This window comes from Novosphingobium sp. PASSN1, assembly GCF_002278815.1.
The window spans coordinates 508,918-564,669 of the sequence record NZ_NKIS01000002.1 but is presented as its reverse complement, the minus strand read 5'-3'; the positions used below and the strand labels follow the sequence as shown (position 1 = coordinate 564,669).

The window sequence follows — 55,752 nt, the reverse complement described above, 5'->3', positions numbered from 1 at the left end:
CCTTTTGGGTGTCACCGGTTCCGGTAAAACCTTTACTGTCGCTAAAGTCATTGAGGCGTTGCAACGGCCAGCGCTTATCCTTGCGCCGAACAAGATTTTGGCTGCACAGCTTTATGGTGAATTCAAAAGCTTCTTCCCCGACAACGCGGTCGAATATTTCGTCAGTTACTATGACTATTACCAGCCCGAAGCGTATGTCCCGCGCAGCGACACCTATATCGAGAAGGAATCGAGCGTAAACGAGGCCATTGACCGTATGCGCCATTCGGCGACGCGGTCCTTGCTTGAGCGTGATGACGTTATCATCGTTGCCTCTGTATCGTGTATTTACGGCATCGGTTCTGTAGAGACCTATTCGGCGATGATATTCGACCTGAAAGCGGGCGAGAGCGTTGACCAGCGCGAATTGATCCGCAAGCTCGTCGCGTTACAATATAAGCGCAACGACACCGGCTTTGCCCGCGGCAATTTCCGCGTGCGGGGCGACAATCTGGAAATCTTCCCGTCGCATTATGAAGACATGGCATGGCGCGTCAGTTTCTTTGGCGACGAGATTGAGGAAATTGCCGAGTTTGACCCGCTTACGGGGACGACAGGCGCGAAACTGAACAGTGTGCGCGTGTACGCGAACAGCCACTATGTCACGCCCGGCCCAACGATGAAGCAGGCGAGCGAAGCCATCCGGTTTGAACTTACAGAGCGGCTGAAGGAGCTGGTGTCCGAAGGCAAATTGCTGGAAGCGCAGCGGCTTGAGGAGCGGACGAACTTCGATCTGGAAATGATTGCGGCGACCGGCAGTTGCGCAGGCATCGAAAATTACTCACGCTTTTTGACTGGCCGCTTGCCGGGTGAACCGCCACCCACCCTGTTTGAATATCTGCCTGAAAATGCATTGCTGTTCGTCGACGAAAGCCACCAGACGGTGCCGCAAATCGGCGCGATGGCAAAGGGTGACCATAGGCGCAAGCTGACGCTCGCCGAATATGGTTTCCGCCTGCCCTCATGCATCGACAACAGGCCGCTGCGTTTCAACGAATGGGACATTATGCGCCCACAAACGGTGTGCGTTTCTGCAACACCCGGCGGTTGGGAAATGGAACAATCGGGCGGCGTGTTTGCCGAACAGGTTATCCGGCCAACGGGACTCATCGACCCGCCAGTCGAGATTAAGCCCGTTGAAGATCAGGTGCAGGATTGCATCAATGAATGCCGTAAGACGGCTGAGGCAGGCTTCAGGACATTGGTTACCACGCTGACCAAGCGCATGGCCGAAGACCTGACCGAGTTCATGCATGAGGCTGGCTTACGCGTGCGCTATATGCATAGCGATGTTGAGACGTTGGAGCGCATCGAGCTCATCCGCGACTTACGGCGCGGCGTGTATGACGTGCTTGTCGGCATCAACTTGCTGCGCGAGGGTCTCGATATTCCCGAGTGCGGGCTCGTCACGATCTTGGATGCGGACAAAGAAGGTTTCCTGCGCAGCGAAACGTCGCTCATTCAAACAATTGGTCGCGCCGCACGTAACGTTGAAGGCCGCGTTATCCTGTATGCCGACCGGATGACGGGAAGCATGGAACGTGCGATTCGCGAAACCGACCGCCGCCGCGAAAAACAACATGCCTATAATATCGAACATGGCATCACGCCTGCGACCATCAAGCGCGACATCCACGATATTGTTGCGGACACCGCCAGCCGCGATTCGGTGCTGGTCGAAATTGACGCCGACGGCTCCAATAACCTCGTTGGCCATAATCTTCGGGCCTATATCGACGACCTTGAAAAGAAGATGCGCGCCGCCGCTGCGGACCTTGAGTTTGAGGAGGCTGGACGTCTACGCGATGAAATTCGTTCATTGGAAGCAACCGAACTTGGCCTGCCGCACCAGCAACATGTCGCCGCCCCGCGCGGCCGATCGACGGAAGGTCAGCCCGGCACACGCAAAATGCGGTACGGAAAGACGCAACGGAAATTCGGCAAATAAGCCTTAGCTTTTAGGCAGCTTTGCAGTCAGCTTTTTACGTTCTCAGTTGAAGAGCCGAATGAGCGCCGAAATTCCGGCAAGGCCAAGAATGCCGGCGACAAAACTGCGCCACAAGCTGGGCGGTACTTTGCCAAAGGATTTTGCGCCAAGCCAGTTACCCGCCAATACAGACGGAAACAACAACAGCGACAGCCACAATAAACGCGCGTCGGCCAAACCCAACGCAAAGGCCGAAACCGTGCCTGCAATGGCCGTGGCGAAAAACACCAACATCATCGATGCGCGCGCTTCCTTGGGCGGGATTGGCTGGCGCAGGTAAAAGGGAACAACAGGCGGGCCGGGCATCGCGGCAAAGCCGGTCAGGATACCTGATGCAATTCCCGTCGCAGCGGCCTCCTTCGGTCCCGGGCGCAGTTCGCCACGTTGTGGAAGCAAGACAAGCGCGAACGCACCGATGGCAATTGCTGCGATCATCAACCGCGCAACGTCAGGCGTTGTGACCTTCAACAGTACAACGCCAATCGGTGTTGCAAGCATGGCAAATGCCGCAATCATCAACGCACTCTGCCGATGCGCGTCGGCAAATATGACCTTTAGCCCAACGGGTCCAATCAGCACCTGAAGCAATATGGCAATGACGACCGCTTGGCCCGGGGGAACAATCATCCCGAACAACGGCACCAGAATGATCGCCATGCCAAAACCGGTCAGCCCACGGATATACGCAGCGCCAAAAGTCATTGCAGACAACAGCAGCAATTGCGCGGTGGCAAGGCCTGTCAGGTCGGGAATGTTCAGCGCCCCATTGCAACATGATCAGCGGCAGGTATTTGGCATGCCGCCAACAGAAAATCAGCCCTAAGCGATAGAGGAAACGTCTTCACCACAATCTCCTTGTCTGAAACATTTTGCCTTAGCGAATATCGGGCGGAGTCGCTTCATGCGACAGTATCGCGATGGCTTCATCAAGCGTCATGATGCGCTGGCCGTCGGAACCAAGGCTGCGGATGGCGACCTTGCCCTCTTCCGCCTCACGCATACCAACGACGAGGAGATGCGGCACCTTGGCGACGCTGTGTTCGCGCACCTTGTAATTGATTTTCTCGTTCCGCGTGTCGGACTCAACCCGAATACCAGCCGCTTTCAGCTTGGCCGTAACATCATGCGTATAGCCGTCGGCTTCCGACGTAATGGTGGCAACGACCGCCTGCACAGGCGCCAACCAGACAGGGAAGCGACCGGCATAATGCTCAATCAATATGCCAATGAAGCGTTCATAGCTACCGAAGATCGCACGGTGCAGCATGACGGGACGGTGGCGTGCGCCATCTTCACCGACATAGCTTGCATCGAGACGTTCGGGCAGGACGCGGTCGGACTGGATCGTGCCCACCTGCCATGTGCGGCCAATTGCGTCGGTCAGGTGCCACTCAAGCTTTGGCGCGTAGAATGCGCCTTCGCCGGGCAATTCTTCCCAACCAAATTCCGGCGTCGCAAGGCCAGCGCGAACAACGGCATCGCGCAGTTCATTCTCCGCCTTGTCCCAATCCGCATCCGATCCGAACCGTTGGTCAGGACGCAGCGCAAGCTTGATCGAATAAGTGAAACCAAATTCTTTGTAGACGCGGTCGGCAAGCGCACAAAATGCCTGCACTTCTTCCACAATCTGGTCTTCGCGGCAGAAGATGTGCGCGTCATCCTGCGTGAACTGACGTACCCGCATCAGGCCATGCAAGGCACCATGCGGTTCGTTGCGGTGGCAACAGCCGTTTTCATATATGCGCAGCGGCAGGTCCCGATAGGATTTGATACCCTGGCGGAAAATCAGAACGTGCGCAGGGCAGTTCATGGGCTTCAACGCCATCCAGTCGGCGTCGCCCGAAATCACGGGACCCTCATCATCGACATTCGGCACTTCGTCAGGGATCACGAACATATTGGCGCGATATTTGCCCCAATGCCCCGATTGCTCCCATTGCCGCGCGTCCATGACCTGCGGGGTTTTCACTTCCTTGTAACCAGCGCCGTCGATGGCGCGGCGCATATAGGCTTCCAGCTCGCGCCAGATCAAATAACCATTGGGATGCCAGAAGACTGAACCATGTGCCTCTTGCTGCAAATGGAACAGGTCCATGTCCTGACCCAGACGGCGATGGTCGCGCTTTGCGGCTTCCTCAAGACGAAGCAGATGTGCGTCGAGCTGCTTCTTGTTCAACCAGCCAGTGCCGTAAATGCGGCTCAGCTGCGGGTTCCTCTGGTCACCGCGCCAGTAGGCACCGGCAACGCGCGTCAGCTTAAACGCCGCAGGATCAAGCTTGCCCGTCGACGCCAAATGCGGACCGCGGCACATGTCCATCCAGTCATTGCCCGACCAATAGACCGAGAGCTCTTCGCCTTCGGGCAGTTCAGCCGCCCATTCCGCCTTGAAGCTTTCGCCCGCACTTTGCCATGTCGCAATCAACGCATCACGCGCCATCACTTCACGGCGCAGCGGCTTATCGGCGCGGATGATGTCGCGCATCTTTTCTTCAATCGCGGGCAGGTCGTCCATCGTAAATGGACCACGCGAAGCAGGCGCCATCACGTCATAATAAAATCCGTCATCGGTCGACGGGCCAAATGTGATTTGCGTTCCGGGAAACAAGTCCTGCACCGCTTCGGCAAGGATATGCGCAAAGTCATGGCGGGCAAGTTCAAGCGCGTCCGCCTCATCACGGCTGGTCACCAGTGCGAGCTGCGCATCGGCTTCCAACGGGCGTGTGATATCGCGCAATTCGCCATCCACCCGCGCGGCGATCGCAGCCTTCGCAAGGCCGGCGCCAATGGCGGCGGCAATATCCGCCGGGGTAGTGCCGCGCGCGACTTCACGGGCAGTGCCATCGGGAAGGGTAATGCGGATCATCTCGGACATGGATTTACTTGCTTTCAGCTTCAGTTTGGAACCGCCCCTTTGCCAGCCCAAACGCGAAGTCGCAACCCTGCAGAATTGGCAGTCTTTGCGCACCCATTGGGCTGCGACAGCGATTAAATGGAAAGGGTCCTTGACATGGCATAACATAAAAAGTAAAGTTGGCTTGTCTTATTAAAAAGGGAACTTGACATGACCTCTTGGAACAAGCTTGCGCCCTACATGCAGCGATATACCATCAGGGTGCTGCTGTTTATGGCATCTTATATGCTGATCCTGACCAGCAGCCTCGCCTTCGCACGCGGTGGCACCGAACATTCCCAAGCCACGCTTATTGGGCTGGCGCTCATCTCCGCACTCCCTATAATCGGTGTATTCTGGGCAATATTTCGGTTGCTGGTCGAAATCGACGATGAGTATCAACGACTTCTATTTGCCAAGCAGACGCTGCTGGCAACGGCATTCACGCTTGTAACCGTGACCGTGTGGCAATTTCTTGCCGTCTACGATGTTGTGGCGAGCGGTCCAGAATGGATGGGCGCGATCTGGTTTGCCATGCTTGGAGTAGCGGGTCCTTTTGCGCGCTGGAAAGCATGAGAAACCGCCTTAAAGTCCTGCGCGCCGAGCGCGATTGGAACCAGCAAGATCTGGCCGATGCTCTTGGCGTTTCGCGTCAGTCTGTGAACGCCATTGAAACGGGCAAATATGACCCGTCATTGCCATTGGCGTTCCGGATCGCTGACCTGTTTGCCCTGCCGATCGAAGCGATTTTCCTGCGCGATTAACCCGCAGTCTTCTGGGCGCGATAGGGCACGAATTCACCAAGGCTACAAATGCCGCCGGTCATGCCGCTGGTCCGGTCAACCAAGCGAATGATATCACCGCGACATTTCTGGCTACCAAATTGTTCGGACACGACGATATCACTGTCGCGGGCAAGACCCGGACAAGGTGACCGCAAAACATTCTTGTACACAAGGCGGCCTGACACGCGGTAAAGCAAGATATTGTCGCTGACGCGGATCATATTTGCGGTGTTGAAATCACTGATGCAGGTTAACGGCTTCCCCGCAACCTTGCCGCCGATTTCCTTCATCAAGACAGCAGATTGTTTTTCGGTCAGTGGCGCGGGCGTGCGTTCCACTTGGCCACATGCCGCAACAACCGTCAAAGGCAAAACAAGGCCCGCCAGTTTGAGGATATGCATCGGTCTATCTCCTGAATTCACGTCGCGACATAATAGCCGCTGCGTGATGAACGGCAGATTATCATAAAATCGCCGCCATGTGGCGTTTTTCGCCTGAAGTGACTTTAACGATCCTATGGCCAAGGTCGCCATCGGGTGTGCTGTCCAGCACCGCCATGGCGCGGGCGCCATTTTCCATTTCAAGGATGAGCGTGGCCGGACCAAAACCGTCCTTACCCGCGGACCGCACAAAGCTGAGTATAAGGCCTTTGCCGTGTGGGGCGTCATCCAGCGCGATCTGTTTCGGTACATAGCCCTTCGCCGCCTCCCCCGACCAGGCAATGTCGGGCTGTGATGCGGTGTAAATGCCGACCGCCTGTTTTGACATTACGCCGCCATTCGCAGTGACCAAAGCGGGCTTTGATCCATCTTGGCGCAGGGCATCGACCATCGCGGCGATATTATAGACACTATAGCCATTGCCGGGCCCACCGAAAAAGCTGAGGCCGCCGGTGAGCGTATAATCGCCAAGCGGACGCGCCGCGTCATTCATGGTGTCAACGGCCGCAAATACCGCGCACGGAAAGCAGCTGTAAATGTCGACGGGGCCAAGGTCACTGGCCTGAATTCCGGCCTGCCCAAGTGCCGCCGGAATGGCAAAATCAAGCGCCGCCGACCGGTGAATGACACCGCGCTCTGCCAATGGTGGTTCGGCGGCTTCTGCCGCGCCGGCAAGCCAAACCCATTTGTCTTGCGGCACACCCAGTTCGCGTGCCTTACCTGCGCTGGTCAGAATAACCGCCCCGCCCAGATCGACCGCATCCTGCGCCACATGCCAGCGGCGGTAAATGTCCGTCAGCGGGTAATTGGCATTATCGTCGCTCAGTATCGCGTCGGGTGAACGATAGCCGGGGAACTGCGCGTGGGTCCGCCCTTCCGCTTTTGCTGAAAATGCCGACCACAACGCCGCCAATTCCTGCGCATAAGCGTCGGCGTTTAATCCCAGCTCCATCCGCCGCGCATTTTCAATCAGACTGTACGCCAGCGGCATGGAAATAATGCCATGTCGGATTTCAGTTCGGCTCAAAATCGGGAAGGTGGAAAGGCGGTTGTCGAACGCTATGTCTGAAGGCAAGCTCCAGTCCAAAGTCACGCCCGCCTTACGCGCATGCTTTGCGGTCCCCGTCGCTTCTGCGGCCACGAGTACGGCAAGCTCACAGGTCCCGCGGCGGATATCGCCCGCCAGTTCGTTCAACATCGCCTGCGGGCTTTGACCGCCGACATCGGCGTAAATCATCCGCGGCGCGCTGATGCCGCCGGCCGCTCCAAAAGCTTGGGACGCATTGTCGGGCGACCCTGTACCTAGGCTGACGCCGCTGTCCTCGAATGTGCGGATCGCGGCAATGGTGTCAACTGCCGCAGCAACCGATGATGACTGGCCCGTATCGGCCAGTGCAACCTTGATAGCGGCGCCAGCCAATTCGCGCGGGCTTGGCCATTCGCCGGAAACGGTCTTTCGGCTGGCTTCGCCCACGCCAATAATGACCGGCGCGCTTGCATCAAAATTGCTCATCATTCACTCCCGATTATATCTTAACTGCACGCTTAAATATGCTAGCAGTCGATGCAAGAGATAAGGAGAGCGCACATGGCGAAATGGCCGAAATTGACGTGGGACAAAGAACCAACCGGTCCGTTGAAAGGGATTAAGGTTGTTGACATGGCCACGGTTGTCCTTGGACCTTATGCCACCGTGCAATTGGCCGACCTTGGCGCGGAGGTCATTAAAATCGAAAATAGCGAGGGCAACACACCGTGCGACCTAATGCGCCATGGCGGTGATTCGCCCAGCAAGCAGCATGGGCCCATCTTCACGGCGCTCAACCGCAACAAAAAAGCCGTCAACCTCAACATCAAAAAGCCGGAAGATAAAGCCGTTCTCGAAGCCTTGCTGGAGGAGGCCGATGTCTTCATCCATAATGTCCGCATGGCCGGCGTCGAACGGCTTGGTTTTGGGTATGAGGCGGTCAAGGCGATCAACCCCGACATCATCTATATTCACTGCGCCGGATTTGGAGCCGGTGGCGCTTATGGCGAGCGGCAGGCTTATGACGACCTGATTCAGGCTGCGTCCGGCTTTGCAGCCCTAAGCGAGCAGCGCGATGGTGGTCGCCCGACCTATTCGCCCAGCCTTGTCGCGGATAAAGTCAGCGGTCTGTTCGCCGCAAACGCAACCATGGCAGCCTTGCTTGCGCGTGCAAGTGGACAAGGCGGTCAGTTTGTGCAGGTACCAATGTTCGAATGCTTCACCTGGTTCAACATGGTCGAAAATCTATGGGGCGAAACCTTCCTCCCCGGCAATGGCCGCATGGGCTATACGCGCTCGTTAAACCCCCGTCGGCGACCTTATCCGACCAAGGACAGCTTCATCGCGATCGTCCCTTATAATGACCGGCAATGGGCGACGTTTTTTGAATTGGGAGGTCGACCCAATGTGTTCGACGACCCGCGCTTTTCGACCTATCAGGAACGCATAAAACACACGGGCGAGCTATACGCGCTCATCGAAGAAGTAAGCGCCGCGCGCACTACTGATGAGTGGCTGGATCTGTTGGACGAGCATGACATCCCGGCGATGAAATATAACCGCATGGCGGATGTCCTCACCGATCCGCATCTTGCCGACGTCGGCTTTTTCGAAGAGCTGGAGTCGCCCGATATCGGCACATATCGATCGATGAAGCACCCGGTGCATTATGCCGGAACGCCCGCGTCGAACTTTGCACACCCGCCGATGCTGGATGCGGATGGTGATGAGATTAGGGCAGCGTTGGGGTTGTGAACGGTTGGCTTGTTGGTTTGCCTCTAAAAATCGTCATCCTGAACTCGTTTCAGGATGACAAGCGGCGGTCGGGCGTTATCCTGAAACGAGTTCAGGATGACGAGAGCTAACCTTATACCGCCGTTGCCCAGCCCTAAACTAACAGCCCGCGCATAATCAGGTCGATGCTATGCTCGCGATAGCCATCGCGCATATTTTCGTTAAAATCGTCCTGATTATAACAATGACGCAACACCAAGCGCGATGAATAAAATCGGTCAGCCGCGCCCGTCACTGTGAAGTAGAAAAACTGCGGATCAATCTTGCGGAACTTCCCAGCCTTTACGCCTTCGTCGATGAGGGCGTCATAAACCTTCGATATAGGCTTCAGATAAAGGTCCGCTATACGGGCCGCTTCAGCCGGCGCGCTGTCACGGACCATGCGCATCAACAGGCGATTGAGATAGGGGAACGCATAATAAGTGTCGATGACGGCACCGATGTGGATGCGTAACTTTTCTTCCGGCGGTATGTCCTTTGCGAGCAACGCGCCAAGACTGAAAACAATATTGCCCATGTCGCGATCAAGCAGCGCCAACATCAATCCGTTTTTGTTGCCGAAATAATATTTGACCAATGCACTGTTCAGGCCTGCGCGAAGCGACAGTTCCGATAGCGAAAGGTCGATGGTATCGCCCTCACGCATGATCTGGCCCGCCGCTTCAATAAGCTGGTCGCGCGCTTTTGCATTATCGCCCGCTTCACTCACCAGCCTTGGTCCCGTTGTGGCCATTGGCGCCTTACTCCCCCGTTTACGTAGGGTCACTTATAAGCAGGTTCGTCCCACCATGGGAAGAAGTCAGGCATATCTGTGGAAACTTTATCCGGATAAACGGGTGCGCGCTTTTCAAGGAAGCTTGATATGCCTTCCTTTGCGTCGCCTGAGCGTGAACGGCGGTAAATCGCACGGCTGTCAATCTGGTGCGCGGCCATGGGATGTTCCGCAGCGGACAACCGCCACAACATGGCCCGCGTGAGTGCAATCGACACGGGTGCGGTATTGTCGGCGATTTCCCGGGCCAATGCCTGCGCGGCGTCCATCAAGTCTGCCGGCGCATGAATGGAACGCACCAGCCCACCTTGAAGTGCCTCCGCCGCGTTGAAAACCCGGCCCGTCATGCACCATTCCAGCGCCTGTTGCATGCCCACCAGTCGCGGCAAGAACCAGCTTGAGGCAGCCTCTGGCACGATCCCGCGCCGCGCAAAAACAAAGCCGAAGCGCGCCGTGTCACTGGCCAACCGGAAATCCATAGGCAGTTGCATCGTCGCGCCAATACCCACCGCAGCGCCGTTAATGGCGCCGATGACAGGCTTTTTGCATTGGAAAATCCGCAGCGTTAACCGGCCACCGGAATCGCGTACGCGTTCATCGGAAAGCGTTTCGACTTCGGACCGGCTCGCGAACACGTCGCCGCCACCATCCGGGGTCAAATCAGCCCCTGCACAAAATGCACGGTCACCCGAACCCGTTACGATGACGGCACGCACCGCATCATCCGCATCCACCAAATCAAACGCCGCACACATTTCGCGCATCATCACATTTGTAAACGCATTCATCTTTTCAGGACGATGCATCGTGATGGTCGCAATGCCATCTGCAACATCATAAAGGATTTGGGTGAACGCAGTCATGCGATCAACGCGGTGCCATGCGGATAGCACCGTCGATGCGGACGTCTTCGCCGTTGAAATATCCGCATTCGATCATGGTCATGGCGACCTGCGCAAACTCGTGTGGATGGCCGAGGCGTTTCGGGAATGGAACCGACGCAGCAAGCCCATCTTTCACAGCCTGAGGCGCGCCGTTCATCAATGGCGTGTTAAAGATGCCAGGCAGAATCGTGTTGATGCGAATGCCTTCGCTCATCAGGTCGCGTGCGATTGGCAAGGTCATGCCGACGACGCCGCCCTTTGATGCGGAATAGGCTGCTTGGCCCATCTGGCCGTCTTCAGCAGCCACTGAAGCGGTATTCACCATCGCGCCGCGTTCGCCATCTTCCATTGGCTCAAGCGTCAACATGCCAGCCGCCGACTTGGCGATGCAGCGGAACGTGCCGACCAAGTTGATCTGGATGATACGGTCAAATGCATCGAGCGGGAAATGCTTGATCGATCCGTCTTCCTTCGAACGGCTTGCAGTCTTTGCCGCGTTACCCGTGCCGGCACAGTTGACCAAAATGCGTTCCTGACCATGCGCAGCACGCGCCTTGGCGAAACCGGCATCGACGCTTTCATCGCTGGTGACGTTCACGTTGCAGAATATACCGCCGATTTCGGCAGCGACCGCTTCCCCCTTGTCCGCCTGCATATCAAAGATGGCGACCTTCACACCTTTTGCGGCCAGCGCGCGGGCGGTTGCCTCACCAAGGCCAGATGCGCCGCCGGTGACGACCGCTGCGACTGTTGAATCCAGTTTCATAAATACTCCTGATCGTTTTAACCGTCATGCTGAACTTGTTTCAGCATCTTACTTTTTGACGGTGGAAATTAAGACCCTGAAATGAAATGACCAGCGGTCAAACAAGTTCAGGGTGACGGTAATGAATGGCTAATGACTATACCCGCTCGATGATCGTGACGTTGGCCTGACCGCCGCCTTCACACATCGTCTGCAAACCATATTTGCCGCCACGGGCTTCAAGCGCATTCAGCAATGTCGCCATCAGCTTCGTGCCCGATGCGCCGAGCGGATGGCCCAATGCGATCGCGCCGCCATGAACGTTGATTTTCGAACGATCACCGCCGGTATGCTTCAACCAAGCCAGTGGCACAGGAGCGAACGCTTCGTTCACTTCATACAGGTCAATGTCCGACATTTTCATACCCGAACGCTGGAACGCACGGTCGGTTGCGAACAAGGGCTCTTCCAACATGATCACCGGATCGCCAGCGGTCACGGTCAAATTGACAATGCGCGCGCGCGGGGTGAGGCCATGTTCTTTCAGCGCCTTTTCAGACACGATCAGAACGGCCGAAGCACCGTCACAGATCTGGCTGGCATTCGCAGCCGTGATAGAGCCACCTTCTTGAAGCAACTTGACGCCGGACAGGCTTTCAAATGTCGCGTCATAGCGAATGCCTTCGTCGCTATTGTGGACGATCTTGCCTTCTGGCGTATCAACTTCGATGCCGACGATTTCATTGGAAAAGACACCATTTTGCGTCGCGGCGATAGCTTTTTGGTGCGATTCCAGTGCGAACTGGTCAAGGTCTTCGCGGGAAAAACCATATTTCTTCACGAGCATCTCTGCGCCCATGAACTGGCTGAACATGATGCCGGGATAGGCTTCTTCCAACCGTGGGCTCTTATAGGTGCCCATGCCTTCTTTCTTGAACAGCATCGACGTTGAACCCATGGGGACACGCGTCATGCTTTCAATACCGGCCGCCAACACAATATCCTGTGTGCCCGACATCACGCCTTGCGCCGCGAACATCATCGATTGCTGCGATGATCCGCACTGGCGGTCAATGCTGACCGATGGGATGGAATTGGGCAGACGTGAAGCCAGAACGATATTGCGACCGACATCGCCGGCTTGTTCGCCACCTTGCATGACGCAGCCCATGATGACGTCTTCGATCGCCGCTGGATCGAAATCGTTACGGTCGGCAATGGAATCGAGCACGGCAGCGCCCAAATCGACGGGATGAACGCCCGCAAGATTACCACCGCGGCGGCCACCAGCGGTACGGACCACATCCACAATATACGCGTCTGCCATATTCTATCTCCTGTTGTTCCGAATTTAATCAGACGACTAAACTTTGGAAGGGGAGAGTCAAGTACGATTGGCTGTGGCTCAATCAATCGTCACCCTGAACTTGTTTCAGGGTCTTACTTCGTGCGTTCCAAAGTAAGATGCTGAAACAAGTTCAGCATGACGACGCGTGGAATATAGACTTTAAGACGCTTCGCGGGCGATCGTGATCACTTGCGGATAGGTGAACTCAAGCAAACCTTCTTCACCCAATTCAGCGCCAAAACCGGACTGCTTATGTCCAGCAAATGGTGCATTGGAGGCAAGGTGCATGGATTCGTTGATCCACACTGTTCCGGTTTCCAATTGCTCGGCCACTTCGACCGCCGCCTCTGGATTGCTGGTCCAGATCGAACCGGCAAGACCGTAATCCGACGCATTGGCGCGGCTGATGACTTCGTTGATGGTCGAAAACTTCATCAATGGCATCACGGGACCGAACTGTTCTTCGGCAACAATCCGCGCATCTTCGGGCGGGTTGTCCAGAACGGTTACGGGCACAAAATAGCCGGGGATTGATGGGTCATGATCGCCACCTGCAAGGAACTTATAGCCCTTGTCCTTGGCGTCCTGAATCAGTTCAAGCACGCGCTTATACTGCGGCTTGTTCTGAATGGGGCCAATTGCCGTGCCTTGTTCGGCGCCGTCGCCAACCTTGACCGCTTTGGCATAAGCCGCAATCGCGCTCGACAATTCGTCGTAAATATCTTCGTGAATGTAGATACGCTTGGCCGCGATGCAGACTTGGCCTGCATTGTAGAAGCTTGCCCAAAACAGCTTTTCAGCCACCTTGCCAACGTCGGCATCCGGCAAAACAATCGCAGCGTCATTGCCGCCCAGTTCAAGCGTAATGCGCTTAAGGTCCTTCGACGCCGATTCCATCACGCGCTTGCCCGTGGCGGTCGAACCTGTGAAGGTAATCTTGTCGATATCAGGGTGCGAGGTCAGCAATGGGCCCAACGCGTCGCCACCGGTGATGATGTTCAAAACGCCGGGTGGGAATACGCCCGCCACCAGTTCAGCAAGGCGCAAGGTCGCCAGCGGCGTGAATGGCGAAGGCTTCAGCACCATCGTGCAGCCCGACAATAGCGCTGGAACAATTTTCTGGATCGCCATCAACACCGGGAAATTCCATGGCACGATGCCACCAACTACGCCAACGGGAACGCGGCGCGTGCGGCTAAGGCGCTTGTCGCTGTCTTCCGTAATTTTCTCTTCAAGGTTCAACATCGGCAACGCGCGCGTCATGCCAACGCAGCCTGCAATCTCGCTGCCAGCCTGCATATGTGGCTTCCCTTGCTCAGACGTCAGCAAACGCATCAGCTCGTCGCTGTTCGCTTTGATGACATCGGCCATTTTGGCGAACAAAGCGCGGCGTTCTTCAACGCTCGTTTTCTTCCAAGTCTGGAACGCGGCGCGTGCGGCGGCAACGGCCTTGTCCAAATCTGCCTGACCGCAATCGGGCACTTGGCCAATGACCTGCTCGGTCGCGGGGTTTACGACATCAATCCATTTGCCGTTATCAACCAGTTCGCCGTTGATCAGATTTTTATACTGCGTGGTCATTAGAGTATCCTCTTTCGTTCAAGCTGCCACAAATCGCAGCGGTAAAGTTTTGGGGCCGCCCACAAACGTCGATTGCGATCGTTTTGGTTCGCCAGCCAGTTCAACCGAATCTACACGGTCAAGCAGTTCCTCGAATAATATCTTCATCTCTAGCCGCGCCAGATGCAAGCCCAGACATTGATGCGCGCCGGATCCAAAGGAAATATGCCGGTTGGGACTGCGTCCCGCATCAAACCGTTCCGGGTCAGGGAACACGGACTCGTCATAATTGCCCGAGACATAGCACAGCATCAACCAATCGCCCGCTTTCATCGGTACGCCGCCTACTTCTGTGTCAGCGCCGACCGTACGCATGAAGTGCTGAACCGGTGTGGTCCAGCGTATTGCTTCTTCAATCAGACCTGGAAGTAAGGAACGATCTGCCTTCACTTTCGCAAACTGCGCCGGGTCCTGCGCCAAGGCCCACATCGCGCCAGCCGTCGACGCCGAGGTCGTGTCATGCCCTGCGGTCGCAACGATCGTGTAATAGCCCGCGCTTTCATAGTCAGGGATAGGCATGCCATCGATGGTTCCGGTGGCGATAATCGTTGCCAGATCGTTGCGCGGATTATCGCGGCGGTCTTTTGCCAACGCTTCAAAATAGGCGTTAAAATCAGCGACCGTCTGCGCCATAAGCTCGGTCGCTTCTTGCGGCGAGATATTGGCCGCGCGCATCCGGTTCAAATCCGGATCCTGCCCGCCGAACAATTCCTGCGTCAGCTTCAGCATCAACAGCTCGTCGCTCTCTGGAACGCCAAGCAATTCCATCACGACATGCAAGGGATACATCGCCGCCACGTCGCGCGCAAAATCACATGTTCCGTCCATAGACAACATCTTGTCGATGGCCGATTTCGCGATCGCCCGAATATTGCTTTCTATCGTCTTGAGGTTTGCCGGCATGAACCAATCCTGCGTCAGCCGCCGGTATTTGGGATGCTCAGGCGCATCCATTTGTACCAACGACTTCACCAGATGCGGGCTGCCCTTCATCAAATGCGCCACAAACATTTCGGCCATTAAAGGCGCAACGACGACCGTCGCGGGGTTATTCAAAAAGGTCGCATTGTCCTTGCTGATCTTCAATAAGTCCGCATGCCGGGTGATGACCCAAAACGGTCGATAGCCCGGTATCTCAGCAACTGCGACGGGGGAATCCCGACGAAGTGTGGCGAACGTATCCAGCAACGCACGCCAGTTCCCGTATACAACCGGGTCGACGATATGCGCCGCAAGCTCCGGTGCAATCTTGGGAATGGCGGTCATGCTTTTTGCTTTGCCCAATATTCATCGCGCAGCAGGCGCTTGTATAATTTGCCGGTATCGTGGCGGGGAAGCTCCTCGCGAAAATCGATGCGGCGCGGAATTTTAACACCGGACAGCTTTTCGCGCGCATAAGCGGTAAGTTCGTCACGCAAGTCATCGCCGACGTCTGCCATATCGAGCGGCTGGACCACGGCGATAACCTCTTCGCCCATTTCGTAATGTGGGCCACCGATAACCGCAACATCACGGACGCGCGGGTGGGTCACCAGATGGTTTTCAATCTCCTGCGGATAGATATTCACCCCGCCCGAAATGATCATGAAGCTTTTGCGGTCTGTCAGGTAGAGATAGCCCTCTTCATCTAACCGGCCGACGTCGCCAAGCGTTGTCCAACCATGCTTGTTGGTCGCGCCTTTGGTTTTTTCCGGATCATTGTGATAGCTGAAAGACGCAGAGCTTTCGAAGAACACGGTGCCTTCCTCGCCCACGGGAACATCATCCCCGTCTTCGTCGCATATATGCATGATGGCGTTCAATGGCCGTCCAACCGAGCCCCTGTGCGTCAGCCATTCTTCGCTGGAGATAAACGTTATCCCCTGACCTTCAGTCCCGGCATAATATTCGCGGATGACCGGGCCCCACCAATTTATCATCGCTTCCTTTATGGGAACAGGGCACGGCGCGGCAGCGTGAACCGCGGTATCAAGGTTCGACACATCATATGCGTTGCGGACCTCTTCGGGCAGCTTCAACATGCGCGCAAAATGCGTTGGCACCCATTGGCTGGCGCTGATCTTATACTTTTGAATGGCCGCGAGCGCCGCTTCGGGGTCGAACTTCTCCATGACAACCACGGTGCCACCCAGCCGATGGACCGCCGTACACCAACGCAGCGGTGCCGCATGGTACAGCGGCGCTGGCGACAAATAGATGCTGTCGCCCGAAAATTTAAACGCCATCGCGGCAAGGCCTGACAATGCATTTGGTCCCGCAATGTCCGGATCATCGGGCAAGGGGAAACGCACGCCCTTGGGCTGACCAGTCGTCCCTGAACTGTACAACATGTCGGTGCCAGCACGTTCGTCTGCGATGGGCGAAGTCGGCATGCCCGCAACTGCGGCTGCATAATTTTCCCAGCCGGCATGTTCCCCGCCGAGAATGAACCGCTTTACAGGACTTTGAAGTTGATCAAGCGTCGCACCCAAATAGGGGGAAGCAAACAGCGCCTTTGACCCGCTATCGTTCAAGATATAGTCGACTTCCGATGCCGTCAGACGGCAACTGATCGCGACATAAATCAGCCCCGCGCGTTGCGCACCCCAGACAAGGTCGAAAAACTCGGCGCGGTTTTCCAAACAGAACGCGACCGTGTCGCCATGTTGAAGCCCCAGGCTGCGGAACAGATGCGCGCACTGGTTGGAACGTTCATCAAGCTGCTTGTACGTTATCGTCTCGCCCGATCCCGCCATGATGACAGCAGGTTTATCGGGAAAAGCCTGTGCGTGAACGGCGGGGTGGCCCATATTATTCGCCTTGCCAGTTAGGTTTGCGTTTTTCGGCAAATGCCGTTGCGCCCTCTCGTGCATCTTTCGACATTAGAACGGGGCCGGCGATTTCACTCTGCTTCTTCCACATTTCCGAAGACTTCCAATCCGGCCGCTCATTGATCACACGCTTGGTCGCAATCAGCGCGAGCGGGCCGTTCGCTGCGACCTTAGCCGCAAGCTCAAGCGCGGCATCAATGGCAGCGCCATCGGTGATGCGATTGACAAAGCCCATCTCATAGGCCCGCTGTGCCGAGATAAAGTCACCCGTCAGCGCGAGTTCCATCGCCATGCGCTTGCCGATAATCGACGGCAAGGTGAGCAAGCCGCCAGCCGCCGCAACAAGGCTGCGCTTGACCTCAGGTATGCCGAACTGCGCCTTGTCATTCGCCACCAACAAATCGCACGCAATGGCGATTTCCATACCACCCGCCAGTGCATAGCCCTCAACCGCGCCAATCAATGGCTTTGCAGGGGGGGATTCGATGAACCCCGCAAAACCCTTGCCCTTAACACTTGGCAACTCGCCACGCAGAAAGGCCTTCAGGTCCATGCCAGAGCAGAATGTGCCGCCAGCGCCCGTGATGATACCCGCGTTCAGGTTCTTGTCGCCGTCAAGCTGCTCCATGGCCGCAGCGATGCCTTGCGCGACCGCTTGGTTGACGGCGTTCTTGGCCTCAGGCCGGTTGATGGTGATGATCAGAACGCCGTCCTGCGCTTGGGTTAGGACTTCAGACATTGCACTCTCCTAAACAAAAACCTTAACCCTGAGCAGCAGCGGTGTAACAGCCGCAGCTCAGGGCTACGGTATTCAATATCGCTCACCGCCCCTTGGGCAAACCAAGCACATGTTCGCCGATGATATTCTTTTGGATCTGGCTGGTGCCCCCGCCGATGGTGGCGGAAAAACTGTTCAGGTAAGACCGGTGCCAATAGCCGTCATCGACCGCATTTTCGTCACCCACATAATAGCCCGCCCGCGTTCCCTGAAACTGGAGCGAGAATTCGGTGAGCTCGCGGACCAGTTCGGTACGCGCCAGCTTGTTCATGAGCGCAAGGCCCATGGGACGGTCACTGGTCAGCGGCGCCATACGGCGGCGTTGGTTGTTGAGGTTCAGCGCCTGAATTTCGATCATATAATCGACCAGCCTGTCGCGCATAACGGGATCGTCGAGCACGGGCTTGCCGCCGCGCTTGGCCGAACGCGCCATATCGACGACGCCCATAACGTCCATTTCCTTGACGAAATAACCGCCGACCGGGTTGACCTTCGCGCCGCGCTCATACTCAAGCGTTTTCATCGCGACCATCCAGCCCTGCCCTTCTTCGCCGACGAGGCCTGACGCTGGAATGCGGGCATCGGTGAAGAAGCATTGGGTAAAGCCATATTCGCCCGTCAATTTCTTCAGGCGCCGCGTTTCAACGCCGGGAATCTTCATCGGCGCGAGGAAGAACGAAAGCCCTGCATATTTGCTTGGCCCGTCATTCGATGTCCGCGCGAGCAGGATCATATAATCGGCGCGGTCGCCCAATGATGTCCAGATCTTCGAACCGTTGATGACATATTCATCACCATCGCGCACAGCCTTGGTCTGCGCACTGCCAAGGTCGGAACCATGCTCTGGTTCCGAAAAGCCCTGACACCAGATTTCTTCCGCCGAGAGCATCGGCTTAATGAAGCGGCGCTTGTCCTCTTCCCGGCCAATGTCGAGCAGCAATGGACCCGTCCAACCGTTCGCAATCGCGTTCAGCATGATCGGCGCGTCATGGCTTTTCATGACGCGTGTGGCGATCCGTTGATATTCGGGGTGCACGCCATAGCCGCCATATTCGGTGGGCCAGGACATGCCGAAATAGCCCGCCTCATAAACCTTGCGCTGCCAGTCGCGCAGGAAATCAAACTGCTGATCGGTGGAAACTTCCATGAAGGTCAGCGGCAACATAAAGCCCGGATCGCGGACCGTGTTTTCGGCGAACCACGCATCGCACTGCTTTTCGAAATCCGCTAATTCTTGGGGACTTGGGTTGCTCATGGCTGATTCCTCTCTCGCCTATTTAATTGCGCGATTAAAGAGGTGATTGCAACACCGAAATCCTGCCTGTTCGCGGACGACTTAGCCCTTCTTGAACGGGGCCATTTCGCCCAGAAACTCTATCTGGCGCTCCATCGCCTGGCTTTCGCGGGCAAGGAAATCGGCAACGGCGGAACGAAAGCCTGCATTGGCGATATAATGTGCCGAATATGTCGGGACAGCCTCATATCCGCGTGCGAGCTTATGCTCACCCTGCGCGCCCGCTTCAACGCGGGGCAAGCCGTGCGCGATCGCATAATCGATGGCCTGATAATAACATAATTCAAAATGCAGAAACGGCACCTCGCGGGTGCAGCCCCAATAACGACCATAGAGGCAATCCGGGCTGACAAGGTTTAGTGCGCCGGCAATCGGCCGGTCGCCATCATAAGCGAGGAAAAGGACAATGCTGTCCTGCATGCTTTCGCCGATAAGGTCGAAAAACGCGCGCGTCAGATAAGGCTGCCCCCATTTGCGCGCACCGGTGTCTTGGTAAAATACCCAAAAGGCATCCCAGTGATCAGGCGTGATGTCCGCGCCGCGGATTTGCGCAATGCGCACGGCGGATTGCGCAGCCGCACGTTCCTTGCGAATGGCCTTGCGCTTGCGTGACGACAATGCGGAAAGGAAATCGTCAAAGTCTGCATAATCGCGGTTTTGCCAATGAAATTGCGTGCCCATGCGTGTCAGCCACCCCGCCGCACGAAACGCATCCAACTCGCCCTCTTCGACAAAAGTTGCGTGCGCAGACGACAGGCCATTCTGGTCCACGACCGCTTCGGCGGCGGCCAATATCGCTGGCGCAAGCGCTGGATCGCGCAACAACAATCGCGGCCCGGGCACTGGCGAGAACGGCGCCGCAATCTGCAACTTGGGATAATATTGCCCGCCTGCCCGTTCAAACGCATCCGCCCAATGATGGTCGAACACATATTCGCCCTGGCTGTGGCTCTTGAGGTACGCGGGAAGCGCAGCGGCGGGAATGCCGTCCGCGTCGCGGATCATGATCGGCGCAGGCGACCAGCCCGTGCCGGAGGCCACACTGCCCGATTCCTCCAACGCTGCCAAAAACGCGTGGGCAACAAACGGATTGCCGCGCGGGTTCAGCGCATCCCACTGGTCGGCAGGAATCTCGCTGACCTTGCTTAAGAGTTCGGCGGTGACGCCGTCGGTCATTAAGCCGCGCGAACCTTTACCACACAGTCGATTTCGACCGTTGCATCGCGTGGCAATACAGGAACCGAGACGGCCGCACGTGCGTGCTTGCCTGCGTCGCCGAACACCGCTTCCATCAGGTCCGATGCGCCATTGGCGGCTTCGGGTTGTTCGGTAAAGTCAGGGGTCGACGCGACAAATACGCCAAGTTTGACGATTCGCTCAACGCGGTCGAGGTCGCCGCCGAGCGCTGCCTTCATCTGCGCAATCAGCATGATTCCGCACTGCTTGGCGGCGGCCTTACCATCTTCAAGACTGCGCGTATCGCCGACTTTGCCGGTGACAACCTTGCCATCGACAAAGGGCAACTGACCCGAAATGAACAGCATTCCGTTTGCTTCGACTGCGGGCACATAAGATGCGACCGGCGCGGCGGGTGCAGGGAGGGTAATGCCGAGTTCGGCCAATTTTGCTTCTATCATGATGCTACCTTTTCCAATGTGGGCGCTGACGCATTCGCAACCAGCCGTTCCCTAATCCAAACTTCCGCGTCGGCCCAACGATCCAACCGCGCATGCGCTGATTTCGAAGGCTTCACGCGGTCCCACAACAACGGCTCACCGACAAAATGCAGCCGCCAGACATCGGGATACTGCTCACCAACGGAGTCATGCTGGTGCCCAAGATCGTCGACGAATACGGCAACGCTGGGTTTATATTCGTCCAAAATCCGGCCAAGTGCCTCGCCCTTGCCGCCTTGGTTGCAATAGACTGGCGCGTCGATGCCAACGGCCTTCAACTGCTCGGTCCTTGGCACTGCGCGGTGGTCGAGCAAATTGGTGAGGATAACAACATCGGCATGTTCGCGCAGCCGGTTGAGGCTCTCAACCGCACCATCAATCGCTTGCTGGCGGTGCATTTCGGTATCGAAAAACCCGTTGAGCAATTCCCACACCTGACCGCGCTCAACCACCGTGCCATCATGCTTGTGGCGCAATGCCTCGCCCCAATCGCCGTGGACGAGGTCAAAATGAATATGATGCGCGTCGTCCAGCCAATCGCGGAAGGGCACGATCATGTGCAACAGCACCTCGTCGCAATCGGAAATTAGCAATGGCCTACTCATGCTTCTAACTCCTGCCGTGCCTGTACAAGTAATGCCGGTGAAACCCCGATGACCGCAGCACAAGCGATGAGGTCAGGCTCATAAGCCTCAAGAAAGGATAATATCGCGGCTTGCGTGCCGCGTTCGGTGATGGAACTGCGCAACCCTTCGGGTGTCAGGCCGGTCAGCGACAAAAGCCGCTCCGCCCTTGATTCTTCCATCAACGCCCAAGCCAAAGCCTGAAACGCCATACCCGATGCGTCTAACTTGCCGTTTGTTTCATGCATGGCTTTCGCTTAAGCATGTTTGCAGTCGCCGCACCAGCCCTCTCCCCCACCCGACCGCCCAACGATTTTACGTTATGGGTGGTCGGGTGGGGAAGAGGGATGGCGCCGAAACCGTCGTAAGCCGGACAAGCCAACGGGAAAAGAGCAATAATGTCGAAAAAGGTGATGATCGTTGAGGATAATGAGCTGAACCTCAAGCTATTCACTGACTTGCTGCGCGCGCACCATTTTGTTGTCGAGGGCGTGCGCGACGGGAGGCTGGCGCTAGAACAAGCGCGGACATTTGCGCCGGACCTCATCATCATGGACATTCAACTGCCGCATGTCAGCGGCATCGACCTGATTGAGGCGATGCAAAAGGACGCCGCGCTGTCGGCAATTCCCGTGCTCGCCGTGACCGCTTATGCGGGCAAGGGTGACGAGGACCGGATCATGGCCGCAGGCGCAAAAGGCTATCTGTCGAAGCCTGTGTCGGTGATGAAGTTTCTGGAGGCGGTGCGCGGGATTGTTGGATAATGGAACGCAAACCCGTGCGAGTAATCCGTGAATCAAAAAGGGCGCCCGAAGCGCCCTGATCGATAGCTTATTCAAGCAGCGCGTTGGCTTACTTGATTTTGGCTTCCTTGAACTCGACATGCTTGCGCACGACGGGGTCATATTTACGGAACGTCATCTTTTCAGTGATGTTGCGTGGATTTTTCTTGGTCACGTAGAAGAAACCTGTGTCAGCGGTGCTGAGCAGCTTGATCTTGATCGTGGCTGGCTTCGCCATGGCCCATTCCTTTTGTTCAAATAATGTCGCAAAAAACTGCGCAGGGTTTGGCCGCGCTGTTCACAGACGCGGGCTTTTGCTGGTTTGGCGGGTGAAAGTCAAGCCCGTAACCCCAAATCACGCGTCAAAGCGGGCCAATGCCCCGTGAATCGTCATGCTAAACTGGTTTCAGCATCTTCGTTTTGCCGTACCGTCGATATTGCGGACGCTGAAACGCGTTGAACATGGCCCGCTTTGATTGCCGAAATCATCGCGATTCGCGGCACAGCTCAGTCACCCAGTCACGCAGTCTTTGCTCGAATCGGCTGACGCACGCATCGCATTTTGATAACGACGTGCTAGGGCAGAAAATATGGACGCTGCTTTTACGACATTCCTGTCTGTTTTCTTCGCCGAGATGGGCGACCGGACCCAGATCCTCGCTGCCGTGCTCGCGCTGCGATATCGCAACAACAACGGGATTCTTACAGGGCTCGCCTGTGCCACTTTGCTTAATTGCGGCATTTCGGCAGCAGGCGGATCGGTAATCGATAGCTGGATTAGCGAGCGGTCCGTTCAGATGTTCGCTGGCCTGGCCTATATTTTTGCGGGCGCTGGCATGTTGCTGTGGCGGCGCAATGTCGACCCGTTATCGGGATGGAAAACCCCTGCATTCCTAACCGCCTTCTTGGGTCTGTTTATCTTGGAATTTGGTGACAAGAGCCAGTTCATCATCGCCGCGCAAAGCGCCCGCACGCCTTATTGGGGCATGGCTGCGGTCGGCGGGTTCATTGGTATCATGGCCGCAACGGTGCCCGCGGTCATCCTGCGCGCGCGGCTGGCCCAGATTGTCCCGTTGAAACCCATAAGGTGGGTCTCTGGCGCATTGTTGCTGGGATGGGGCTTTGTACTGGCCACGCAAGCCAATGGCATCGGATGAATGCCGCTACCGCAAGCGCGGGTGCTGTAAATAGCGCGCTCCGTTCCTATATTATGTTCTCCCCCCCCGAATGATGGAGAACTGCCATGGCACATGGAGACAATAGCAAAAAAGCGCTGGGCGATGCGTTGAATGGCCTGCTGGCCGATTATTATGCGCTCTACCTCAAGACCAAGAATTTTCATTGGCATGTGACCGGTCCGCATTTTCGCGAATATCATCTGCTGTTTGATGAACAGGCGACTGAATTGATCGCAACGACCGACCTTGTCGCCGAACGCGTGCGCAAGCTGGGTCAGGACACGCTGACGTCCATTGGCGCGATCGCCGCCAAGCAGCGGATCAATGACCATGATTCGACGTCTACGGATGCACCCAAGATGCTGAAGGAACTGCACGCCGACAATGAGACGCTGATTAAGGCATTGAAAGACGCAAAGGACCTTGCGGATAAAGCCGGCGACAATGCGACTGATGGCCTGCTGGACGACTGGACGGACAAGGCCGAACAGCGCGCATGGTTCCTGGCCGCGACAATCGGCAAGGCATAATAGATACAAAAAAGGCGGGCGAAGCGTTGTGCTTCGCCCGCCTTTTTGAATTTCTAAAGCGCGCTTATTCGGAGAGCGGGCCCAAGTTCGTGGCCGAATATTTGCCGCGACGATCGATTTCGATGTCAAACGCCAAACGGTCGCCCTGAGTCACTTGACCCATGCCCGAACGCTCAAGCGCAGAAATGTGCACAAACACATCTTCGCCGCCATCATCACGCTGCACAAAACCAAAACCCTTCATGTCGTTGAAGAATTTTACGGTTCCATTAGCTCGTTCGCCAGTCGATTCGCGCTGCGGGCCACGTGGTGCCGAATCACGGTCACCACCGCGGAAGCCACCACGGTCATCGCCGCGCGGCGCGCGGTCACGATCAAATGCTGGACGGTCCGGACGCGGTGCGCGCTCGGTCACTTCCATTGGCTCACCATCGATGACGAGGTCCGTTGCCGAAACCTTGCCGCCACGCTCAACGAGCGAGAATTCGAGCGGCTGGCCTTCAGCGAGACCCGTCAGGCCAGCTTGCTCAACCGCGCTGATGTGCACGAACACATCATCGGGACGACCATCGACCTGAATGAAGCCAAAGCCCTTTTGACCATTGAAAAATTTAACAATTCCTTTGCCGGAACCGATGACTTGCGCTGGCATTGGTGGGCCGCCTGGGCCACGCCGTGGTGCGCCGAAGCCACCACCGCCACCACCGCCGCCGCTATTGCCGCCGCCGTAACCGCCACCTGAGCGGGCGCCGCCAAAATCACTTTGATAGGGGGACGGTGCGCGATAACCGTCATAGCTTTCATCACCGAAACCATCTCTTTTGTCCCGGCCTTTGCCAGCACGCTTGCGATCAAAACCCATAACTTCTTGCTTGCCTTCTCATCGCCCTGAACCACTATGTTATGCAGTCGAGGGCGACTGTACTGCACGTCACAAGCGCAGCCGTTGGTGATTGCGCAAGGATTTTGTATATCGCATTAAAAGGTTACGCGATAGCAAATATTGCGGCCGAAAATCGCAGGGCACCCACTGTAGTTTCATTTGCCTTGGACAGTTCGGTGGGGCAAGGGGCTAGCATGAGCGTATTTTTACACGAAGAAGACCTTCCCGCAGGCGTACTGGCCAATGGCCCCGTCGCCGTAGACACCGAAACCATGGGGCTCATCACCCCACGTGACAGGCTGTGCTTGCTGCAGATTTCAGACGGACGCGGCGATGAACATCTTGTGCGTTTTGGCCGCAACAGTGACTTTTCTGCACCAAATTTGCGTGCCGTATTGGCCGATCCAGCTCGTTTAAAGCTGTTCCATTATGCCCGATTCGATTTGGCGGCGATTTCGCATTATTTGAACGTCGTCGCGACACCGTTATTTTGCACCAAAATCGCCTCGCGCCTCGTTCGGACCTACACCGACCGCCACGGGCTGAAGGAACTGGTGAAGGAAATGTTGTCGACAGACATTTCCAAGCAGCAGCAGTCAAGCGACTGGGGCGGCCCCATATTGTCCGAAGCGCAAAAAGATTATGCCGCCAGCGATGTGCGCTATCTGCACCGCCTGCATGCCGAATTTGTCGTGCGGTTGGAACGCGAAGGCCGCACCGACTTGGCACAGGCCTGTTTTGACTTTCTGCCGCATCGTGCGAACCTTGATCTGTCTGGCTGGCCAGAGACCGATATATTCGGGCACAGTTAAGGTTTAATCGGGTTAGAGACATAACATGTCCGCACAGGCCGATCTTGAACGCACCTATCGTCAACGCTGGGCATTGCCCGGCGGACGGCATGACCGCCTTATCCGCGCGATGCGTGTCGTCTTGCCGAGCATCATCGGTTTGCTTATTGCTATATTGGTATTCAGCCCGTTTACCGGCAAACAGGAACTCAGCTTTGTCCTGGACAAAGATGAAGTTAATCTGTCGCGCGAGCGGTTGCGCGTGGTCGAGGCACTGTATCGCGGTGAAGACAGCAAAGGCCGGCCCTTTTCCTTACGCGCGGGTAGCGCTGTCCAGAAGACATCGGCACAACCTGTTCTCGAAATGACATCGCTGTCGGGCCGGATATCGTTGAAGGACGGCCCAGCCTCCATCATCGCACAGCGCGGCAGCTATGACCTTGGCAAGGAAACCATGCGCGTCACCGGTCCCTTGTCTGTTGAATCGCCAGGCTATGAAATGGTTGCCAGCAATGTGGAGCTGTCTTTGAAAGACCGTACGATGCAAAGCTTTGGGCCGGTGAGCGGCCGAACAAAGGTCGGAACCTTCCATGCCGGACGATTGCGCGCCGACCTAGATACGCGCATTGTCCGACTGGATGGCGGCGTTCGTTTGCGTATCGACCAGAATGCGATTAGGTGAGGCCATCATGAGCAAAGCTTCTATCTCCTTTGGATTGGCCGCAGCAGTTGCTGGCATTATGATGCTGTCTTCGGCCTCGGCGCAAAGCATTCGCAACCATGATAGCAACGCACCGGTAGATTTCGCTGCGGGTTCAATGGAGCTGCAGGATCGCGCAGACCGCGTCGTTCTTGCCGGCGGCGTAACTGCAACGCAGGCGGGGCTTACGCTCAAGGCAAATCGCGTGACAGCCGCCTATTCCAACAATGGCGGCGTGGATGTAAATCGTCTGGATGCCACGGGCGGCGTGACCATTACCAAGGATGATCTGCGCGCAACCAGCAGCTCGGCGATATATGATCTGGACTCAAGCCTGATTACACTGATTGGCAATGTGAAACTGGTGCAAGGCAGCAACCGGCTAAACGGCGGCAGGCTTGTCATCGATCTCAATTCAGGCCGCTCAACGATCAATGCTGGTAGCCCAGCCAGTACGACCAATTCGGGTGGCCGTGTTACCGGCACCTTTAGCGTTCCACAGCGCAAAAATTAGGGGGTAGCCCCGAACAGCCTCGAAAACGGGGCAGCATAAATCATGCCAATTGCAAAATGGGTCAGCATTCATTAGCTGTCTGTTGGATATCAACGGCAAAATCGCGGGCGAAATTTGGATATGGACAGCATGACTGCAACTTCTCCCGCTGCGGATGCGACGACGCAAGACGGCGTACAATCCGGACTGGGTGTCGTTTCCATCGCCAAAAGCTATGACAAGCGCGCGGTATTGAGCGATGTGTCGCTCTCGGTTGCTAAGGGCGAAGTGGTGGGTCTGCTTGGCCCAAATGGCGCGGGTAAGACCACCTGCTTTTATTCAATCATGGGGCTGGTAAAGCCCGATAGCGGACGCATCACCTTGGATGGTGCGGACATCACCAACCTGCCAATGTATCGCCGCGCGATTTTGGGCTTGGGCTATTTGCCGCAAGAAACATCGATTTTCCGCGGCATGACCGTCGAACAAAATATCAGCGCTGTTCTGGAAATGTCAGAGCCAGATGCAGACGCGCGCAACGAGCGGTTGGAAAAATTGCTTGGCGAATTTGGCCTCACCCGGCTGCGCAGCGCACCCGCCATGGCGCTGTCCGGTGGCGAGCGGCGGCGCTGCGAAATTGCCCGCGCGCTGGCGGCCAATCCGTCGATCATGTTGCTCGATGAACCTTTCGCCGGCATCGACCCGATATCCATTTCTGATATTCGCGATCTGGTGAAAGAATTGAAAACCCGCGGCATCGGCGTGCTGATTACCGACCATAATGTGCGCGAAACGCTTGATATCGTTGATCGCGCGTGCATCATTTATGGCGGGCAGGTTCTGTTCGCAGGATCGCCCGAGGCCTTAGTTGCTGACTCCAATGTGCGCCGCCTGTATCTCGGCGAGAGTTTTGCAATGTGATTTGCGGCGATGACGGAACAATAACGTCATGGCATTAGCACCCCGTCTCGATCTTCGCCAAAGCCAGTCGCTGGTGATGACACCGCAACTGCAGCAGGCGATTAAACTGCTGGCATTGTCGTCGCTCGAAATTGAAGCGTTCATCGCAGAAGAGGTGGAACGTAATCCCGTTTTGGAAACAGGGACCAGCGACGCTTCCCCTGATGTGCCGACTGAGGATTTCGCGCCTGCATTGAACGACAGTGGCGAGCGCGCCAGTGACGACCTGCTCAGTGGCGATGGCCAAGGCACATCGGACGCGCTTGATGTCGATTTCAGCGTGGAAACGTTCCACCATGACACCCCATCCGACAGTGTGGGCGGAGCCGATGGCATGCTTGGGCTTTCGGGCAGCGCAGCGCCCAGCGGCTTTGACGCCGACGGCCGTGATTTCGACAGCTTTGCCGCGCGCGATATCAGCCTGCGTGAACATTTGATGGCGCAGGCAGGGTCCAGCCTGTCCGGACGCCAGCTGTTTCTGGTCCAACAGATTATCGAACACATCGAACCCACGGGCTATGTTGGCGAAGACCTGATGGCGACGGCCTACCGGCTTGGCGTTCCCATGGCGGAAATGGAGGCGGCGCTTTTGGAGCTGCAGCGGTTCGATCCAACCGGCGTTGGCGCGCGAAACCTGTCCGAATGCCTTGCGATTCAGGCGCGCGAGGCGGATCGTTATGACCCCTGCATGGCCAAACTTATCGACAATCTCGACTTGGTGGCAAAGGGTGCGTTTGACCAGCTTAAGCGCATGTGCCGCGTCGATGACGAAGACCTGCGCGATATGTTGATAGAACTGCGCGGCTATGATCCCAAACCCGGCTGCCGGTTCGAAAGCGAAGCTATGCTTGCCGTCACGCCCGACATATTCATCACGCCGCGCGGCGAGGGTTGGATGATCGAACTGAACAGTGCCAACCTGCCCCGCATTCTCATCAACCGCAGCTATGTTGCCGAGCTTGGGCAAGACAAAGCCACAAAAGCGTGGCTAAGCGACTGCATGGCGGACGCGAATTGGCTCATCAAAGCCATGGATCAACGACAGCGCACCATCGTCAAGGTCGCCACTGAGATTGCGAAGCAACAGGACGGCTTTTTTCGCAAGGGCGTCGCCCATTTGCGGCCACTCACACTGCGTCAAGTGGCCGATGCCATAGACATGCATGAATCCACCGTTAGCCGGGTCACAAGCAACAAATATCTGCATTGCGGACGCGGTCTGTTTGATCTCAAATATTTCTTTTCATCGGGCGTTCAATCCGCCGACGGTGAGGGCGCTTCGGCGCAAGCCGTGAAAAGCCACATCAAATCCTTGATTGATGCCGAGGGCGAAAAGATTCTGTCCGATGACACGCTGGTCGATTTGTTGACGGCACAAGGCTTTGACATTGCCCGCCGCACCGTTGCGAAATATCGCGAAGCTATGGGTATCGGCTCGTCCGTGCAAAGACGGCGGCAAAAGAAAATGGGCCGCTAATCAAGCCGCCAGATGTGAACCCGCCACGGTTTCGCGGTCGATAAGAATGTGCTCCGCCAATATATGGTCGCCGACCTTATCCACGTCGATTGCGGCGACAGGGTCAGACATCGGCACAAGCGTAGCGACCAGGCCAAGGCGTTTGCCGGCAATGGTCAACGCCTGCCGCAATCCAATCGTGCGGGTCAGCGCGCGCAAGGCCAGCCGCACCCCGAAGTGCATGAACAGGCGCCATGCTTTCTTGCGATCCTGTTCAGCCTCTGCCCATAGGTCGAGTGCGAATGCGGACTTGAGGCTCATTAATGCGAAGAGATTTGCGCCGGACCACGCGCCGTCCGAAAAACGCAACCATGTGCGTTTGGCATCGGGAAATTGCGCCAACATTGTCTTTCGTTCCACCATCGCAATGGCAACGTCGCCCTCGGCTTTACCCAGAAATTCGGCGATCATATCAATAGTTAGCAAGGGGTGGTCCGCCGTGGTCACCAATATCGGGGACGAAAATCCTAACGCAACCACCTGCCGTTTGATGCTCAACGATATACTGCTCAGGCTTTCGACCAACGTCGCGCCACCTGCGGCATCTACCGCTGGACGCAGCGCATCGGGTTCCTGACATAGGACAATGATTTCACCGATAAGCGGCGACGCACGCAGCGTCCGCACGACATGGCTAATCATCGGTTCGCCGCACACGGGCACCAAAGCTTTCAGCTTAAGCCCGAAATACTGTGCAAACATATCCGTACCAGGCCTTTGCCCGGCAAGGACGATGCAGGTCCATTGCGCTTGCAAACAGCTTCTCCTAAACGCATCCAAATCGGGGGGCGCGCCAACACATTTGGCATACCTTGGGGTGGGGCTTGGCGACCAAATATGAATATTGCAATATATGATCTCGACAAGACCATAACCCGTCGCCCGACATTTACGCATTTTCTGCTATTTTATGCTCGGCGGACCGCGCCGATTCGGCTGGCGTTACTGCCGGTCTGGGTCGCGGCGATGCTGGGATATAAGCTTGGCCTATATGGGCGCAAACCCCTGAAACAATTTGGGATCGCGATGTTTATCGGGCGCAAAATCTGTCCGAATACTTTACCCAATATCGTCGCCAGTTTTGCGGAGCAGGTTGTGCGCGAAGGCCTTCAGCCGGGGGCCGTTGCACGCATAGACGCAGATCGCGCGCGCGGGGCGTTGCTGGTGATGGCAACCGCTGCACCACATTTTTATGCCGGCCACATCGGCGCCAAAATTGGTTTTGATGCGGTTATTGCGACGCGTCATATCGGCCAAGCAGACGGCCAGCTGATGCACCGCATCGACGGCGAGAATTGCTACGCCGCAGAAAAGTTGCGCCGCGTGCAGGAATGGCTGTCGCAACAGGGCATTAACCGCCAAGACGCGCATATCCGTTTTTATTCGGACGATCTGAGCGACTGGCACACTTTAGACTTCGCGGATGAAGGCTATGCGGTGAACCCGTCCAAACGCTTTATGAAGGCGGCTGCCGAGGCCAATTGGGGCGTGCTTGATTTCCGCAGCCCTAACGAGACCTCTTCAGCTAGCTAAGCTTTCAATATATCGCTCCAAAGCCTCCGCACCGCGGTCCGACGCGGGGCGCGGATCGCTTTGGTCGGCGGTGTAGGCCATCCGCTGCTCCTGCGCATTTCGATATTGGGCGGCAATCTGCGCATGATCGGGCAACAATGCTATCAACTGCTTGGCCATGCGGACAACCGGACCGTTGTTCCAGAAATCATATTCGGGCGGAGCGCCGGGCACGTTCGCACTGTGCGTATCGATGAAAAAACATGCGCGCGGGCGATGCAGAAATTCGTACACCTGGCTTGAAACATCGCCAATATAGACGTCGGCGGACAGGGTGTAGCTCATGTCAAATAGCCGCGCGCTATCCACATCGATCCGGATATTCGGGGCATCATAATATTTGGGATCAATGTCTGGCCGCGTTCGGGTCACGCGATATTCCGGTGAAATATGCACCTTTTTATAAAATAGCATCACATGCGGCGCAAAGATCAGATTGTAACGGTCCGCATTCTGGTAAAAAAATTCCAATATGTCCGCCCCGTTATCGAACCAGCTGGACATATGCGGATCGAAATGCGGGTTGTATAAAAATGTCGGCTTGCCGTTGTCGAAAAATGTTTCGGGGGTGCGCCCCCGCAAAATGTCGAACTTTGGGTAACCGATGATCCGGCAGCGTTCGGGCGTGGAAACGCCAGCGTCAACCATTTGGTCCACAACCTTTTGTCCGCTGACCATCAACAGGTCAAATTCCCGAAATGCAGGGTGAAAAGATACATTCCGGTCCCCCGCCCCATGGGGTACACAGACAAAGGCAGGGCAATGTGTGCGACGGCGAAATTTGGCCCAATGGCGTTTCAGCGTAAGGCACGTCCGTTCCGTCGACACGATTGCGACGGATTTTCGTAAGAACGCATTATGCCAATATAAACGCAATATCCGGTGAACGGGCACAAGCCTGTTCAGGCCGCTTGTGAGCGTCTTGAGCCGTTCGGGTAGCGCCAGTGATCGCCAATGCAAGGCGGCAATCTGTTCAGGCGTGAGCAGCCTTTCGACCTCTTTTCGCGTCACTTCACTGCCAAAGGCGACGATCGCCCGGAAGGCTTTTTCACGTAACGCGAATGCACCGGCAATCCCCGCCAAATGCGCCACTTGGTGGCCTGCGTCATGGTTGAACAGGAAAATGATGTCCGATTTGACGGACGCCGCGCCGTTATTCTGTCTTGGATTATTCATACAACAAGGCATCTATCGCCATTGATAGATTTTTGCGACCAGTTTGCGGCGCGTTCAATTTTTTACCTGCATGTCATGACATGGCTTTGATTAACGGCGGAAGTGCACTAGTCCCGCATACTGATTGGGGGTCTGGCGTAATGGCTGAACAAAAACGGGGGAGTGGGCGCCGCATTTTGCAATCAGGCGCTTGGCTGTTCTTGCCAAAGACCACCTCTGCGGTGCTCAGCCTCATTTACCTTGCCGTTTCGACCCAAAGCTTGGGAGCGGCAGAATTTGGCAAGTTCATGCTGATCTTCAGCTTTGCCCAGACGATATCCAGCTTCACATCATTCCAGACATGGCAAATTCTGATCCGCTATGGCACGACGTTGGTGCACACCAAGTCCGATCAAAAGCTGGCCGAACTCACATGGTTTTGCCTGATCCTTGATATGTTTGGGGCATTGTTGGCGTTCCTGGTCGCGATGGTCGGCGCATGGGCGCTTGCATACAACCAAGGCTGGAGTGATTCAGAGGCAATCGCCGTGGTTGGCTTCACCGCCCTTTTGGTGCTGTCCGCCCGTTCGACACCGACAGGACTGCTGCGCATCAATGACCGCTTTGGCGACGCCGCCATTCCGGACATGCTGGTGCCGATCATCCGCCTTGTTGGCACTGGCATATTGGTGCTGACACAGCCTACGGCATGGGGGTTCCTCGCGGTGTGGCTGTTGTCCGAAATGGTGCCAACGATATGGGTGTGGGGGAATGTTTTGCGCCGGCTTAAATTGCCGCTTCGGCTCGGCACGATGCCAACGCTACGCGGCTTTCAGGAAAGCTTCCCCGGCATTACCAAATTCGCTTTATGGTCCAATGTGGGTTCAAGCTTTAAGCTGACCAGCCAGCAAATGGTCGCGGTTGTCGTCGGCTTCTCCGTCGGTGCAGCGGCGGCTGGATTTTTCCGGCTTGGCTATCAATTGGGTCAGGTGTTTGCGCGCGTCGGCGACGCCATATCCATGGCGATATTTACCGAATATGCCCGCGTTGCGCACACCGGCGACGCCAAAGACGCCAGCAACTTGCTCAGTCGCATGATTAAGGTGTCCGGCGTTGCGGCGGTACTCGTATTGGCAATTGTTGGCTTCGCCGGAAAACCCGCGTTGATATGGATATTTGGCGCAGAGTTTGTCGCCGCCTATCCGTTGGTATTGATCTTGGGCACAGCCACCGCCGTCCAATTTGCCACATTGGGGCTGGAGCCCGCGCTGCTCACCGCGGGCAAGGCTGGCCGGGTGATGCTTTGCAGCCTTGCCGGCGCTATTGTCGTGGTGCTTATGATGATCTGGCTTATGCCAACTTATGGCGAGGTTGGTGCAGCGTTTGCGATGTTAGGCGCAGCGGTGGTCAACGCCGCGCTGCTGGTCATTTCCTATCGGCAAAAGATCGTTGCGCCAAAACCCGCAGACGCGGCTTAACGCGTTTCGTGCGCCTTAATGAAGTTCGTAACATCATTAATAACAGGCGCCTTGTTCCGAAAGGGACGTGCGACCGCCATGATGATATCGGAATGGCCAACGTCGGGATAGATTTTCAGCTGCTGTTTCCCACCCAGCGCCGCGATCCGTTCCGACAGGACCTTGCTGTTGCGTGGTTTAACCACGGTATCCTTGTCCCCCGTCAGCAACAACAATGGCGGCGCGTCGGCGCGCGCATAGGTGATCGGCTGGGTCTCGGTTAAGTCGGGCCATTGGCCAAAGGCAATTTTCGATGAATCGGTCGTGAGCGGCAAGAAATCATAAGGGCCAGCCAAACCGATCACGCCTTTAATAACGTCCGTCCCAAGGCCCTGCGCCTTCAAATAGCGCGGATCAAGCGCCGCCATCATCGCGATATGCGCGCCGGCGCTGTGTCCCATCAGGAAAATGTCGTCTTTGTTGCCCTGATACTTACCAACATTGGCATGCACCCACGCAATGGCCGCCGCTGTGTCCTCTACGAATGCCGGAAAGCGGACCTTTGGCGATTTGCGATAATCGGCAATGACAGTGACAAAACCGCGCGATGCAAAGGCACGACCCAAAAAGCCATAACCTTCCCGCTCGCCATCGTGCCACGCACCACCGTGAAAGAAGATAAGGACGGGGTAAGGCGCAGATGCGGCGCCTTCAGGCGTATAGATATCCAGCTTCTGCCGCGCGTCCGTGCCATAAGCGATCGCCGTCACAGGCGTTCCATCAAACTCCGCCGCACCCGGCGCCCACCGGTCCGCAAAATCGAGCTTTTGCGGATCACTTTTATTCCAGAGCCATAAGCCGGAACCAACGAGCGCAAGGAGCAAAGCAATAAGGATATATTTGATCATGCGCGCTACGTGCCCGTTAAAGCGCTGTTGAACAACGAAAAAAGGCGACCCCAACGGAGCCGCCCTTCCCTAACAGTCCGCAAGGGTGAACCCTTGCGTTTCTGAATATTCTTAACGTTTCGAGAACTGGAAGCTCTTACGCGCCTTGGCCTTGCCGTATTTCTTACGTTCGACAACGCGGCTATCGCGGGTCAGGAAGCCTTCCGACTTCACAGCGCTACGCAGCAGTGGCTCGTACTTCGACAATGCCTGCGCGATGCCATGCTTGACCGCGCCGGCCTGACCCGAAAGACCACCGCCCTTGACGGTTGCGATAACGTCATATTGACCCGTACGCTCGGTGACACCGAACGGCTGGTTGATGACGAGACGCAGCGAAGGACGTGCGAAGTAAATTTCCTGATCGCGGCCATTGACGACAATCTTGCCGGTGCCTGGCTTCAACCAAACGCGTGCAACCGCGTCCTTACGACGGCCAGTTGCATAAGCGCGACCTTGCGCATCAATTTCCTGTTCGCGAACGACAGCAGCAATCTGTGCTGGTGCCTGAACGTCGGCGCCCAAGGTTTCGAGATCAGCGAGCGAATTTGCAGTTTCAGACATTATGCACCCACCTTGTTCTTGCGGTTCATAGAAGCGACGTCGAGCGTCGTTGGCTGTTGGCCGGCATGCGGATGCTCGGTACCATTATACAGATGCAGTGCGCGCATTTGGGCACGACCCAAAGGACCGCGTGGAACCATGCGCTCAACGGCCTTTTCAAGGACGCGCTCAGGGAACTTGCTGTCAAGTACCTTACCCGCAGTGATGCCCTTGATCCCACCGATGTAACCGGTGTGGCGATAGTAAACCTTGTCGGTCAGCTTCTTGCCGGTGAACTTCACCTTGTCAGCATTGATGACGACAACATGGTCGCCGCAATCAACGTGCGGGGTGTAGCTTGGCTTGGTCTTACCACGCAGGATGTTGGCGATAAGGCTGGCAACACGGCCAACAACCAAACCTTCTGCGTCAATGAGGATCCACGATTTCTCGACGTCCTGTGGACGGATCGATTTCGTAACTCTGGATAGCGTTTTCATCGCTAATCGCACCTTTCGAAATTTTAGTGTTGCACAGAATCGCAAAGGATCCTGCACGCGAAGCGGTGCCAATGGCGACGAACCGGCCAATAGTCAAGCAAAAGCAAGGGTTTTACGACGGGTATAATAATACCTGTCGGGGTTTAGGCTGTGTCGCGGCCCAAGACATGCGCACCCCAGACCGTCGCCGCAACCAAAAGCGCGCCGACCGCCTGATGCGAAACGGCAAGCACGATGTTGACGCCCGTCATCACGGTCGCAATGCCCAGCAGGATCTGGATGCCGAACGCGCTATGGATAGCAGCAGACGCACCACGAACGCCTGCTTTTTTGACCCGCCGTGCCATCAGGACCAGCGCAATCACCGCGACCCACGCCCACCAGCGGTGGACGAAATGGGTGAGATAGGGGTCATTTACCAAAGCATAAAATGCACCCTTGGCGGTATCCACACCATCCGGATAGAATCGGTCGTTCATCAATGGCCATGTGTTGGCGACATATCCGGCATTTAATCCAGCCACCCAAGCGCCGAAGAGCAGCTGAATAAACAATATCGCCAAGATACTGCCCGCAAAGCCAGTGATGCGCGCGGGCTTTGCCGATGGATTTTTCGTCAGTGCGTGTAAATCAAGCGCGGTCCAAACGAGGCCACCCAAAATCGTGAGCGCCGTCAAAAGATGAACGGCGAGCCGGTAATGGCTGACATCGGTGCGCGCGGACAGGCCCGATGACACCATCCACCAACCAATGGTCCCTTGCAGGCCACCCAGCGCAAGCAAAGCAAGCAAACGCAGCTTATAGCCGATTGGGATCGCCTGCTTGATCCAGAACCACGCCAGCGGCAGCGCAAACGCCAATCCGATGACCCGCCCAAGCAAGCGGTGGACCCATTCCCAGAAATAGATGAATTTGAACTCCGCGAGCGTCATGCCCGCCGGACCGTTAATCTCGGTATATTCCGGGATCTGTTTGTACCTTTCGAATTCGGAGAGCCAGCTGGCCTCGTTCAACGGTGGCAAGGTGCCCGTGATGGGTTTCCATTCGGTGATCGACAGGCCCGATTCGGTCAGACGCGTGATACCGCCCACAACCACCATCGCAAAAACGAGAAGCGCGACACCCATCAGCCATGTAATCAGCGCCTGAGGGCGTGACGGGCGCGCCCCAGCTGCGGTGTCAGAATGAAGAGCTTTATCCATAAGCCGCGATATGCCCCTGATTTCGGTAAGCTGCAAGCGAACAGAGGTTGCAAAAATGGTCGTAATGACTGCATTTTATGTGATGTAATGTTGTAACGTCTAACGAATCGGTGTAGTACGCCCACAATGACGCAGGCATGGAAAAAATGGCGATGGGACGGGCTTGGCTTAAGCATTGCTGGCCTGTGCCTTGTGCATTGCCTTGTCACCACGCTTTTGCTGGCCTTTCTGGCATCGGCGAGCGGTTTTTTGCTCAACTCGGTTATTCATGAAACCGGCCTGTTTCTAGCCATTCTCTTCGGCGTGCTGGCGCTTGGTAAGGGCTTTTGGGATCATGGACTGTTTACGCCAGCTATCGTTGGCGCAGCCGGCATTGGCATGATGGCGGGCGCATTGACATTGCCACATGGATGGACGGAGATCGTCTGGACCGTCCTTGGCGTCATCTGCCTCGCGCTAGGACATTTCCTGAACCACCGCGCATCTGCCTGACGGGCAATTGACCGACTGGCTGTCAAAGCCTACATCATCGATATGGCAGTTCATCATCATCACGAGCATGCAGGCGCGTCGCTTGCCCATGCCGCCGAATCGGCGTTGGTCGAGGCGGGCGAGCAGTGGACCGATATGCGCGCGGACATTTTCGCGGTGCTCGCCACATTTGAAAAACCCGCATCGGCTTATGATATTGCAGATCTCGTTTCGCAAAAGCGCGGCAAGCGCGTTGCACCCAACAGCGTGTACCGGATACTCGATCTGTTCGTGACCACCAACCTTGCCCGCCGCGTCGAAAGCGCGAACGCATATCTTGCAAACTCACATCCCGGCTGCCTGCACGACTGCATTTTCCTGATCTGCGACAGCTGCGGCACGGCCACGCATATTGATGACGATACGCTGACCATGAACGTTCGCGCAGCGGCCGAACATGCCGGTTTTGCCGAGGTTCGCCCCGTGATCGAAGTCCGCGGAAAATGCGCCGATTGCGGGTAGTGCTGGCGCAATTACCCGTTCGACAGCCCGATAAAAGGTGGCTAAGCTCACATTATGACACATTCCCCAGACACGCCGTTACTCGACACGGTTAAAGTGCCCTCGGACCTTCGCAATCTTGCCGCGTCGCAGCTTCGCCAGCTCGCGGATGAATTGCGCGCAGAAACCATATCTGCAGTTTCGGTAACGGGCGGCCATTTGGGCGCTGGCTTGGGCGTCGTCGAACTCACGACCGCGATCCATTATGTCTTCAACACGCCCGATGACCGTTTGGTCTGGGACGTTGGCCACCAATGCTATCCGCACAAGATCCTGACGGGTCGCCGCGACCGCATTCGCACTTTGCGCACAGGCGGGGGGCTTTCGGGCTTCACCAAGCGCAGCGAAAGCGAATATGATCCGTTCGGTGCGGCACATAGCTCAACCTCTATTTCAGCCGCCTTGGGTTTTGCGGTCGCCAACAAGATTGCGGGCAAACCCGGCAAGGCCATTGCCGTCATCGGTGATGGTTCGATGTCCGCCGGCATGGCTTATGAGGCGATGAACAACGCCCAAGCCGCCGGTAACCGCCTGGTCGTCATCCTGAATGACAATGACATGTCGATCGCGCCGCCCGTTGGCGGCCTGTCGGCTTATTTGTCGCGTCTGGTGTCCTCCAGCGAATATCTCGGCCTGCGCAGCCTCGCGAGCAAAGTCGCCAAAAAGCTATCGCGCCGTATCTATTCGGCCGCGTCAAAGGCGGAAGAATTCGCGCGCGGCATGGCGATGGGCGGCACCTTGTTCGAAGAACTCGGCTTTTATTATGTCGGACCTATCGACGGCCACAATCTCGACCAGCTTATCCCCGTCCTCGAAAATGTCCGCGACAATGCCGAAGGCCCCGTGCTGATCCATGTAGTCACGCAAAAGGGCAAAGGTTACGCCCCTGCCGAAGCGTCGGCTGACAAATATCATGGCGTCGTCAAATTCGACGTGGTTACAGGCAAACAGGACAAGGGCCCCGGTGGCGGTCCACCCGCCTATCAAAACGTGTTCGGCGAAACGCTGGCCAAGCTCGCCGAAACCGATCCCAAGATTTGCGCGATAACCGCCGCGATGCCCGGCGGCACCGGCGTCGACAAATTCTCTGCCGCGCATCCCGAACGCTCGTTCGATGTCGGCATCGCCGAACAACATGCCGTCACCTTTGCGGCTGGCCTTGCGGCACAGGGGATGCGTCCCTTCTGCGCGATTTACTCCACCTTCCTGCAACGCGCCTATGACCAGGTCGTGCACGACGTCGCGATCCAGAATTTGCCTGTGCGCTTCGCCATTGACCGCGCTGGCCTCGTCGGTGCCGATGGCAGCACGCATGCGGGTTCGTTCGACATTACCTATTTGGCGACCTTGCCCAATATGGTCGTCATGTCGCCAGCCGACGAAGCGGAACTGGTCCACATGACCTATACCGCGGTCCTGCACGACAGCGGCCCAATCGCCTTCCGTTACCCACGCGGCAATGGCACGGGCGTTGCGATGCCCGAAGTGCCGCAGCAGTTGGAAATCGGCAAAGGCCGGATCATGCGTGAAGGCAAGAAGGTTGCCATTCTCTCACTCGGCACCCGTTTGGTCGAAGCGATGAAGGCGGCAGATACGCTGGATGCCAAGGGCCTGAGCACCACCGTCGCCGACTTGCGCTTTGCAAAGCCGCTTGACGAAAAAATGATCCGCCACCTGATCGCCACGCATGAGGTTGTCGTGACGGTCGAAGAGGCGTCCGTTGGCGGCCTTGGCGCGCATGTGCTGACACTGGCCAGCGACGCTGGCCTGATGGATGCTGGCTTGAAAATCCGTACGATGCGCTTGCCCGACATGTTCCAGGAACATGACAGCCCGCAAAAGCAATATGACGAAGCCGGCCTGAATGCCCCGCAGATCGTCGAAACAGTGCTAAAGGCGCTCCGCCACAACAGCGCCGGCGTGGAGGAAGCGAGCGCCAGCGCATGAATGGGTGGCTGATTGCTGCCTGGTTGCTCTTGCTTTTCATTGGCGTAACTGTTTGGCACAATATTAGCTGGGCGAGGATGCAACGTCGGGCGGCCTTGCAGCGAAACGGACTGACTTCGACTGAATATGAAGAAGAGTTCCGCCAATCTCGTGTCAGACCTGAAATAGCAAGCGCGCTTTATGCATCGCTTTCGCTGTCTATCGCGAAAGGCATTTTGCCGCTCCCAGATGATGGGTTGCTTGGTTTCTATTTTGACGATCCAGAATGTGTCGGCGATCTCGTCGAAGAAATGTTTGAGAAGCTAGGACTGGAACTTCCAAACCCACAAAATCCCGAAAATATCGAGTGGATCAATAGTGCGAGAGACCTTGGCGTTTACTTGGAACAAAAACTGGCCAACGCCAGCCTCGATACGCCAGTGGTTAACCAGGAATAACAGCCTGAGCGGTTTGGCCGTCGCCTTCGGGCGCGGCGATGATGTCGCGGGTGATGCTGCCCTTGTTGACCGTGTTGGTCTGCGGATCGCCAACCGAAGAACGAATACCCATTTCGGCATTGCCCGAAGTCGTTGAGATCGCGCGTTCAGCGGCAGAGCGCTGCGCGGTGCCGCCAAACAAAGCTTCCAAAACCTGTTCCTGACCACCATCGGTGGGACGGATTACCGTTGCTGCGGTTGGCTCCAACGCAAAATCCGGTGGAACGACCAAAGGCGCAGCGCGGCCAACAGATGGCGCCGCCGCTTGATTGCCGCCGAACAAGTTACCCACCGAGGAACAACCCGACAACAATGGCAGGGTCGCGATCGCAACGGTGAGTAGGACTGATTTTGTTTTCATATTCGTATCCATTTACTGGGCAGATTGCGGACGGGTCGCAGGTGCTGCGCCGCCAAACATTGCGTCCAAAACCTGTTCTTTCGTATCGCCATCTTGTGGGCGCGGCGCATCGGGTGTTGGCGCGGCCAACTTAAACTCGGTTGGAACCTGCAGTGGCTTTGACCGGCTTACGGCAAATTCATCTGGCCGGTCACGGTCAAACACGCTGGTGGTGCCGCAGCCCGAAAGCGCGAGCAAAGCAACTGACGCCGCCGCAAACATATTGATCCGCTTCATGATTTCTCCACTATGTCAGCGCTGCTTTCGGGTTGCTGAACGTCAGTCCCGTCAATGGTTTGCTTGTCGCTTATCAGGAAGGCGCGGGCAAGCAATATCAGCACGCCAATGCTGATGCAGGCATCGGCAAGGTTGAATATGTAAAAAGGCCGGAATGCGCCAAAGTGCAGATCGGCATAATCGACGACATAGCCATAGCGCACACGGTCAACGATATTGCCAAGGGCACCGCCCAAGATGAGCGACAAAGCCAGCACATCACCGCGCAGTTTCTCGCGCCACATCCAAATCGCGACCCCGATGGCAATCACAGCCGTCAGCCCAACCAGCGCCCAACGTTCGCCGTCGCTATCCGCCGTCAGGAAACTCATCGAAACGCCGCGATTTTCGGCATAGGTCAGGTCGAAGAACGAGATAATGTGAATGACGCCGCGGCTTTTCAGCTGAAGCGGGCCAAGCATCGCATATTTCACGATCTGGTCAGCGATGAACACAAGGCTTGCCAGCATGATGCCCTGAAGGCGGAATTTGGAATTGGGGTTCATGCGTGCGTCCTAACCCACCAAAGCGGCATCGTCACCCTGAACTTGTTTCAGGGTCTTAATTGTCGACGTTGAAAAGTAAGATGCTGAAACAAGTTCAGCATGACGGGCTTTAGTCGGTCTTTGTGCCTTCGCGGCTTTGTGCGAACCCTTCATGGTTTTTGGTTCGCACAAAGGCACAAAGGCACAAAGAAGGTTATTGCCCACCAACAACATCCGCACACCGGCCGCACAATGCGCCATCGTCCACAACCTCGGGCAGATGCCGCCAGCAACGGCCGCATTTGTGGTTGGTGGTTTTGACTGCGCCAGCGCTGTCTCCATGATGGACAGCCGAGACGATGAATATTTCGGCGAGATCTACATCGCCGAACGCTCCGCTGTGCGTGTATTCAACTTCAAGGCTGGAACCGACAAGCTTCTCACGGCGCATGGGTTCGATTTGTTCCGTTGCGACCATACGCGACGCACGGATGCTCGACCATTTTTCAGCCAAGGCCCCGTCAAGGACGGCGGGAACCTCAGGCCAATCCGAAAAATGCACGCTGTCGGCATCAGGGAACCGCGTCTGCCACACCTCTTCGCTGGTGAAGACCAACACCGGCGCGGCATAGCGCACGAGGGCGTGGAACAAGGTGTCGAGCACCGTGCGATACGCCATCCGCTTGGGATCGGTCGGTGCGTCGCAATAGAGGCAATCTTTGCGGATATCGAAGAAGAATGCCGACAGGTCTTCGTTGCAAAACTCGGTCAGCAAACGGACATAAGTGTTGAAGTCAAAATCATTGACCGCCGTCTTCAACTTCGCATCCATATCCGCGAGCAGATGGAGCATATAACGCTCCAGCTCGGGCATATCGGCAACCCCAACCTTTTCCGCGCCCGTGAACCCGTCGAGCGCGCCGAGCAGATAGCGGAAGGTGTTTCGCAATTTGCGATATTGGTCGGAAACGCCCTGCAGGATTTCCTTGCCGATCCGGTGGTCCTCGGTGAAGTCCACGGTCAACGCCCATAGCCGCAAAATATCCGCGCCGCTGTCGCGCATCAGGTCGAGCGGGTTGATCGTGTTGCCCAGCGACTTGGACATTTTCATGCCCTTTTGATCCATCGTAAAGCCGTGGGTCAGCACCGCTTTATAGGGCGCACGGCCACGCGTGCCGCAGCTTTGCAGCAGGCTGGACTGGAACCAGCCGCGATGCTGGTCACTGCCTTCGAGATAGAGGTCAGCTGGCCATTGCAGGTCTGGCCAACGTCCGCTTTCAAGGACGAAAGCATGCGTGCAGCCTGAATCAAACCAGACATCCAAAATGTCGGTGACGCGCTCATAATCGGCAAGCGCATAGTCGCTGCCCAGATATTCCTGTGCGCGTTCGTCGCTCCAGCCATCGACGCCATTTTCGCGAATGCCCGCGATGATACGCGCGTTCACGCCCGCGTCGCAGAGATATTGCCCGGACTTGCGGTCCACAAAAAGCGTGATCGGCACGCCCCATGCGCGCTGGCGGGACAGCACCCAGTCAGGGCGCCCCTCGACCATCGCGGTAATGCGGTTCTGGCCCTTTTCCGGAACCCAGCGGGTTTCCGAAATCGCGGTCATTGCGGTTTCTCTCAAAGACCGAAGCCCTGAGCCTGTCGAAGGGCGGCTCTCGTCCGATACGCGTGCTTCGACAAGCTCAGCACTACGGTTTAGGTCGAGCGGCTTATCCATCGGCACAAACCATTGCGGGGTGCAGCGATAGATGACCTTAGCCTTTGACCGCCAGCTGTGCGGATAGCTGTGCTTGTAATCCGCCGACGCCGCGAGCAAGCCGCCGCTTTCGCGCAAAGCGGTGCAGATGGGGCCATCGGGTGCGTTGAATTTGGGGTTGATGACGCTGCCCTCGCCGCCGAGCCAGAGCCAATCAGCGCGATATTTGCCATCGCCTTCGACCGCGAAGACTGGATCGATGCCGTTCGTCTTGCACAGGTCAAAGTCGTCTTCGCCATGGTCGGGCGACATATGGACAAGCCCGGTGCCGCTGTCGGTGGTGACAAAGTCGCCTGCGAGCATTGGACGCGGTTTGGCAAAGAAGCCGCCGAGATGATGCATCGGGTGGCGGACCGTGGTTCCGGCGAGGTCGGAGCCTTTGAAGGTGGCGAGTTGCTTGAATGTTGCGGCTAGCTCTGACTCGGCTTCCGACTTCTCAGTCCAGACGCCCACTCTTTTCGCGAGTTCACCGATTAACTCGACTTCCGCAATGACCTTAAGCTTGCCGAGTTCATAAAGCCCATACTCAACATCCGGCCCATAAGCGATCGCCTGATTCACCGGGATCGTCCAAGGCGTCGTCGTCCAGATCACCGCATACGCGCCCTTAAGTTCGGGCACATTCGGGCAATCCACAATCTCGAACGCGACGTCGATCTGGGTCGAGACGATATCCTCGTACTCCACCTCCGCCTCGGCCAGCGCGGTCTTTTCCACCGGCGACCACATCACCGGCTTCGCGCCGCGATAAAGCTGGCCGCTTTCGGCAAACTTCAGCAGTTCGCCGACGATGGTGCCTTCCGCTTCCGGGTCCATCGTCAGGTAGGGATGGTCCCAATCGCCATTGATGCCGAGCCGCTTCAGCTGCTCGCGCTGCACATCCACCCACTTCTGGGCATAAGCGCGGCATTCGGCGCGGAACTCGACCGGCGGAACCTCGTCCTTGTTCTTCTTCTTCTTGCGGTACTCTTCCTCGACCTTCCACTCGATGGGGAGGCCGTGGCAATCCCAGCCGGGCACATAGGGCGCGTCCTTGCCGAGCAGCGACTGCGTGCGGCACACCATGTCCTTCAGGATATGGTTCAGCGCATGGCCGATATGCATGTCGCCATTGGCATAGGGCGGGCCATCATGGAGAATGAACTTCTCCGCGCCCGCACGGCTCGCCCGCAGCTGCTGATACAGCCCTTCATCCTGCCAGCGCGAAAGAATGCCCGGCTCCTTCTGGGGGAGGCCGGCCTTCATCGGGAAATCGGTCTTCGGCAGGAAGACGGTCGGTCGATAGTCGCGCTGTTCAGTCATAATCGGCGGGCCTTAGCGAAGCGCCCGGATTCCTGCAAATTATGGATCGCGCAAATGCTGCCAATGCCTATGCTCCTGTCCCGTCACCCGGAAGGACATTGCATGGCCGCCCCGAATCTCCGCACCTCGTTCCTCAGGGCCGAAGGGCGCGGCGCGCTCGCCATGAATGTCACCGTCCTGATCGTCGCCACCATCGCGATCAACGGCTTCCTCTTCGCCATCGGCTGGGCGCGGCCCAGCGGGCGGCAAATGCCGATGATCCCGCCCGGCGCGGTGGTCGGCCTGATCTGGACCGTCCTGCTCGGCCTGATGGGCGCAGCGCGCTGGGTCTACGTGCGCGGTAACGGCGATGCCGGCTGGCGCTCGTGGACGCCTTTCGCCCTTGCCGCGCTGTGCATCGCCTATCCGTTCTACACCAGCGGCCTCCAGCGCAATGACGCCGCGTTCTGGGGCACGGTAGTTACACTGATCGTTGCGGTCGCTGTCATGCTGGTGCTGCGCGGGCGCGAACCCCGCGCGCCCTGGCTGATCGTGCCGACCGCGTTCTGGGGCGGCTACGTGCTCAGCGTGATGATCGCCTACCCGCCCGCCTGACCCAGCAGCCGCCGCGCCTCATCACAATCGCGCCCCATCTGCGCCACCAGCGCATCGAGGCTGTCAAACTTCGCCTCGCCGCGCAGGAAATGGTGGAACGCCACTTCGATTTCCTGACCATAAAGATCGCCGGAAAAATCGAAGAAGTGCGGTTCGAGCAGTTCCTTGGGCGGATCGAACGTGGGCCGGATGCCGATATTGGCCGCGCCCTTCAGCACGCGGCCATCCGGCAAGTGCCCCGTCACCGCATAAATCCCGTAACGCGGGCGCAGATAGCTGCCGATATCGAGGTTGGCGGTGGGGAAATTGATCGTGCGCCCCACCTTGTCGCCATGCTGCACGGGCCCGCGAATCGCGAAGGGCCGCGTGAGCAGCCGCGCGGCTTCCTGCGGATCGCCCGCCACCAGCGCCTCGCGGATGCGGCTGGAGGAGACTACCTCGCCATCGAGCAGCACCGGGCCGACCGCGCGCGTCGCGATGCCCACTTCGGCCCCGACATCGCGCAGCACACCGACATTGCCGCCGCGCGCGCGGCCAAAGGTGAAGTCCTCACCCGTCACCACCGCCGCCACGCCCAGCCGCGCGCCCAGCAGATCGCGTACGAAGGCATCGGCAGTCATGCCCGCCATCGCCCCATCGAAGGCAAACACCAGCATCGCGTCCGCACCGGCCTCGGCAAACAGCGCCTCGCGCTGATCGAGCGTGGTCAGGCGAAACGGGGCCGCATCGGGCTTGAAGTGCCGCACCGGATGCGGATCGAAGGTTGCGATGATCGCCGGGCGGCCCTGCTCGCGCGCCCAGCGCACGGCTTCGCCCGCCACGGCCTGATGGCCCAGATGGAAGCCATCGAAATTGCCGAGCGCGATCACCGCGCCGCGCAGGGCTTCGGGCATGGGCTCGCTGGCGTAGAGCCGCATCAGGCCGCGCCCCGTTCAAACGTCACGAAATCATGCGCCGGATACGCGCCATCCGCCGCAAAGCTCTCGCGCGCGGTCTCCCGCCACGGCGCTGCCGGATAAGCCAGCATGGTATCGCCTGCGTAATCCCCATGCACTTCGGTGAGCTCATAGCGCTGCGCCAGCCCCTCGAACTGCGCGAGCACCTCCGCTCCGCCGATCACGGCGATGTCGCCCTCACCGGCCAGCGCCAGCGCGCCCGCCACGTCATGCGCCACTTCGGCCCCCGGTGCAGACCAGCCATGATCGCGCGTCAGCACGATATGCCGCCGCCCCGGCAGCAGCCCCGGCAGCGAAGCGAACGTCTTGCGCCCCATGATCATCGGTTTGCCCATCGTCAGCGCCTTGAAGCGCTTGAGGTCTGCGGGCAAGCGCCACGGAAGGGCACCCTTTTCGCCAATCGTGCCATCGCTGGCGCGCGCGACGATCAGAAACACCTCACGCGCCATTCACAGCACCAGCCGCGTCACATGGCCCATCTTGCGCCCGGGCCGCACCGCCGCCTTGCCATAAAGGTGCAAGTGGTTGGCGGGATCGGAGAGGATCGCGGGCCAATCGTGCGCATCATCGCCGATCAGGTTGTCCATCACTACGCCTGCTGCGCACAGTTCGGTGGAGCCCAGCGGCAGCCCGCAGATCGCGCGCACGTGGTTCTCGAACTGCGAAGTGAGCGCGCCTTCGATGGTCCAGTGCCCCGAATTGTGGACGCGCGGGGCCATCTCGTTGAACACCGGGCCGTCTTCCGTGGCGAAGAACTCCAGCGTCAGCACGCCGACATGGCCGAGGCTGTCCGCGACCTGCTTCGCCAGCGCGCGCGCGGCTTCCACTTGCGCGCGGACGGCTGCGCCAGCAGGCACGACCGACTGGCTGAGAATGCCCGCCTTGTGCGTGTTTTCGGCGCTATCCCAGAACCGCACATCGCCATCGGCACCGCGCGCCAGAATCACCGAAAACTCTGCATCGAAGCGCACGAAGCCTTCATAGACCAGCGCCGCGTCCGGCAATTCCAGCCCGGCGGCGTCCTCAGGCGTCATGATCCGCCACTGGCCCTTGCCGTCATAGCCATCGCGCCGCGTCTTGAGGATGCCCGGCGTGCCGATGGTCGCAATCGCTGCCGCCAGATCCTCGGCGCTGTCCACCGTGGCCCACGGCGCAGGCCGGCCGCCCAGCGCTTCGACAAACCGCTTCTCCGCCGCCCGGTCCTGCGCCACTTCCAAAGAGCGCGTGCCCGGATGCAAGGACGTCGCCCCCAGCGCGGCCAGCGGCCCCACCGGCACGTTCTCGAACTCGTAAGTCACCACCGCGCATTGCGCGGCAAACCCCGCCAGCGCCTCGGCATCATCCCACCCGGCGCAGGTAAACCCGGCGCAGACGTCCGCCGCAATCGAATCCGCCTCGGGCGCATAGACATGGCAGCGGTAGCCAAGGTTGGCTGCCGCAAGCGCGATCATCCGGCCCAGCTGGCCGCCGCCCAGAATGCCGATGGTTTCGCCGGGCGCGATCATGCCGGGATCATCCAATCAGACCGGCCGCTCAGCGACCGAATCGGTCTGCGCGCTGCGCCATGCCACCAACCGCTCGGACAGCGCCGGATCATTCAGCGCCAGAATCGAAGCCGCCAGCAGCGCCGCATTGGTCGCGCCCGCCGCACCGATGGCCAGCGTACCGACGGGAATGCCGCCGGGCATCTGCACGATGGAAAGCAGGCTATCCAGGCCCTTCAGCGCCTTGGACTGCACCGGCACGCCCAGCACGGGCAGATGGGTCATCGAGGCAACCATGCCCGGCAGATGCGCCGCACCGCCTGCGCCCGCGATGATGACCTGAATGCCGTCTGCCGCCGCGCCCTTGGCGAAGGCGACCAGCCGGTCCGGCGTGCGGTGCGCGGAGACGATCCGGCACGCATGCGCCACGCCCAGCTTTTCGAGCACGGCCGCAGCGTTCTGCATGGTCTCCCAGTCAGACTGGCTACCCATCACGATTGCGACCCTTGGAGTCTCTGGCGCCGCGCCTTCACTCATCCCTACGATCCCTTCGTCTCCGAAACGCCTCAGCGCTCCGAGAGGTAATAGCGCTCGATCTCGCCCAGATTGTCGTCCAGTTCATAGACGATCGGCTGCCCGGTCGGAATTTCCAGCCCGGTGATATCAGCGTCCGAAATGCCCGAAAGGTGCTTCACCAGCGCGCGTAGCGAATTGCCGTGGGCGGAGACCAGCACCGTATGCCCGGCCCGCAGCGCCGGGGCGATCTTTTCGTCCCAGCACGGCAGCACGCGCGCGATGGTGTCCTTGAGGCTCTCGGTATTCGGCACGTCGATCCCGGCATAACGCGGGTCGCTGGCGAGATCGAACTCGCTGCCCGCTTCCAGCGGCGGCGGCGGAATATCGAAGCTGCGGCGCCACACCTTGACCTGTTCGTCGCCGTGCTTGGCCGCCGTCTCCGCCTTGTCGAGCCCGGTCAGCCCACCATAGTGCCGCTCGTTGAGCCGCCAGTCCTTGTCCTCCGGGATCCAGATCCGGCCCGCCGCTTCCAGCGCCAGATGCAGCGTCTTGATCGCGCGCTTCTGCAGCGAGGTGAACGCGGTGGTCGGCAGGATGCCCTTGGCCTTGAGCAGCTCGCCCGCCGCAAAAGCCTCAGCCGCGCCCTTCTCGGTCACGTCCACGTCCCACCAGCCGGTGAAGCGGTTTTCGAGGTTCCACTGCGATTGGCCGTGGCGGATCAGGATCAGGCGGGGCATCGTGGTCCTTCGCAAGCTGCGGATGGGATAAGGCGGGGGACCTAGCGCCCGCCCGCCATTTTGGGAAGAGGCGCGTTGGGATGCCGGAGGACGCGCGGTTCAGTCCGCCGAACCGGCGTCCGTATCCGCTGCCCCCATCGCGCGCGCCTGCGCCTTCCTGCGCCGCAAATTCTCGCGCAGCTGCTGGGCCAGCCGCTCCTCGCGGCTGGGCGCGGACTTGTTTGGCGAAGGGCGGATCTTGTCGGTCATCGCCCGCTTCTCTGCCGCGAGGAGGCACTCCTCGCAAGCCTGTCCTTGACAAACGCACACCTCGCCGCCAAAGCGCGCCCCTGCCCGCCCGGCATTGCCGGTCAAATGGGCATGCGGAAATGGTGTGCTGCTGTAGCTCAGTGGTAGAGCGCATCCTTGGTAAGGCTGAGGTCGGGAGTTCAATCCTCCCCAGCAGCACCATTTCTTCAGGCGCGCACGTCGATTTTCAGACGAGCGCGCGGCAGTTCGCAGATGGGTGTTCCATTCCACCGGACTGCGTATTCGGGCCGAGGGCTAGTCCAATGCATGCCTCGTCGGCCCAAAACCGCCTCAAGAGAAGTCCAAGCCCAGCATGCCGCCATCACGCCAGGCATTCAGAACCTGCGTGAATGCAATCGGACCCGGTGCATACGTATCGACCAGCAAGCCTTTGTCGATATCGCCTTCGCCGGTGTAATATCCCGGCGTGCAGGTTTCCAGATAGGGGCGGCGAGCGCCCGCAAGCTCGCGGATTTCCTTCACCCAATCCGACTCCGCCTGCCTGCTCACTTCGATACGGGCCTTGCCAGCTTTCAAGGCAGCCGTGACAATGTGCACGATCAGCTCTGCCTGCTCATCGAGTGTATCGGTAATGTTCGGTTTGAAGCCGTTCTGGCCAAGCGCCATCATGAAGAAATTGGGAAAGCCGTTGGTCGCGATCCCATATAGGGTGCTGGTTCCAGCCGCGAACTTCCCGGTCAGCGACTGGCCGCCCGCTCCGTAGATTTCAAACGCGGCACGCCGTGAATAGGCGGTGCCGGTTTCAAATCCGGTGGCAAAGATGATGCAGTCCACAGGGTACTCCACCCCGTCGAAGACGATGCCGGTTTGCGTGATTCGGTCCGGTCCGCGCCCCTCGGTATCGATCAGGCTGACATTCGGCCGATTGAAAGCCTCAAGATACTCGTCGTTGAAGGTGGGGCGCTTGCAGAACATGCCGTACCAGGGCTTGAGCCCCGCTGCGGTTCTTTCATCCTGCACGGTCCGGGTGATCCGGTCGCGGATGTCGTTCCCTTTGCGAAAGTCTGCAATCTCCATCGCTTCGGCAAATTCATCGGCGGAAACACGCGATCCATCGGGCCGTTTCAGGGCCGTCACGGTATCGTGGTAGAGATGGGTCCAGCCGTCATCGATCAGGTCCTCGCCGGGGTTGACCCCGTTCAACGTGGCGATGAAGTTGTCCATCCGTTCGCGCTGCCAGCCCGGTTTCAGCGCCTTCACCCACTGCGGGTCGGTTGGCTTGTTGCCGCGGATATCGACGGTCGAAGGCGTCCGCTGCACGACGTAGAGATGCTTTGCGTCCCTGGCGACGTAGGGCACGCACTGGATGGCGGTGGCCCCGGTTCCAATGACGGCGACGCGCTTGCCTGCCAGCCCCGTCATCTCACCGCGGCTATGGCCGCCGGTATAGCCATAATCCCAGCGACTGGTGTGGAAGGTGTGGCCCTTGAAGCTGGCGATACCCGGAATGCCCGGCAACCGCGGACGGTTGAGCGGTCCGCTGGCGCTCAGCACATAGCGCGCACGAAGCGTGTCGCCGCGATCGGTGGTCACGGTCCAGCGGTCGGCCTCTTCGTCCCACCGCAGCTCGGTGATCTGTGTCTGGAACAGCGCGGCGGAATAGAGGTCGAACGTCCGGCCGATGCGCTTTGCATGCTCGAACAATTCGGCGGCGTGGGCATATTTTTCCGTTGGAATATAACCAGTTTCTTCCAGCAACGGCATGTAGATGTAGGATTCGATGTCGCACTGGGCGCCGGGATAGCGATTCCAGTACCAGGTACCGCCGAAGTCCCCCGCCTTCTCGATGATGCGGAAATTGGTGATTCCCGCCTTGCGCAGTTTCGATGCCGCCAGCTGGCCGCCAAAGCCGCCGCCGATCACGACAGCATCCACGTCTTCCGCGATGGGATCGCGGACCAGCGGCGCTTCGACATAGGGATCGTCGATGTAGTGGCTGAAGTCGCCCGTCACCTCGATGAACTGTTCATTCTTGCGAGGATTGAGGCGCTTCTGGCGCTCCAGCGCGTACTTTGCGCGAAGCTCTGCCAGGTTCACGCCATATTGGGCGGCCAGATCTTGTCCAGTCGATGCTGCGGTTGCCATGGATCAGGTCACTCCTCGGGATGCATCGGAAAAATATTCGGGTCGATACAGCGCGCTATCAGGCCAGGCGTGCCCCGCATTGCGTTCGATCAACGAGATATCCGATGTGCCGCACGGGACCAGTTGATTGTCTATCCCCGTGCCGCTCCTTGGCGGAGCGCAGAGACAAAATCCTGCCCGTCGCTTCAGCGCCCCGCACGCCATGCCAAGGGGCTGCGCTGCGGCTGAACGGTCAGCCAACCGCTACGTTGTCGATCAGCCGGGCCTTGCCCATGTGCGCCGCCACCAGCAGCCGCGCGGGCCGGCCATCAAAGGCAGCCAAGTCCTCCAGCGTCGCCGCGTCGCGCAGATCGGCATAATCGATGCTGCGGAAACCCGCCGCCAGCACCTTGGCCCTTAGCACCGCCAGCGCCTGCGCCACCGGCTCGCCCGCCACGATCCGCTCCGCCGCCACGCGCATCGCGCGGTTCATCGCCGGGGCCGCTGCGCGCTCGTCTGCCGTCAGATACTTGTTGCGGCTGCTCATCGCGAGGCCGTCCGCCTCGCGCACGGTCGGCACGCCAAGGATCGCATCGGCGCGCGGGCGGGTCAGATCGAGATCACGGGCCATGCGGCGGATGATCGCGAGCTGCTGCCAGTCCTTCTCGCCAAACAGCGCCACATCCGGCTGCACCTGGTTGAACAGCTTGCTGACAACCGTCGCCACACCATCGAAATGCCCCGGTCGCGCTGCGCCGCACAGCACGGCATCCAGCCCGCTCACCTGCACGCTCGTGGCGTAAGCCGGCGGGTAGACCACTTCGACGGTCGGCGCCCACAGCACGTCGACACCCTCGGCCTCCAGCAGCCTTGCATCGGCTTCAAGCTGGCGCGGATAGGTCGCGAGGTCCTCGTTCGGGCCGAACTGGCGCGGATTGACGAAGATCGAGACGACGACATGCTCCGCACGGGCCTTGGCCTCGCGCACCAGGGTCAGGTGTCCTTCGTGCAACGCGCCCATCGTGGGAACCAGCGCCAATCTGGCGTCACCTGAATTATTTTTCAGCGCGGAAAGCGCGGTGCGCAGCGGTTCGAGGGCAGTCAGGATTTGCACGTGCCTCGGCTCTCCAGTAATCCCCGGTGTGGGGGAACGGCCCTCTAGACCTGCGCCCTGCCCGGCGGCAAGAGGGCCTGCCACTCCCAGAAAGGATGATCGCTTGTCTGCCGCCCCTTATCGCATCGTCTTCGCCAACGAAAAGGGTGGCACCGGCAAGTCGACCACTGCGGTCCATGTCGCCATCGCGCTCGCCTATCAGGGCGCGCGGATCGCCGCGATCGATCTCGATAGCCGCCAGCGCACGATGCACCGCTATTTCGAGAACCGCGCCGAAACCATGCGCCGCCGCGGCGTCACCCTGCCAACTGCTACGTTTTGCGTGTACGAAGGCACCAACACCGAAGAGCTTGACGCCATGGCCGCGCAGCTTGGCGAAAACCACGATTTCCTGGTGTTCGACACGCCCGGCCGCGATGATCCGCTGGCCCGCCATGTCGCCACGCAGGCCGATACGCTGGTCACCCCGCTCAACGACAGCTTCGTCGATTTCGATCTCATCGGGCAGGTCGATGCCGAAACCTTCAAGGTGCGCCGCCTTTCGTTTTATGCCGAACTGATCTGGGAAGCCCGCAAGAAGCGCGCAATGGCCACGATCAAGGAAGCCCGGAAAGAAATGGACTGGGTCGTCGTGCGCAACCGCACCGGCTACACCGAAGCGCGCAACCAGAAGCGCATCGATCAGGCACTGACCGAGCTTTCCAAGCGCGTCGGCTTCCGCATCGCCAAGGGCCTTTCAGAACGCGTGATCTACCGCGAACTGTTCCCCAGCGGCCTCACCCTGCTCGACAAGGGCCATCTGGGCGAGCTTGGCACCAGCCACCTCGTCGCGCGGCAGGAACTACGCACGCTGGTAGCGGGGCTGGCGCTCAAGCTGCCCGAACGCGGCCAGGTCGCCATGGAAGCTGTGCTGTGAAGTTCCTGCTCCTCGCCGCGCTGGCCTGCGTTGCAGTCAAGCTGCTGGCGGGGCGCTGGCCGTGGGAGCTGTTCGGCCCCAACGCGCATGAAGCAGGCGAAAAGCGCGCCCGCAACCTGCTCGGCCTTCACGGCGATGCGGGGTATGACGACATCATTGAGGCGCACCGGCGGCTCATCATGAAAGTCCACCCGGATCGCGGCGGCACGGCGGACGCAGTGCACGAGGCCAATGCCGCGCGCGATCTGCTGCTGGCCCGCATCGCCCCGCGCGCGCGCGATGGGCAGCGCTGAACCCTGCACCGCGCCAGTGGCTCAAGCTCCACAAGCATGAGCCACCAGTTCCACCCCAGCGTGCTGCGCGAATACGACATTCGCGGCACAGTCGGCAAAACGCTGGGCGCGGAGGATGCCTATGCCCTTGGCCGCAGCTTCGCCACCCACGTCGTGCGCTCCGGGGGGCGGTGCGTGGCAGTCTGCTATGATGGGCGGAACTCTTCGCCCATGCTGGAAGAAGCGCTCGTCGCCGGGCTTTGCGCCAGCGGAGCCGATGTCTGCCGGATCGGCCTTGGCCCTACGCCGATGCTCTATTTCGCGGAAGCCTCACTGCCAGAGGTGGATGGCGGCATTCAGATAACCGGCAGCCACAATCCCCCCGATCAGAATGGCTTCAAGATAGTATTTCGCGGGGGTCCGTTCTTCGGCCCAGACATACTCGATCTCGGCCGCCTCGCCGCCCATGGGGGTTGGGTGCAGGGAAGCGGGACGGCCAAGGTGGTCGACGTCATGGACGCCTACGTCAATCGTTTGCTCGCCGGGCTGGAGGGTATCGCGCCAGACCTGCTGGCCTCCCTCGCGATCGGCTGGGATACCGGCAACGGTGCCGCTGGTCCGGTGGTCGAACGGCTCTGCGCCCAGATCCCTGGCGGCCTGCGCGCCAACCTGCCCGCCAGCCTGCCCGCCAGCCTGCCCGCCAGCCTGCCAGGCCGCCATGTCCTGCTGCACACGCCTGTCGATGGAACTTTTCCTGGCCATCATCCCGATCCTTCCGTTGATGCCAACCTTGCCGATCTCCGCCACGCCGTCGCGCAGGGACGGCTCGACTTCGGACTGGCCTTCGATGGCGACGGGGACCGGCTGGGGGTGGTGGACGCGCATGGCCGCGCGTTGAGCGGCGACCAGCTGATCATGCTGCTGGCCGAGGACATGCTGAAAAGGCAGCCGGGAGCGACAGTTATCGCTGATATCAAGGCCAGCGAGGCCGTGTTCGAGCGGGTCCGCGCGCTCGGCGGCACGCCGCTGGTGTGGAAATCAGGCCACAGCCACATCAAGTCCAAAATGAAGGAAACAGGTGCGCTGCTCGGCGGCGAAGTGACCGGCCACGTGTTCCTTGCGGATGAATACTACGGGTTCGACGATGCGCTCTACGCCGCCGTCCGGCTCATCGCCGCCACCGTCCGCCTCGGCCGCTCGGTGGCGGAACTGCGCGATGCCATGCCGGCCATGGTCACCACCCCCGAACTGCGGTTCCCGGTGGACGAGGCGCGCAAGTTCGCCGTGATCGAGGAAGTCCGCGCGCGGCTCGTGGCGGAAGGCGCAGACATGGTCACCATCGACGGCGTACGCGTCACCACTCCGCATGGCTGGTGGCTACTGCGCGCGTCCAACACCGAAAGCCTGCTCACCGCGCGCGCCGAAAGCAAGGACGAGCCTGGCCTCGTCCACCTGCTCGCTGCCCTCGATGCGCAATTGGCGGCCTCCGGCATTAGCCGCTAACGTCCGCCGGGTGACTGCCAGCCCCATCCCCGCCGAAATCGAAGCATGGTTCACCGCGCGCGGCTGGCGCGTGCGGCGGCATCAGGCCGAAATGCTGGCAGCAGACGACGCAGGCCACCACGCGCTGCTCGTCGCCGATACCGGCGCGGGCAAGACCTTGGCCGGGTTCCTGCCCACGCTCGCCGCTTTCGCCCCCTCGCGTCTCGGCGAAGCGCCGCCGCCCGAAGGCCTGCACACGCTCTACGTCTCGCCGCTGAAAGCACTCGCGCACGATGTGCAGCGCAACCTCCTCACCCCGATCACCGAAATGGGCCTGCCCATCACGGTCGAAACCCGCAGCGGCGATACTTCGTCCGATCGCAAGGCGCGCCAGCGCACCCGCCCGCCGCATGTCCTGCTCACCACGCCTGAATCGCTTTCGCTGCTGCTGAGCTATCCGGAAAGCGCACAGCTGTTCAGCACGCTTCAGCGCGTGGTGATCGATGAAGTCCATGCCTTCGCCACGTCCAAGCGCGGCGATCTGTTGGCATTGGCGCTGACGCGGCTGCAAGCCCTCGCCCCGGGCCTGCGCCGCGCCGCCCTCTCGGCCACGCTGGCGGAACCTGAAAGCTTCCGCGCGTGGCTTGCCCCGTGGGGAGACCTCGGCAGCACCGCACTGGTGGAAGGCGAAGCAGGCGCACCCGCCGAAGTAGAGATCCTCCTGCCCGATGAAGGCCAGCGCGTGCCTTGGGGCGGCCATGCCGCAGCATGGTCCGTGCCGCAGCTATACGAGTCGATTCGCCGCAACCGCACCACGCTGGTTTTCACCAACACGCGCTTCCTTGCGGAGTACATCTTCCAGCTGCTGTGGGACGCCAACGACGACAAGCTCCCCATCGGCATT

At 58.5% G+C, this 55,752-nt stretch carries 60 protein-coding genes and 1 tRNA gene (2 of these 61 cut by a window edge); 24 read left to right on the top strand and 37 right to left on the bottom strand.

Annotated elements, in window-relative coordinates; all coding sequences use genetic code 11:
* Positions 1-1,987: the 3' portion of an excinuclease ABC subunit UvrB gene (gene uvrB, locus CFE35_RS05530; protein ID WP_292928740.1), read on the top strand. Its footprint begins 200 nt before the window's first position; only the last 1,987 of its 2,187 coding nucleotides appear in the window; the start codon falls outside the window, past its left edge; the stop codon is at positions 1,985-1,987.
* Positions 1,988-2,029: 42 nt separating this feature from the next.
* On the opposite strand, the gene CFE35_RS05525 is transcribed toward uvrB, so the two are convergent.
* Positions 2,030-2,728, bottom strand: coding sequence for a sulfite exporter TauE/SafE family protein (locus CFE35_RS05525; protein WP_292928891.1), 699 nt, complete (start codon positions 2,726-2,728; stop codon positions 2,030-2,032).
* 172 nt (positions 2,729-2,900) lie between these two features.
* Positions 2,901-4,898: a threonine--tRNA ligase gene (gene thrS / locus CFE35_RS05520; RefSeq protein ID WP_292928738.1), complete on the bottom strand. Its 1,998-nt coding sequence runs from the start codon at positions 4,896-4,898 to the stop codon at positions 2,901-2,903.
* A gap of 219 nt (positions 4,899-5,117) precedes the next feature.
* Here thrS and CFE35_RS05515 point away from each other — a divergent pair, with 219 nt between their 5' ends.
* Both CFE35_RS05515 and CFE35_RS05510 read left to right on the top strand, forming a co-directional pair.
* Positions 5,118-5,492, top strand: a complete 375-nt coding sequence (locus tag CFE35_RS05515; protein ID WP_292928736.1) for a hypothetical protein — start codon at positions 5,118-5,120, stop codon at positions 5,490-5,492.
* A complete protein-coding gene (locus tag CFE35_RS05510; RefSeq protein ID WP_292928734.1) occupies positions 5,489-5,680 on the top strand; it encodes a helix-turn-helix transcriptional regulator in 192 nt (63 codons plus the stop codon). The genes CFE35_RS05515 and CFE35_RS05510 overlap by 4 nt, the downstream gene beginning before the upstream one ends.
* Here the strand turns inward: CFE35_RS05510 and CFE35_RS05505 are convergent.
* Both CFE35_RS05505 and CFE35_RS05500 read right to left on the bottom strand, forming a co-directional pair.
* On the bottom strand, positions 5,677-6,102 hold the full coding sequence (locus CFE35_RS05505; protein WP_292928732.1) for a hypothetical protein: 426 nt from the start codon (positions 6,100-6,102) through the stop codon (positions 5,677-5,679). The genes CFE35_RS05510 and CFE35_RS05505 overlap by 4 nt on opposite strands.
* A gap of 61 nt (positions 6,103-6,163) precedes the next feature.
* Positions 6,164-7,654, bottom strand: coding sequence for a hypothetical protein (locus tag CFE35_RS05500; RefSeq protein ID WP_292928730.1), 1,491 nt, complete (start codon positions 7,652-7,654; stop codon positions 6,164-6,166).
* Between the two features lie 75 nt (positions 7,655-7,729).
* Here CFE35_RS05500 and CFE35_RS05495 point away from each other — a divergent pair, with 75 nt between their 5' ends.
* The gene (locus CFE35_RS05495) at positions 7,730-8,923 is read left to right on the top strand and encodes a CoA transferase (protein ID WP_292928728.1); all 1,194 of its coding nucleotides are present in this window, start codon (positions 7,730-7,732) and stop codon (positions 8,921-8,923) included.
* Positions 8,924-9,056: 133 nt separating this feature from the next.
* Here the strand turns inward: CFE35_RS05495 and CFE35_RS05490 are convergent, their stop codons facing one another.
* The 13 genes from CFE35_RS05490 to CFE35_RS05430 form a co-directional block, all read right to left on the bottom strand.
* Positions 9,057-9,671 (bottom strand): TetR family transcriptional regulator, encoded by a 615-nt coding sequence (locus CFE35_RS05490; RefSeq protein WP_292928726.1) that lies wholly within the window; start codon positions 9,669-9,671, stop codon positions 9,057-9,059.
* Positions 9,672-9,724: 53 nt separating this feature from the next.
* Positions 9,725-10,597: a crotonase/enoyl-CoA hydratase family protein gene (locus tag CFE35_RS05485; protein WP_292928724.1), complete on the bottom strand. Its 873-nt coding sequence runs from the start codon at positions 10,595-10,597 to the stop codon at positions 9,725-9,727.
* 4 nt (positions 10,598-10,601) lie between these two features.
* The gene (locus CFE35_RS05480; RefSeq protein ID WP_292928722.1) at positions 10,602-11,384 is read right to left on the bottom strand and encodes an SDR family NAD(P)-dependent oxidoreductase; all 783 of its coding nucleotides are present in this window, start codon (positions 11,382-11,384) and stop codon (positions 10,602-10,604) included.
* 136 nt (positions 11,385-11,520) lie between these two features.
* Positions 11,521-12,690 (bottom strand): acetyl-CoA C-acetyltransferase, encoded by a 1,170-nt coding sequence (locus tag CFE35_RS05475; RefSeq protein WP_292928720.1) that lies wholly within the window; start codon positions 12,688-12,690, stop codon positions 11,521-11,523.
* Positions 12,691-12,870: 180 nt separating this feature from the next.
* Entirely contained in the window at positions 12,871-14,292 is a 1,422-nt protein-coding gene (locus tag CFE35_RS05470) for an aldehyde dehydrogenase family protein (protein ID WP_292928718.1), read from the bottom strand.
* Between the two features lie 18 nt (positions 14,293-14,310).
* On the bottom strand, positions 14,311-15,597 hold the full coding sequence (locus tag CFE35_RS05465; RefSeq protein WP_292928716.1) for a cytochrome P450: 1,287 nt from the start codon (positions 15,595-15,597) through the stop codon (positions 14,311-14,313).
* Positions 15,594-17,120: an acyl-CoA synthetase gene (locus CFE35_RS05460; protein WP_292928714.1), complete on the bottom strand. Its 1,527-nt coding sequence runs from the start codon at positions 17,118-17,120 to the stop codon at positions 15,594-15,596. Before CFE35_RS05460 ends, CFE35_RS05465 begins: the two co-directional genes overlap by 4 nt.
* A gap of 1 nt (position 17,121) precedes the next feature.
* Complete coding sequence (locus CFE35_RS05455; protein WP_292928712.1) at positions 17,122-17,880, bottom strand: crotonase/enoyl-CoA hydratase family protein; 759 nt, start codon at positions 17,878-17,880, stop codon at positions 17,122-17,124.
* 82 nt (positions 17,881-17,962) lie between these two features.
* On the bottom strand, positions 17,963-19,174 hold the full coding sequence (locus CFE35_RS05450) for an acyl-CoA dehydrogenase family protein (protein ID WP_292928710.1): 1,212 nt from the start codon (positions 19,172-19,174) through the stop codon (positions 17,963-17,965).
* Positions 19,175-19,255: 81 nt separating this feature from the next.
* Complete coding sequence (locus CFE35_RS05445; protein ID WP_292928708.1) at positions 19,256-20,389, bottom strand: GNAT family N-acetyltransferase; 1,134 nt, start codon at positions 20,387-20,389, stop codon at positions 19,256-19,258.
* Positions 20,389-20,853 (bottom strand): RidA family protein, encoded by a 465-nt coding sequence (locus CFE35_RS05440; protein WP_292928889.1) that lies wholly within the window; start codon positions 20,851-20,853, stop codon positions 20,389-20,391. Before CFE35_RS05440 ends, CFE35_RS05445 begins: the two co-directional genes overlap by 1 nt.
* Entirely contained in the window at positions 20,847-21,494 is a 648-nt protein-coding gene (locus tag CFE35_RS05435; protein WP_292928706.1) for an HAD family hydrolase, read from the bottom strand. The genes CFE35_RS05440 and CFE35_RS05435 overlap by 7 nt, the downstream gene beginning before the upstream one ends.
* Positions 21,491-21,760 carry a DUF3572 family protein gene (locus CFE35_RS05430; protein WP_292928705.1) on the bottom strand — a complete coding sequence of 90 codons (270 nt, stop codon included), beginning with the start codon at positions 21,758-21,760 and terminating at the stop codon, positions 21,491-21,493. Before CFE35_RS05430 ends, CFE35_RS05435 begins: the two co-directional genes overlap by 4 nt.
* Before the next feature lie 150 nt (positions 21,761-21,910).
* Here CFE35_RS05430 and CFE35_RS05425 point away from each other — a divergent pair, with 150 nt between their 5' ends.
* Positions 21,911-22,276: a response regulator gene (locus tag CFE35_RS05425; protein ID WP_292928703.1), complete on the top strand. Its 366-nt coding sequence runs from the start codon at positions 21,911-21,913 to the stop codon at positions 22,274-22,276.
* 88 nt (positions 22,277-22,364) lie between these two features.
* Here CFE35_RS05425 and rpmG read toward each other — a convergent pair whose 3' ends face one another.
* A complete protein-coding gene (rpmG, locus tag CFE35_RS05420; protein ID WP_125229418.1) occupies positions 22,365-22,532 on the bottom strand; it encodes a 50S ribosomal protein L33 in 168 nt (55 codons plus the stop codon).
* A gap of 352 nt (positions 22,533-22,884) precedes the next feature.
* Between rpmG and CFE35_RS05415 the strand changes: the two genes are divergently transcribed.
* Complete coding sequence (locus CFE35_RS05415) at positions 22,885-23,451, top strand: TMEM165/GDT1 family protein (RefSeq protein ID WP_292928695.1); 567 nt, start codon at positions 22,885-22,887, stop codon at positions 23,449-23,451.
* A gap of 86 nt (positions 23,452-23,537) precedes the next feature.
* On the top strand, positions 23,538-24,002 hold the full coding sequence (locus CFE35_RS05410) for a DNA starvation/stationary phase protection protein (protein WP_292928693.1): 465 nt from the start codon (positions 23,538-23,540) through the stop codon (positions 24,000-24,002).
* A 64-nt stretch (positions 24,003-24,066) separates the two neighbouring features.
* On the opposite strand, the gene CFE35_RS05405 is transcribed toward CFE35_RS05410, so the two are convergent.
* Positions 24,067-24,864 (bottom strand): cold-shock protein, encoded by a 798-nt coding sequence (locus CFE35_RS05405; RefSeq protein WP_292928691.1) that lies wholly within the window; start codon positions 24,862-24,864, stop codon positions 24,067-24,069.
* A 215-nt stretch (positions 24,865-25,079) separates the two neighbouring features.
* Between CFE35_RS05405 and CFE35_RS05400 the strand changes: the two genes are divergently transcribed.
* From CFE35_RS05400 to rpoN, 5 genes are all read left to right on the top strand, one after another.
* A complete protein-coding gene (locus CFE35_RS05400) occupies positions 25,080-25,697 on the top strand; it encodes a ribonuclease D (RefSeq protein WP_292928689.1) in 618 nt (205 codons plus the stop codon).
* 25 nt (positions 25,698-25,722) lie between these two features.
* Positions 25,723-26,358: an LPS export ABC transporter periplasmic protein LptC gene (locus tag CFE35_RS05395; RefSeq protein WP_292928687.1), complete on the top strand. Its 636-nt coding sequence runs from the start codon at positions 25,723-25,725 to the stop codon at positions 26,356-26,358.
* A 7-nt stretch (positions 26,359-26,365) separates the two neighbouring features.
* Positions 26,366-26,890 (top strand): LptA/OstA family protein, encoded by a 525-nt coding sequence (locus CFE35_RS05390; RefSeq protein WP_292928685.1) that lies wholly within the window; start codon positions 26,366-26,368, stop codon positions 26,888-26,890.
* Positions 26,891-27,019: 129 nt separating this feature from the next.
* Positions 27,020-27,790, top strand: a complete 771-nt coding sequence (gene lptB / locus CFE35_RS05385) for an LPS export ABC transporter ATP-binding protein (protein ID WP_292928887.1) — start codon at positions 27,020-27,022, stop codon at positions 27,788-27,790.
* A gap of 28 nt (positions 27,791-27,818) precedes the next feature.
* Positions 27,819-29,306 (top strand): RNA polymerase factor sigma-54, encoded by a 1,488-nt coding sequence (gene rpoN / locus CFE35_RS05380; RefSeq protein WP_292928683.1) that lies wholly within the window; start codon positions 27,819-27,821, stop codon positions 29,304-29,306.
* Here rpoN and CFE35_RS05375 read toward each other — a convergent pair whose 3' ends face one another.
* Positions 29,307-30,047 carry an NTP transferase domain-containing protein gene (locus tag CFE35_RS05375; RefSeq protein WP_366557116.1) on the bottom strand — a complete coding sequence of 247 codons (741 nt, stop codon included), beginning with the start codon at positions 30,045-30,047 and terminating at the stop codon, positions 29,307-29,309. It lies immediately after the preceding gene.
* A gap of 135 nt (positions 30,048-30,182) precedes the next feature.
* Between CFE35_RS05375 and CFE35_RS05370 the strand changes: the two genes are divergently transcribed.
* Entirely contained in the window at positions 30,183-30,878 is a 696-nt protein-coding gene (locus tag CFE35_RS05370) for an HAD-IB family hydrolase (protein ID WP_292928679.1), read from the top strand.
* Here CFE35_RS05370 and CFE35_RS05365 read toward each other — a convergent pair.
* The gene (locus CFE35_RS05365) at positions 30,867-32,093 is read right to left on the bottom strand and encodes a hypothetical protein (RefSeq protein WP_292928677.1); all 1,227 of its coding nucleotides are present in this window, start codon (positions 32,091-32,093) and stop codon (positions 30,867-30,869) included. The genes CFE35_RS05370 and CFE35_RS05365 overlap by 12 nt on opposite strands.
* Before the next feature lie 140 nt (positions 32,094-32,233).
* On the opposite strand from CFE35_RS05365, the gene CFE35_RS05360 reads away from it, so the two are divergent.
* Entirely contained in the window at positions 32,234-33,550 is a 1,317-nt protein-coding gene (locus tag CFE35_RS05360) for an oligosaccharide flippase family protein (protein WP_292928675.1), read from the top strand.
* Here the strand turns inward: CFE35_RS05360 and CFE35_RS05355 are convergent.
* From CFE35_RS05355 to CFE35_RS05340, 4 genes are all read right to left on the bottom strand, one after another.
* Positions 33,547-34,437 carry an alpha/beta hydrolase gene (locus tag CFE35_RS05355; protein WP_292928673.1) on the bottom strand — a complete coding sequence of 297 codons (891 nt, stop codon included), beginning with the start codon at positions 34,435-34,437 and terminating at the stop codon, positions 33,547-33,549. The genes CFE35_RS05360 and CFE35_RS05355 overlap by 4 nt on opposite strands.
* A gap of 111 nt (positions 34,438-34,548) precedes the next feature.
* Positions 34,549-35,040: a 30S ribosomal protein S9 gene (rpsI, locus tag CFE35_RS05350; RefSeq protein ID WP_183938969.1), complete on the bottom strand. Its 492-nt coding sequence runs from the start codon at positions 35,038-35,040 to the stop codon at positions 34,549-34,551.
* Entirely contained in the window at positions 35,040-35,519 is a 480-nt protein-coding gene (gene rplM, locus CFE35_RS05345) for a 50S ribosomal protein L13 (protein WP_183938967.1), read from the bottom strand. The genes rpsI and rplM overlap by 1 nt, the downstream gene beginning before the upstream one ends.
* Positions 35,520-35,662: 143 nt before the next feature.
* Positions 35,663-36,721, bottom strand: a complete 1,059-nt coding sequence (locus tag CFE35_RS05340; protein ID WP_292928668.1) for a COX15/CtaA family protein — start codon at positions 36,719-36,721, stop codon at positions 35,663-35,665.
* 126 nt (positions 36,722-36,847) lie between these two features.
* Between CFE35_RS05340 and CFE35_RS05335 the strand changes: the two genes are divergently transcribed.
* The 4 genes from CFE35_RS05335 to CFE35_RS05320 are packed head-to-tail and all read left to right on the top strand — an operon-like array spanning position 36,848 to position 40,137.
* Positions 36,848-37,213, top strand: a complete 366-nt coding sequence (locus CFE35_RS05335; protein ID WP_292928666.1) for a MerC domain-containing protein — start codon at positions 36,848-36,850, stop codon at positions 37,211-37,213.
* A gap of 42 nt (positions 37,214-37,255) precedes the next feature.
* Entirely contained in the window at positions 37,256-37,714 is a 459-nt protein-coding gene (locus CFE35_RS05330; RefSeq protein ID WP_292928664.1) for a transcriptional repressor, read from the top strand.
* 54 nt (positions 37,715-37,768) lie between these two features.
* Positions 37,769-39,700 (top strand): 1-deoxy-D-xylulose-5-phosphate synthase, encoded by a 1,932-nt coding sequence (gene dxs, locus CFE35_RS05325; protein ID WP_292928657.1) that lies wholly within the window; start codon positions 37,769-37,771, stop codon positions 39,698-39,700.
* On the top strand, positions 39,697-40,137 hold the full coding sequence (locus CFE35_RS05320) for a hypothetical protein (protein ID WP_292928655.1): 441 nt from the start codon (positions 39,697-39,699) through the stop codon (positions 40,135-40,137). The genes dxs and CFE35_RS05320 overlap by 4 nt, the downstream gene beginning before the upstream one ends.
* Here the strand turns inward: CFE35_RS05320 and CFE35_RS05315 are convergent.
* The 4 genes from CFE35_RS05315 to ileS all read right to left on the bottom strand — a co-directional run bounded on the left by CFE35_RS05315 (position 40,124) and on the right by ileS (position 44,404).
* A complete protein-coding gene (locus tag CFE35_RS05315) occupies positions 40,124-40,549 on the bottom strand; it encodes a DUF3035 domain-containing protein (protein WP_292928653.1) in 426 nt (141 codons plus the stop codon). The two genes, CFE35_RS05320 and CFE35_RS05315, sit on opposite strands and share 14 nt — an antisense overlap.
* Positions 40,550-40,813 carry a DUF3035 domain-containing protein gene (locus tag CFE35_RS05310; protein WP_292928651.1) on the bottom strand — a complete coding sequence of 88 codons (264 nt, stop codon included), beginning with the start codon at positions 40,811-40,813 and terminating at the stop codon, positions 40,550-40,552.
* Positions 40,810-41,322 (bottom strand): signal peptidase II, encoded by a 513-nt coding sequence (gene lspA / locus CFE35_RS05305; RefSeq protein ID WP_292928885.1) that lies wholly within the window; start codon positions 41,320-41,322, stop codon positions 40,810-40,812. Before lspA ends, CFE35_RS05310 begins: the two co-directional genes overlap by 4 nt.
* A gap of 229 nt (positions 41,323-41,551) precedes the next feature.
* Positions 41,552-44,404, bottom strand: a complete 2,853-nt coding sequence (gene ileS / locus CFE35_RS05300; RefSeq protein ID WP_292928649.1) for an isoleucine--tRNA ligase — start codon at positions 44,402-44,404, stop codon at positions 41,552-41,554.
* Positions 44,405-44,506: 102 nt separating this feature from the next.
* On the opposite strand from ileS, the gene CFE35_RS05295 reads away from it, so the two are divergent.
* The gene (locus tag CFE35_RS05295; RefSeq protein ID WP_292928647.1) at positions 44,507-44,998 is read left to right on the top strand and encodes a TspO/MBR family protein; all 492 of its coding nucleotides are present in this window, start codon (positions 44,507-44,509) and stop codon (positions 44,996-44,998) included.
* Here the strand turns inward: CFE35_RS05295 and CFE35_RS05290 are convergent.
* The 6 genes from CFE35_RS05290 to CFE35_RS05265 form a co-directional block, all read right to left on the bottom strand.
* Positions 44,983-45,918: a bifunctional riboflavin kinase/FAD synthetase gene (locus tag CFE35_RS05290; RefSeq protein WP_292928883.1), complete on the bottom strand. Its 936-nt coding sequence runs from the start codon at positions 45,916-45,918 to the stop codon at positions 44,983-44,985. The two genes, CFE35_RS05295 and CFE35_RS05290, sit on opposite strands and share 16 nt — an antisense overlap.
* On the bottom strand, positions 45,915-46,403 hold the full coding sequence (locus CFE35_RS05285; RefSeq protein ID WP_292928645.1) for a dihydrofolate reductase: 489 nt from the start codon (positions 46,401-46,403) through the stop codon (positions 45,915-45,917). The genes CFE35_RS05290 and CFE35_RS05285 overlap by 4 nt, the downstream gene beginning before the upstream one ends.
* Complete coding sequence (locus tag CFE35_RS05280) at positions 46,404-47,459, bottom strand: 5-(carboxyamino)imidazole ribonucleotide synthase (RefSeq protein ID WP_292928643.1); 1,056 nt, start codon at positions 47,457-47,459, stop codon at positions 46,404-46,406.
* 15 nt (positions 47,460-47,474) lie between these two features.
* Positions 47,475-47,975 (bottom strand): 5-(carboxyamino)imidazole ribonucleotide mutase, encoded by a 501-nt coding sequence (purE, locus tag CFE35_RS05275; RefSeq protein WP_292928641.1) that lies wholly within the window; start codon positions 47,973-47,975, stop codon positions 47,475-47,477.
* Positions 47,976-48,004: 29 nt separating this feature from the next.
* Positions 48,005-48,691, bottom strand: coding sequence for a 2,3-diphosphoglycerate-dependent phosphoglycerate mutase (gpmA, locus tag CFE35_RS05270; RefSeq protein WP_292928639.1), 687 nt, complete (start codon positions 48,689-48,691; stop codon positions 48,005-48,007).
* A 99-nt stretch (positions 48,692-48,790) separates the two neighbouring features.
* Positions 48,791-48,940: a hypothetical protein gene (locus CFE35_RS05265; protein WP_292928637.1), complete on the bottom strand. Its 150-nt coding sequence runs from the start codon at positions 48,938-48,940 to the stop codon at positions 48,791-48,793.
* Between the two features lie 126 nt (positions 48,941-49,066).
* On the opposite strand from CFE35_RS05265, the gene CFE35_RS05260 reads away from it, so the two are divergent.
* Positions 49,067-49,141: transfer RNA gene (locus CFE35_RS05260), tRNA-Thr, on the top strand.
* A 129-nt stretch (positions 49,142-49,270) separates the two neighbouring features.
* Here CFE35_RS05260 and CFE35_RS05255 read toward each other — a convergent pair.
* Both CFE35_RS05255 and panC read right to left on the bottom strand, forming a co-directional pair.
* The gene (locus CFE35_RS05255; protein WP_292928635.1) at positions 49,271-51,085 is read right to left on the bottom strand and encodes an NAD(P)/FAD-dependent oxidoreductase; all 1,815 of its coding nucleotides are present in this window, start codon (positions 51,083-51,085) and stop codon (positions 49,271-49,273) included.
* Positions 51,086-51,317: 232 nt separating this feature from the next.
* On the bottom strand, positions 51,318-52,178 hold the full coding sequence (panC, locus tag CFE35_RS05250) for a pantoate--beta-alanine ligase (protein ID WP_292928633.1): 861 nt from the start codon (positions 52,176-52,178) through the stop codon (positions 51,318-51,320).
* A gap of 103 nt (positions 52,179-52,281) precedes the next feature.
* Here panC and CFE35_RS05245 point away from each other — a divergent pair, with 103 nt between their 5' ends.
* The 4 genes in view from CFE35_RS05245 to CFE35_RS05230 are tightly spaced (at most 36 nt apart) and all read left to right on the top strand, a layout consistent with a single transcriptional unit that may run on beyond the window.
* Positions 52,282-53,094, top strand: a complete 813-nt coding sequence (locus tag CFE35_RS05245; RefSeq protein ID WP_292928631.1) for a division plane positioning ATPase MipZ — start codon at positions 52,282-52,284, stop codon at positions 53,092-53,094.
* Positions 53,091-53,387 carry a molecular chaperone DnaJ gene (locus CFE35_RS05240; protein WP_292928629.1) on the top strand — a complete coding sequence of 99 codons (297 nt, stop codon included), beginning with the start codon at positions 53,091-53,093 and terminating at the stop codon, positions 53,385-53,387. The genes CFE35_RS05245 and CFE35_RS05240 overlap by 4 nt, the downstream gene beginning before the upstream one ends.
* Before the next feature lie 36 nt (positions 53,388-53,423).
* Entirely contained in the window at positions 53,424-54,869 is a 1,446-nt protein-coding gene (locus tag CFE35_RS05235; protein ID WP_292928627.1) for a phosphomannomutase/phosphoglucomutase, read from the top strand.
* Positions 54,835-55,752, top strand: the 5' portion of a protein-coding gene (locus CFE35_RS05230; RefSeq protein WP_292928625.1) for a ligase-associated DNA damage response DEXH box helicase. 1,566 nt of this gene lie beyond the right edge of the window; 918 of the gene's 2,484 nt are visible here — the first part of the coding sequence; the start codon lies at positions 54,835-54,837; its stop codon lies beyond the right edge, outside the window. Before CFE35_RS05235 ends, CFE35_RS05230 begins: the two co-directional genes overlap by 35 nt.

Bases quoted from the DNA above. Each gene is read 5' to 3' on its own strand.
- CFE35_RS05525 (WP_292928891.1), bottom strand. From the start codon at position 2,728: ATGACTTTTGGCGCTGCGTATATCCGTGGGCTGACCGGTTTTGGCATG.
- thrS (WP_292928738.1), bottom strand. From the start codon at position 4,898: ATGTCCGAGATGATCCGCATTACCCTTCCCGATGGCACTGCCCGTGAA.
- CFE35_RS05515 (WP_292928736.1), top strand. From the start codon at position 5,118: ATGCAGCGATATACCATCAGGGTGCTGCTGTTTATGGCATCTTATATG.
- CFE35_RS05510 (WP_292928734.1), top strand. From the start codon at position 5,489: ATGAGAAACCGCCTTAAAGTCCTGCGCGCCGAGCGCGATTGGAACCAG.
- CFE35_RS05505 (WP_292928732.1), bottom strand. From the start codon at position 6,102: ATGCATATCCTCAAACTGGCGGGCCTTGTTTTGCCTTTGACGGTTGTT.
- CFE35_RS05500 (WP_292928730.1), bottom strand. From the start codon at position 7,654: ATGAGCAATTTTGATGCAAGCGCGCCGGTCATTATTGGCGTGGGCGAA.
- CFE35_RS05495 (WP_292928728.1), top strand. From the start codon at position 7,730: ATGGCGAAATGGCCGAAATTGACGTGGGACAAAGAACCAACCGGTCCG.
- CFE35_RS05485 (WP_292928724.1), bottom strand. From the start codon at position 10,597: ATGACTGCGTTCACCCAAATCCTTTATGATGTTGCAGATGGCATTGCG.
- CFE35_RS05480 (WP_292928722.1), bottom strand. From the start codon at position 11,384: ATGAAACTGGATTCAACAGTCGCAGCGGTCGTCACCGGCGGCGCATCT.
- CFE35_RS05475 (WP_292928720.1), bottom strand. From the start codon at position 12,690: ATGGCAGACGCGTATATTGTGGATGTGGTCCGTACCGCTGGTGGCCGC.
- CFE35_RS05470 (WP_292928718.1), bottom strand. From the start codon at position 14,292: ATGACCACGCAGTATAAAAATCTGATCAACGGCGAACTGGTTGATAAC.
- CFE35_RS05465 (WP_292928716.1), bottom strand. From the start codon at position 15,597: ATGACCGCCATTCCCAAGATTGCACCGGAGCTTGCGGCGCATATCGTC.
- CFE35_RS05460 (WP_292928714.1), bottom strand. From the start codon at position 17,120: ATGGGCCACCCCGCCGTTCACGCACAGGCTTTTCCCGATAAACCTGCT.
- CFE35_RS05455 (WP_292928712.1), bottom strand. From the start codon at position 17,880: ATGTCTGAAGTCCTAACCCAAGCGCAGGACGGCGTTCTGATCATCACC.
- CFE35_RS05450 (WP_292928710.1), bottom strand. From the start codon at position 19,174: ATGAGCAACCCAAGTCCCCAAGAATTAGCGGATTTCGAAAAGCAGTGC.
- CFE35_RS05445 (WP_292928708.1), bottom strand. From the start codon at position 20,389: ATGACCGACGGCGTCACCGCCGAACTCTTAAGCAAGGTCAGCGAGATT.
- CFE35_RS05435 (WP_292928706.1), bottom strand. From the start codon at position 21,494: ATGAGTAGGCCATTGCTAATTTCCGATTGCGACGAGGTGCTGTTGCAC.
- CFE35_RS05430 (WP_292928705.1), bottom strand. From the start codon at position 21,760: ATGCATGAAACAAACGGCAAGTTAGACGCATCGGGTATGGCGTTTCAG.
- CFE35_RS05425 (WP_292928703.1), top strand. From the start codon at position 21,911: ATGTCGAAAAAGGTGATGATCGTTGAGGATAATGAGCTGAACCTCAAG.
- rpmG (WP_125229418.1), bottom strand. From the start codon at position 22,532: ATGGCGAAGCCAGCCACGATCAAGATCAAGCTGCTCAGCACCGCTGAC.
- CFE35_RS05415 (WP_292928695.1), top strand. From the start codon at position 22,885: ATGGACGCTGCTTTTACGACATTCCTGTCTGTTTTCTTCGCCGAGATG.
- CFE35_RS05410 (WP_292928693.1), top strand. From the start codon at position 23,538: ATGGCACATGGAGACAATAGCAAAAAAGCGCTGGGCGATGCGTTGAAT.
- CFE35_RS05405 (WP_292928691.1), bottom strand. From the start codon at position 24,864: ATGGGTTTTGATCGCAAGCGTGCTGGCAAAGGCCGGGACAAAAGAGAT.
- CFE35_RS05400 (WP_292928689.1), top strand. From the start codon at position 25,080: ATGAGCGTATTTTTACACGAAGAAGACCTTCCCGCAGGCGTACTGGCC.
- CFE35_RS05395 (WP_292928687.1), top strand. From the start codon at position 25,723: ATGTCCGCACAGGCCGATCTTGAACGCACCTATCGTCAACGCTGGGCA.
- CFE35_RS05390 (WP_292928685.1), top strand. From the start codon at position 26,366: ATGAGCAAAGCTTCTATCTCCTTTGGATTGGCCGCAGCAGTTGCTGGC.
- lptB (WP_292928887.1), top strand. From the start codon at position 27,020: ATGACTGCAACTTCTCCCGCTGCGGATGCGACGACGCAAGACGGCGTA.
- rpoN (WP_292928683.1), top strand. From the start codon at position 27,819: ATGGCATTAGCACCCCGTCTCGATCTTCGCCAAAGCCAGTCGCTGGTG.
- CFE35_RS05375 (WP_366557116.1), bottom strand. From the start codon at position 30,047: ATGTTTGCACAGTATTTCGGGCTTAAGCTGAAAGCTTTGGTGCCCGTG.
- CFE35_RS05370 (WP_292928679.1), top strand. From the start codon at position 30,183: ATGAATATTGCAATATATGATCTCGACAAGACCATAACCCGTCGCCCG.
- CFE35_RS05365 (WP_292928677.1), bottom strand. From the start codon at position 32,093: ATGAATAATCCAAGACAGAATAACGGCGCGGCGTCCGTCAAATCGGAC.
- CFE35_RS05360 (WP_292928675.1), top strand. From the start codon at position 32,234: ATGGCTGAACAAAAACGGGGGAGTGGGCGCCGCATTTTGCAATCAGGC.
- CFE35_RS05355 (WP_292928673.1), bottom strand. From the start codon at position 34,437: ATGATCAAATATATCCTTATTGCTTTGCTCCTTGCGCTCGTTGGTTCC.
- rpsI (WP_183938969.1), bottom strand. From the start codon at position 35,040: ATGTCTGAAACTGCAAATTCGCTCGCTGATCTCGAAACCTTGGGCGCC.
- rplM (WP_183938967.1), bottom strand. From the start codon at position 35,519: ATGAAAACGCTATCCAGAGTTACGAAATCGATCCGTCCACAGGACGTC.
- CFE35_RS05340 (WP_292928668.1), bottom strand. From the start codon at position 36,721: ATGGATAAAGCTCTTCATTCTGACACCGCAGCTGGGGCGCGCCCGTCA.
- CFE35_RS05335 (WP_292928666.1), top strand. From the start codon at position 36,848: ATGACGCAGGCATGGAAAAAATGGCGATGGGACGGGCTTGGCTTAAGC.
- CFE35_RS05330 (WP_292928664.1), top strand. From the start codon at position 37,256: ATGGCAGTTCATCATCATCACGAGCATGCAGGCGCGTCGCTTGCCCAT.
- dxs (WP_292928657.1), top strand. From the start codon at position 37,769: ATGACACATTCCCCAGACACGCCGTTACTCGACACGGTTAAAGTGCCC.
- CFE35_RS05320 (WP_292928655.1), top strand. From the start codon at position 39,697: ATGAATGGGTGGCTGATTGCTGCCTGGTTGCTCTTGCTTTTCATTGGC.
- CFE35_RS05315 (WP_292928653.1), bottom strand. From the start codon at position 40,549: ATGGATACGAATATGAAAACAAAATCAGTCCTACTCACCGTTGCGATC.
- CFE35_RS05310 (WP_292928651.1), bottom strand. From the start codon at position 40,813: ATGAAGCGGATCAATATGTTTGCGGCGGCGTCAGTTGCTTTGCTCGCG.
- lspA (WP_292928885.1), bottom strand. From the start codon at position 41,322: ATGCTGGCAAGCCTTGTGTTCATCGCTGACCAGATCGTGAAATATGCG.
- ileS (WP_292928649.1), bottom strand. From the start codon at position 44,404: ATGACTGAACAGCGCGACTATCGACCGACCGTCTTCCTGCCGAAGACC.
- CFE35_RS05295 (WP_292928647.1), top strand. From the start codon at position 44,507: ATGGCCGCCCCGAATCTCCGCACCTCGTTCCTCAGGGCCGAAGGGCGC.
- CFE35_RS05285 (WP_292928645.1), bottom strand. From the start codon at position 46,403: ATGGCGCGTGAGGTGTTTCTGATCGTCGCGCGCGCCAGCGATGGCACG.
- CFE35_RS05280 (WP_292928643.1), bottom strand. From the start codon at position 47,459: ATGATCGCGCCCGGCGAAACCATCGGCATTCTGGGCGGCGGCCAGCTG.
- purE (WP_292928641.1), bottom strand. From the start codon at position 47,975: ATGAGTGAAGGCGCGGCGCCAGAGACTCCAAGGGTCGCAATCGTGATG.
- gpmA (WP_292928639.1), bottom strand. From the start codon at position 48,691: ATGCCCCGCCTGATCCTGATCCGCCACGGCCAATCGCAGTGGAACCTC.
- CFE35_RS05265 (WP_292928637.1), bottom strand. From the start codon at position 48,940: ATGACCGACAAGATCCGCCCTTCGCCAAACAAGTCCGCGCCCAGCCGC.
- CFE35_RS05255 (WP_292928635.1), bottom strand. From the start codon at position 51,085: ATGGCAACCGCAGCATCGACTGGACAAGATCTGGCCGCCCAATATGGC.
- CFE35_RS05235 (WP_292928627.1), top strand. From the start codon at position 53,424: ATGAGCCACCAGTTCCACCCCAGCGTGCTGCGCGAATACGACATTCGC.